Consider the following 57,671-nt stretch of genomic DNA (forward strand, 5'->3'; position numbering starts at 1 on the left):
TTTTAGAATATGCCTTTAATCACTTAGAAGTGCATAAAGTTTACTTAAGAGTCCTATCATATAATTATAGAGCTATAAAGTCTTATAAAAATGCTGGTTTTATAATTGAGGGTAGTGATCGTGAAGGTTCTTTTATAAATGGAAATTATGAAACAGACTTATATATGAGCATCTTACGCAACGAATTCCAAAGTAATTTCATCGATAAAGTTAAAAATTAAAAAGGAGACTCCAAAATTGGAATCTCCTTGCAATATCTATAAAGTCACAGTTCTTTTTTAATTAAACCTCTTTAACAAAATTTCTATTTGCGGTAATAAATGTACCATGCATTGTTTTGAGTCGTGGCGTACCTTTTGAAGAAGCTACTACTTTCTGAATAGCTACTTTTTCATTTACCTTAAGCTCTTTCAAAGCTTCACCGCTAAAGTCCCTATTTTGATATTCCTTACATTCTTTTGTAATAATCACTGTTTCAGGTTTCTCATAAATATATCGATTAGCGTTACTAGTAGCAACACGATAAATAAACTTTTGATTAGCTGTTAGTACTAATCCATCAACTGTGATGAGTCTTGGCGTACTCTTTTTAGTATAGCCAATGTTTTTAATTTCTATTATCTCACCTATTTCAACATTAGCATCTGCGCGCTCTTCAAACTCCACATCTTTATATAAATTGACCTTTTTCGCTATGCCAATCGTTATTGGATTATAAGTGAAATATTTATTAGGCGCTTCTGTCTTTCTAGATTTTTTTTCATTCACAATAAATTCAGACTTGAAATTTTGTCTATTAAGTTTGAGCGTCTGCGTTGCATTAGGTAAATTCATGTTAATCGTATATTTCTTATATTTATCGTGAATCAAATTAATGTTAAAGTCAAAGTCGCACTTACTTAAATCCTCAGTTTTTACGTATAATCGATGCTCATCTTCAGAGAATTCAACTTCGATTGCATTGAGCTCATAATTAATTTCAGTAAGTAACACTTGATCAATTGTAGTCTCTGGGGCTTTATAAACTCTTATAACTTCTCTTAATTCATTACCAATAAGATGCGTGCCTTCATAAACAGCAAATAACTCTTCTTTCATTGGTAAATAATCTTTTATAGTTTCCGGCATTAAAAAGTGAATTTGATTATCTTTCACATATCTATCTGCCTTTCCACCTTTTAATAGCATGCCGATAAAGTCAAAAAGTTTTTCATATTCTTTATTTATAAGCATTTGATAAATGTTTTTATATTTATCTCCAATGATATAATCTTCAACATTTTTATCATGCTCATTTAAAGTGTCTATCATTTGTTGAAATAGATTATAGAATACGGCTTTATTTTCACTTTTTAGAAATCTGCTATTATTAAATAATCTAGAAATGAAATCTACCTCTACAAGTCGACTCAATGATTGAAATTCTGCAGACTTAGGTATATCCAATTTCAACACTTCTTGTAGTACCAATAAATTAAAATGTGTTTTTTCTATAATATTTGTTTCACCTACAAGTGATTGATTATACGAATATCTATTCACATGATAAACAGGCGTTGAATTCATAGAAGCTGTTTTACATTTAGAAATAGCATTGATAAAGAACAATTTATCTTCACCAAATTTCATATGCTTGAACTCTATTTTATTCTCAACAATGATATCTCTTTTAATAATTTTCCCTGGTGGCCCAACTGCTCTAAATATCTTATTAATTTCATATGGCACTAAATCATTTGCAACTTTATACGAAGTGAATCTTCCTAATTTGCTAATCGCTTTATCCGTATGTTTAATACTATGTCCAAACGCAACATCGGCATTGTTCTCTTCAGCTTGGTTTAACAACATCGGCAAACCAATTGAATCTAACCAATCATCGGCATCAAGAAAAGTTATGTATTTCCCATTCGCATTTTTAATACCCACGTTTCTAGGTTCAGCAGGACTACCCGTGTTTTCTTCTAATTTAATGAGTTTTAAAAAACTGTATTTATTTTTATATCCTTCAATTATTTTTAATGAGTTATCGCTAGAACAATCGTCTATAAATATCGCTTCAATTTTATCTTCATCAATATTTAATGCCCCAATTGATTCTATACATTCATTAAGAAATAATTCCTTGTTGTACACTGGTACAATGATAGACAGCAATTTTTCCAATTCCTAATTCCCCTTTTAGATTATTTAGTAATCATTATATAATATAAATGATTACTAAAGTATTTTTTATAAAAAATAATCCGTACTTATTTTTATAATTCATTAAATTTTTAAATATGTATAAAAATCGTTTGTTATGTATTCATTAATATTTTAAAAACTACTACCTCAAAATAACATAAAATGGTAATACACAACACTTTAAATGGAATTATTTTAAAATACTAATCATTCAAGTATTAAATTTAGTGAAAATTATAATTGGAATATATCTTTCTCTCATATTAAAGCGTCTATTATTATTTATTACTTTACAATATCATCTCCATAATTTGTAAAAAATCCTTTCACTCCTATTTGTTTCAAAAATCTATAGTTATTCTCATTGTTCACAGTAAATGCGTGTACTTGCATAGCATTATTTTCAATACTTCCTATAAGTTCACGATCTATTTTTTATGCGAAATTCCAACTGCATAACTATAACTGCTTATACTTTCTAACATATTATCGTCTAATTTGTTTAATTCATTATCATAAATTAATTTAACCAATGGTATGTTTTCATCCTCATTTTTAATTGTTTTTAAAGCTCTATCATCGAAGGATTGTATAACTATGTATTTAGAATTAAATAAGCCTTTATTCTTTAATTTTTCTACCGTAATATGTGCCATATTAGGATTATCTTTAGCGTTTTTTAACTCAATATAGTATTTAACATTGTTATCATATTGATCTAAAACCTCATCAAAAGTTGGAATCTCCAAACTTCGCTCTTTCTTATCTTTTAACTTCATTTTTTTAGTTCTTCAATTGTATAGTCTTCCACCTTACCTTTTCCATTTGTAGTCCTATCTATTGATTCATCATGCATAACCACTAAATTATCGTCCTTAGTTATTTGTAAGTCCAATTCCAAATAGTCAATATTCATTTCATGAATTGCTTTATCATACGCTGGGAAACTATGTTCAGGTTCATAACCACTAGCACCTCTATGGGCAATTATTAACGGTTTTTTTCAGTTCCTTCATACCATTTAACTTTTGGTATGAATATTATTATAGACACTATAATAATCAGAATAATTCCAGGTAAAACATATGTGTAAAATGATTCTCTCTTTATTTACATCGCCCCATTTTATTTTAAAAACTATGAAAAAATGTTTTTTTCTTAACTTTTTTAATTATATTGTATCATCCGTATATTTAATATACCATATACACAAATGTTTTAGTTTTATTTAGTTATATATAATAAATAGCCAATACAATGAGACGACTTATAAAAATTAGATAATATATTTATATTGTGGTTATTTATAGATAGAAAAAGGGCAACACACCATACGTGTATCGCCCAACTGAGCCCCTTAAAAAGACGGTGGCCTCGTTTAATAAATGATTAAATAACCATCAAACTCGGTCAAAGTTAGAGATGGTTATTTTTTATGGTTTAATTTAACAATTGTAATAACTAAACCTAACAAGGTAACGATGAACGTACCGAAACCTAACATTGAGTGTAGCGCTTCTACAATTGAAACCACAAAAGGCGTCTCCTTTCTAAAGTTCTTAACGGTACTTTCATAAGCATCACTTTACTTTATACTGAGGTTAGCCACCATCTATCCAACTTACTCGCTCTTATTTCACTATATTTTTCTACATACTATTACTTTTGTCGACCTATAGAATTTGATAATATTTTTATATTGTGGTAATTTATAGATAGAAAAAGGGCAACACACCATACGTGTATCGCCCAACTGAGCCCCTTAAAAAGACGGTGGCCTCTGTATCTAGTTATAGTATAACCTTCTACTGCCAGCCAAAGCGAATAGAAGGTTATTTTTTATGGTTTAATTTGACAATTGTAATAACTAAACCTAACAAGGTAACGATGAACGTACCGAAACCTAACATTAAGTGAAGCACTTCTACAATTGAAACCACACAAGGCATCTCCTTTCTAAAGATTTTAACGGCACTTTCATAAGCACCACCTCACTTTATACTGAGATTAGCCACCATCTATCCAACTTGCTCGCTCTTATTTTACTATAATTTTTAATCTCATGACCATTACTTTTAATGACCTTTTTTCACTACGTTATAATCAAAATATTTCAAGCTGATAAGTATAAGATTTAAAAAAAGAACCCTTAGCTGCATCTGTAAATGGGTTATCTTTCAACATCGTGATTAATGCGACTGCGATAGTCATTAGTGTTGACTCATCCACTGGAATAGGACTCACTCCTTTATTTGACAACCACTGGTTCACTAACACCAAAATTAAACTTAATACTCTTACGATTACTGTTACTTTTACATCCATATTCTTTTCCTCCTCATAATAAAAAGCCGACACAATATGCCGACTTAAACATTTGATAATATTTATATGTTGTGTTAATTTATATATAGAAAAAGGGCAACACACCATAAGTGTATCGCCCCAATGAGCCCGTTAAAAAGACGGTGGCTTTGATAGTTATTTAGTAACCATCTACAACTCGCCAAAGCTAGAGATGGTTATTTTTTATGGTCATTTTTACTAACTAATACTAGGCCAATGATTGTCATGACAATCATTAACATTTCATAATCAGTCAATGTTACTCCTTTCTAGGAGTCAAACCATATTTCATAGGCATCCCCCATTTATAATGAGATTAGCCACCATCTATCCAACTTGCTCGCTCTTATTTTACTATAATTTTTAATCTCCTGACCATTACTTTTAATGATCTTTTTTCACTACGTTATAATCAAAATATTTCAAGCTGATAAGTATAAGATTCAAAAAAAGAACCCCGTCGCAACGGGGTTCTTAGTTTTAAAAGGTATGTAGTTTTACTGCTTTAGTGTCCTGGGAGGGATTCGAACCCCCGACCGATGGCTTAGAAGGCCATTGCTCTATCCAACTGAGCTACCAGGACATAATCTTTTTGAACACAAGAATAATTATATCTAACTTAGCCTAATAAAGCAATACTCCGAGCATTAAAAATAAATATGATTTTTCACTATAATAAACCTTTTATCTTATTTTCATACTATTTTTGAAATTTAATTTAAAACAACCGCTGAAACTGCCATATTAATTATTTATCCATTTTAATAATATATAGAAGCGCATACCCATAATGACTCGAATATGCACTAATCATATTATATACTAAATGTTTCACTATCAATTATATCGTGATTTCGATTACGAAAATTTAATTTTGCGCTTTGGTCTTCTTCATTGATCAATAATTCTGCATAAGTTTCTTCAACTCGGCTTCGTGATTGTGAAATACTACCAGGATTAATAACATGAACGCCACCAATATTTTCATATTTTGCCACGTGTGTATGGCCATAAAAAGCAAATTCACAACCTAACGCTGTAGCTTTTTCAGCTAATTTCATTCTTGTACGATTAACGCTATATAAATGACCATGCGTGGAGAAAGCATGAATGCCATTTTTTTCTATTTTTTCTTCGTTTGGAAATTCTGGAGAAAAATCTGTATTTCCTTTTACTCTATGAAAATGACTGAGTTCACTATCATCATAAGCAAATTCAGAATCACCTAAATGCAATGCAACATCTGCATCTTCATGATGATTGATAACATCAAAAAGCACGCCCTGTTCAGTGTGATTATCACTGACTATAATCCATTTTGTCATTAAGCATCACCTTCTAAATAATGTTGTAACTTCTCTATTGCTCTACCCCTATGACTTATTTCGCTTTTTTCTTCAACAGTGAGTTGAGCCATTGTTTTATTTTTGTCATCTATATAAAATATCGGATCGTAACCAAACCCATTTTCACCGATTTTATTTAATGTAATTTCTCCTTGGACTGTGCCTTTAAATTGAACTGTTTCTTCATTAGGCGCACTCATGCTAATTACACATACGAACTGCGCACTACGATTTGTTGACCCACCTAATTTGGAAAGGACTTTTTCAATATTAGCATCATCATCTTTAGCCGTGCCAGCATATCGAGCTGAATAAACACCCGGCTCTCCATTTAAAGCAAATACTTCGAGTCCACTATCGTCTGCAATCACACGTTTGTTTAATGCTTTTGCCGCTGCTTCTGATTTTAATTTTGCATTGGCTTCAAAAGTATCACCAGTTTCTTCCACATCAAAATCTTCAATAATTTCAGAAATGCTAATGACATTAAAATCTGGAAAAATAACTTTAAAATCATTTATCTTACCTTTATTATTTGATGCAATTACAATATCCTCCACTATTATGTTCCCTCTTTCTATACTTCTATTTTTTCTACTTTTGTTTCCATATTTAACCATTCTTCTATTATACGTTCGATATGCTCTGTTTCACCCGTAGCAAAAAACCTATGTTCTGGGTGAGCTGTATAAGCAGCATGTTCATTACTAAATGTTAATAATGCGCTTACTTCACGTGCTGTCTCTAAACCAGAAGAAATCACCACTTTTTCGCCACCAAAATAATCGTTTATTGGCTGATAAAGTAAAGGATAATGCGTACAACCTAATATAACAGTATCTGCATTACTATTTCTCCAATGTTTCAATGTTTGATGCACGATAATACTAGTTATTGTAGGATCTTTATAACGCATTTCTTCAACTAAAGGAACAAAGCCAGGACATGCGATACCAGAAACTTCTACATTAGGATTAATGTTTTTAATGTGATATCTATAAGCCTCAGATTTAATTGTACCTTCTGTACCTAAGATTAAAACATCATTATTTTTCGTTGTCATTATTGCTGTTCTCGCACCAGGCTCAATGACACCAATGACTGGTATAGCTAATAATTTTTGTAAATATTTTAAAGCAACTGCCGTCGCAGTATTACAAGCAATAACAAGCATTTTTATATCAAATTCCATCAGCTTTTCAGCTAATTCTGTTGTGAATTTCCTAACTTCTGCGCCTTCTCTCGGGCCATAAGGGCAACGTTTAATATCACCCAAATAATAAATTGTTTCGTGAGGTAGTTGGCGCATGATTTCTTTTGCTACTGTTAACCCACCGACACCCGAGTCTATTACACCAATTGGTTTCTCCATATTCAATTACATCCTTATTCATTTGCTTGTCCTTTATTGTAGCACAGCCTTGTTTTCAAAATCATTTATCAAGACTGAAATACAATATTATTTTTTGCTATACATATATAATTATACCAATTAGCAAATTATGACACCTAGTAAAACAATATAAATGAGCGATAAAAGACTCTACCCATATCTCATGTTTCTTTAAAATCTGAAGATTTTCAAAATAAAAAGACTTAACATCTGTTTTAAATAGATGTTAAGTCTTTTGTTTATATTATACGCTATTAATTGACTTGGTGATCTGAACCAAAGAATGATTTAAACATATGGAATGATGTTTCTCTATTTAATGCTGCAATCGATGTTGTTAAAGGAATACCTTTAGGACATGCATTGACACAGTTTTGAGAGTTACCACATGCTTGTAGTCCACCGCCACCCATTAAGGCTTCAAGACGCTCATCTTTTGTCATTGAGCCTGTTGGGTGTAAATTAAATAATCTAACTTGTGAGATTGCTTGTGCACCAACGAAATCATTACTACTTGTAACGTTAGGACAAACTTCTAAACATACACCACATGTCATACATTTTGATAATTCATAAGCTGTTTGACGTTTTTTCTCAGGCATACGAGGTCCAGGACCTAAATCGTAAGTACCATCAATTGGAACCCAAGCTTTCATACGTTTCAAGTTATCGAACATTCTAGTACGGTCAACTTGTAAGTCACGAATAACTGGGAAAGTACTCATTGGTTCTAATTTAATTGGTTGTTCTAATTGATCAACAATTGCAGAACATGATTGTCTTGCTTGTCCGTTAATCACCATTGAACAAGCACCACATACTTCTTCTAAACAGTTCATATCCCAGATTACAGGTGTTGTTTTTTCACCTTTACTGTTAATTGGGTTACGTCTGATTTCCATTAAACATGCTATAACGTTTAAGTTTTCTCTATAAGGAATTTCAAACTCTTCCTCATAAGGTTTTGATTCTTCTGTATCTTGACGTTTAATAATTAATTTGATTGATTTTTGGCTTGGTTGTTGGTTTTGTTCTTCTTGCGCTGCCGTTTCATTTACTTCTTTTGTATCTGCCATAATTATTTACCTCCTTTAGACGTCGTAGAGTAGTCTCGTTTACGAGGTGGAATTAAGCTTATATCAACATCTTCGTAAGTGAATTTAGGCGCTTCTGTTTTTCCTTGATATGTTGCTAAAGTAGTTTTTAACCATTCTTCATCATTTCTATCAGGGAATTCTGGTTTGTAATGTGCACCACGAGATTCATTTCGGTTGTATGCACCGATTGTAATTACACGGGCAAGTACAAGCATGTTCCATAATTGACGAGTGAAGAATACTGCTTGGTTACTCCAAGTTTGAGTATCTTCAATATCAATATTGTTATAACGCTCCATTAATTCTAAAATCTTTTTATCAGTTTCTAATAAAGTTTTATTTTCACGAACAACGGTTACGTTAGCTGTCATAACTTCTCCGAGCTCTCTATGCAATTTGTACGCATTTTCTGAACCTTGCATATTGAGTAATTTATCAAATTTCTCTTGTTCTTCTTTTACACGTTTTTCAAAGATACTATCATCTAAGTCAGCGTAAGAAGTTTCAATGTTAGAAATATATTCAATAGCATTTGGACCTGCAACTGTACCACCATAAATTGCTGACAATAGTGAGTTGGCACCTAAACGGTTACCACCATGTTGTGAATAATCACATTCTCCAGCTGCGAACAAGCCTTTGATATTTGTCATTTGATCGTAATCTACATATAGCCCGCCCATTGAGTAATGCACTGCAGGGAAGATTTTCATTGGTACTTTACGAGGATCATCACCTGTGAATTTCTCATAAATCTCAATGATACCACCTAATTTTACATCTAATTCATGTGGATCTTTATGTGATAAATCAAGGTAAACCATGTTTTCACCGTTGATACCTAATTTTTGGTTTACGCAGACGTCAAAGATTTCACGGGTAGCAACGTCACGTGGTACAAGGTTACCGTAGTCTGGGTATTTCTCTTCTAAGAAGTACCAAGGTTTACCATCTTTATAAGTCCAAATACGTCCACCTTCACCACGCGCAGATTCACTCATTAATCTAAGTTTATCATCACCAGGAATTGCTGTTGGATGGATTTGAATAAATTCACCATTTGCATACATTGCACCTTGTTGATAAACAATTGATGCTGCTGAACCTGTGTTAATCATTGAGTTCGTTGTCTTACCAAAGATAATACCTGGACCGCCTGTAGCCATGATAACTGCATCAGAACCAAATGATTCAATACCAGATGTCGTCACGTTTTGAGCAACGATACCTCTTGCCATGTTGTCATCATCTTTAACTATACCTAAGAATTCCCAGCCTTCGTATTTAGTAACTAAACCATCTACTTCAAAACTACGAACTTGTTCATCTAAAGCGTATAGTAGCTGTTGACCAGTTGTTGCACCAGCGTATGCTGTTCTGTGATGCATTGTTCCACCAAAACGTCTAAAGTCTAATAAACCTTCATTTGTTCTATTGAACATTACACCCATACGGTCTAGTAAATGAATGATCTTAGGTGCTGCATCTGTCATTGCTTGAACTGGTGGTTGGTTTGCTAAGAAATCTCCACCATATATTGTATCGTCTAAGTGAACTGCGGGCGAGTCGCCTTCACCTTTTGTATTTACTGCTCCGTTGATTCCACCTTGTGCGCACACAGAGTGTGAACGTTTAACAGGAACAAGTGAGAACAAGTCGACATGCGCTCCTTGTTCTGCTGCTTTAATTGTTGACATTAGACCGGCAAGTCCTCCACCGACAACAATAACTTTCTTCTCTGCCATAAATTGTCACTCCCCTAAATATAAATCTGAAACTTATTTTTTATCTTATAAAAACGCAAGAATAGCACTTATACCAATGTATGAAACTACGATAAATACCACTAATGAAACCCATGTGAAAATTTGTTGTGATTTTTGTGATTGTAATACACCCCATGTTACTAAGAATGACCATAAACCATTCGCAAAGTGGAATGTAACAGCTAATAAACAGACAATATAGAAAACCAACCAAAATGGGTTAGTTACAATGTCATGTACCATGTCGAAATTTACTTCATGACCTAACGCACGTTGAATACGTGTTTGCCATACATGAATAGCAACAAACACAAAAGTGATAACACCTGTTATACGTTGTAGTAGGAACATCCAGTTTCTAAAAGCTGAGTAATGCCCTACGTTCTCTTTTGCCGTAAAGGCAATATGTACACCATAAACTGCGTGATACAGAATCGGAATGTAAATCAATACAAATTCCAATACAATTAAGAAAGGTAAAGATTCAATGAATCCAGCCGCTTGGTTAAATGCTTCTGCACCTTTCGTTGCTTGGTGGTTTACGAGTAAATGGAAAATTAAAAATCCACCTATAGGTATGACACCAAGTAAAGAATGTAAACGTCTTAAATAGAATTGATTTTTCGAGTATGCCAAAAGGAAGTTCCCCCTGTGAAACAGTTGATTTTTTTGAAATTCTTTCTTAGAAATATATAAAGCGATTACATAATTTCTTTCGAAAACAAACGTACAACACTAAATTATAATATTATATGTTTGTTGCAATATAATATTATGCCGTATGATTCTAAACATTTAAGCGAATCCTTAATTGAATATTACTCAATGTTTAAAAGGTTTGATTTCAAATGATAATTTTTCTCAATTAGAAAACGCTTCCACATACTTTTAAAAAAAGAATTCCTCTTATTTGCTATTGTAACACTAATTAAAAACAATTTGGGCATGAGAATGATTCTCATGCCATAAACATTTTATTTTTTATTGTATAAGGCTTGATGTAAATTTTGGGCTACATTTTGTGGTAAGCCTGATGCTTTCAAATCATCAATACTTGCTTCTTTCATTTTTTTAATTGAACCAAACGTTCGCAACAATTTCGTTTTACGCTTGGCACCAATACCATCTACTGTATCTAATACTGATTGCAAACCTGTTTTTTGGCGTGTTTGTCTATGAAAAGTAATAGCAAATCTATGCACTTCATCTTGTATCCTTTGTAACAGATAAAATGCTTGACTGTTTTTTTTGAGCGGAACGATTTCAGCACTTTCTCCATATAATATCTCTGACGTTTGATGCTTATCATTTTTACGAAGGCCAGAAACAGGGATATCTAATCCTAATTCATTCTCAAGCACATCTATTACACCACTCATATGCCCTTTACCACCATCTACAATAATTAAATCTGGCAATGGTGCGCCTTCATTTAGGACGCGCGTATAGCGCCTACGTACCACTTCACGCATTGATTTATAATCATCTGGCCCATCTACTGTTTTAATTTTATATTTTCGATATCCTTTTTTATTTGGTTTACCATCAATAAACGAGACCATAGCGGAAACTGGATTGACACCTTGTATATTAGAATTATCAAACGCTTCAATTCTAATTGGTGTTTGAATGCCCATACGGTCACCAAGCTCTTCAATTGCTTTAACTGTTCGGGACTCGTCTTTTGCGATTAACTCGAATTTATTTTCAAGCGTTACTTCAGCATTATGATTCGCTAAATCTACCAATTCTTTCTTTTTTCCTTTCATAGGTTGGACAATTTTTGTATCTACGACTGAACCAACCATTGCTTTATCTAAATGTTGCGGAATGTGCACTTCTTTAGGTAACAAGTGTTGATTCAAATCATAAAATTGACCGATAAAAGTATAGAATTCTTCTTCTTCTGTTTGTTGTATCGGTATCATCGTTGCATCACGTTTAATCATATTACCTTGGCGAACGAAAAACACTTGAATACACATCCAACCTTTAGATACGCTATAACCAAAAACATCTCTTATTGTATAGTCTGATGTTGTGATTTTTTGTTTTTTAGTTAAATTATGAATATGCTGAATTAAATCTCTATACTCTTTTGCTCTTTCAAAATCTAACGTTTCACTCGCATCTTTCATATTTTGTTCTAAATTATGCAAAATCGTTTTATCTTCACCATTTAAGAAATCTGAAACCTCTTTGGTCATTTCTGCATATTTTTCTAATTCAACTGGATAGACACATGGGCCGAGGCATTGACCAATGTGATAGTATAAACACAATTTGTCAGGCATTTTATCACATTTTCTAAATGGATAAATACGATCAAGTAATTTTTTTGTCTCTTGCGCAGAATAAGCATTAGGATAAGGGCCAAAATACTTGCCGGTACCCTTTTTAACTGTTCTTGTAACAATTAACCGCGGATATTTTTCTTTAGTAATTTTAATAAAAGGATAACTTTTATCGTCTTTTAATAAAATATTATATCTTGGTTGATATTGTTTGATAAGGTTAAGCTCCAATAACAGTGATTCAGTCTCACTAGACGTGACAATAAACTCAAAATTTCGAATCTCTCCAACTAAACGTGTTGTCTTTGCATCGTGAGCTCCAGTAAAATAAGACCTTAATCTGTTTCTTAATTTCTTCGCCTTACCGACATAAATAATTTGGTCATTACGATCTTTCATCAAATAACAACCTGGTTCAGTTGGTACAACTGTGAGTTTCTGTTTGATTTGTTCTTGATACGTCTCCACGTTAATGTCTCCTCCTTTCACTTCATATTTCCTTTAAATCTATATAATACAACGACATGAAAGTAAATATACATCATGTTTTAGTTAATAATTTTTAATCATATATACATCTCATTATTTGAGTTGTTAAATATTACCTACAATCTATTATAAATAGTACCGACGCATTAAACAATCTATTGAAACGCTAATAAATTGAAAACTGGGACATTAAATAAATTAATGTCCCAGCTTTGCTAGTGATTTACTATAAATGTTTCTCGATTACTTCTGCTAAGTTTTCTTTAGGTTGGAAACCTACTACTTTATCTACTGGTTCGCCATCTTTAAATACGATTAAAGTTGGGATACTCATAACTTCAAATTTAGCAGCTGTTGATGGATTTTCATCTACATCAAGTTTTAAAATATTAGCTTTGCCATCATAGTCACCAGCTAATTCTTCTAATACTGGAGCAATCATCTTACAAGGGCCACACCATGTTGCCCAAAAATCTACTAAATTTACACCTGATTTGATATTTTCATCAAAGTTTGAATCTGTTGCTTTTACGATTGCCATAACTGCCAATCCTCCTTAAATTTCAAATGATGAAGAAATTATAACAGACTTTATATCATTCTGCATATTTCTTGCTCACGCTTATTTTAATTCTGCCACGGTAACGCCAAATCCACCTTCGCTTGGCATTCCGTTTCTATATGATGACACACTTTTATGTCGTTTTAAATGTTTTTGCACACCTTTTTGTAAAGCACCTGTACCTTTACCATGAATAATATAGACTTGTTCATAATTACTCAACACTGCTTGGTCTAAATATTGATCAACAGCTACCATTGCTTCATCATATCGATAACCACGTAAATCAAGTTCCATTTTAATACTTTGTCGGTTTTCTCGTTTAATCATCTTGGTAGGTGTTTCTTGGGTTTTCTTCGTTTTCTCTAAATCTTCTAATGGTAATTTCATTTTTATGATACCCATCTGTACTACCGCTTCTTTATCACCTATTAACTCTAACACTTCACCTTTTTGACCATACGTCAGTACTTTTACTTCATCTCCAGCTTTAATCTCGTCCCATTTTTGCTTTTGAACATTTTGTTTCAGTGATTTAGCTTCGTACTGGTCTTCAAGCTGTTTCTTCTTATCAATTAACTCATGCTCTTTAACATCAGCACCTTTTTTATCTCTAAGATCACGTAACTCTTTAAGAATGTCATCTGCTTCTTTCGTAGCCGATTTCACACGTTGATTCGCTTTTTCTTTCGCTTCACTTAAAAGTTGTTTTTCATAATTTTGATATTGCGCATACTGTTTAGCAAGTGCATCACGCGCTTCTTGTGCTTCTCTTACTAGCTGATCTAATTCAATACGTTGTTCGTCAACACGTTTAGAATTATGTTCTAATGAGGCAATCATTTCATTAATTTCTTGTTCATCTTGCCCAATCATTGATTTGGCTTTTTGAATCACTTGCATATTAAGTCCTAATTTTTTAGAAATATCAAACGCGTTTGATCGTCCAGGAACACCCATTAATAATTTATAAGTCGGACTTAATGTATTAACATCAAATTCTACACTGGCATTCATTACGCCTTCCCTATTATAGCTATATGCTTTTAATTCAGGATAGTGTGTCGTAGCCATTACAAGTGAACCAATTTCATGTACATGATCTAATATACTCATTGCTAATGCAGCCCCTTCACTTGGGTCTGTCCCTGCACCTAATTCATCAAATAAAATCAAACTATTTTTTGTCGCGTCTTGAAGTATTTCAACAATATTTTTCATATGAGAAGAAAACGTTGATAAAGACTGCTCAATAGATTGTTCGTCACCAATGTCACAATACACATTTTCAAAAATACTTAATTTACTGCCATCAAGTGTAGGAATTAGCATGCCTGATTGAGCCATAGCAATAATTAATCCCAGTGTCTTGAGCGTTACCGTTTTACCACCCGTATTTGGTCCCGTTATAATCACAGTTTCTATATTTTGAGCAAATTCAATCGTATTCGCCACAACAGAGGTTCTATCTAGCAAAGGATGAAATGCTTTTGGTAGATAAACAGTTCTATCCGTAGTAAATTCTGGTTTCGTACCTTTAATTGATCTTGCATAACGTGCTTTAGCTGTTAAAAAATCAATTTGACCCATAATAGATTCTGAAATCAAACAAGCGTCTGCTTCTTCAGCAACCTGTACAGTTAGTTCAGTCAATATACGTTCACGCTCTACCGCTTCATCGTTACGGAAACTACTAATTTGATTACTCATTTCTACAATTGAGGAAGGTTCTATATACAATGTTTGACCAGAAGCTGATTGATCATGCACAATCCCGTTAAAATCTTGACGATACTCAGCTTTTACTGGTATAACATTACGATCGTTACGTACTGTCACAATTGCATCAGAAAGTTTTTTCTGGTTGCCTTGATGCTTTACAATTTTATCTAAATTTTGTTTTATGCGTTGCGTTGTTTTAGAAATCTTACTTCTAATACCTTGTAATTCGTAACTAGCATCATCAAATAAATCATAAGCATCACATTTTTGATGTATATTTTGATACAAGTCTGATAAAACAGGGAGTTGTTCCATTCTATCGTTTAGAATTGGGTAATTAATTTCTTCTTCTTCGTTCAACAAACTATTATAAAATGTTTTATATTGATTTTGTATTTGTATTAAGCGTTTAATTACATTTAATTCGCTAACATTGAGTACGCCACCAATTGTCGCTCTATGAATAAATGAAGATATTTTTGCTAAACCACTTAAACTTGGCATGCGATGCTTATTATAGATTTGAGCTATTTCATCTGTTTCATTCATTTGAAATTCGACAGTATTGAAATCAGTTGCTGGAGTCATCGCTACAACTTTTTCTTTACCTAAATCACTTATTGTTTCATTCTCTACAAGTGCTTTTATTTTGTCGAATTCCAGGACATTTAATGATTTCTGTCTCATATAATCCCTCTATTTCTTCAATTTAATGTTATTTTCTATAAGCGATTTAAACGCCTCTCGTGACATCGTATTGATTACTCTGTCTTTTTTAACAAACCCTTTTTGTGCAGTCGCCACACCGTACTTCATGAATTCAAGATGATCTACGTGATGGGCATCCGTATTAATAGTTAATTTAACATTCGGATGTTTTTTAACTGTTTCGGCATTTAGATCTAACCGTTTAGGGTTTGCATTAATTTCTAAAATCGTGTTTGTCTCTTCGGCAATCTCACATAATCTATCAATATCTGGTTCATAACCTGGGCGTTTACCAATAATACGACCAGTTGGATGTGCAATATGTCTAACATATGGATTGCGACATGCGTTTTCTAAGCGTTTCATAATGTCTTCCTGCGATTGGTTAAAACTTTGATGTATTGCTGCAATAACATAATCTAATTGCGCCAATACTTCATCGTCATAGTCTAAACGGCCATCAGGAAGTATGTCCATTTCAATACCTGAGTAAATATCAATTTCTTCATATTTATTATTCAAGGCTTTGATCTCTTCATTTTGGCGTAATAGGCGCTCAACTGACAAACCATTGGCAACTTTTAAGCTTTGAGAGTGATCTGTAATCACCATGAATTGATGGCCTTTAGCAATGTTAGCTTCTATCATCTCTTCAATACTGAATGCACCATCACTATACGTCGTATGCATATGAATATCACCATTAATGTCATCTAATTTTATAATTTCTGACAGGTCTTTATCAAACTCGCTTCCATCTTCCCGCATTGCTGGGTCAATCCATTTCACACCGAAATGATCATAAATTTCTTTTTCACTTTGATATTGCAGCAATTCGCCATTTGCTTGTTCAATGCCATATTCACTCACTTTTTCATCTTTTTCTTTAGCTAACTGACGAATACGAATATTATGATCTTTAGAACCAGTGAAATGCTGTAGTGTGTGATAGAAAGCTGAAGGTTCGATTAACCTGAAATCTACACCTATTGTTTCATCATCATAAGTTACTTCTAATGATACTTTTGTTTGTCCAACAGCTACTTCTTTAACTTTATTAGGTATATCAAGTAATGCCTGTTGTACTTTAGTTGGTTCATTTGTACTTATAATATAGTCTAAATCTTTACTCATTTCTTTAAATCTTCTATAACTACCAGCAACTTCGTATTGTTCGATACCTTCAATTGAGGATAAATGTTCATTAATTTCAATGTTTAAGCCTCGCATTTGATCAATAGGGTATTTATCTTTTTTCGCACCAAGCGCTTTAACTGCCTCTAAGATATTTTGTTCCGTTTTTTTAGCAAAGCCGCTTAATTCACTCACTTCACCAGCTTCACAGGCTTTTTGTAATGCTTCTTTACCATCTATATTTAATTCTTTATAAAGTTTCGCTATTTTCTTGCTACCTAATCCCTGTATTTTCAGTAAAGGGATTAGCCCTTCTGGTACTTCTTCTTGTAGTGACTCTAATGTCGAAGAAATTCCTTCTTGTTGATATTCTTTAATTACGTCTCCTACACCTTTACCAATACCTTTTAACTCTGTGACATCCTCTATTTGATCAAGTGGACGTTCATCTATTTCAAGACTTTGAGCTGCTTTTCTATAAGCTGAAACTTTAAATGTGTTTTCACCTTTTAATTCCATATAAGTAGCTATTTTTTCTAATAATTGAATAATATCTTTTTTTGTCATTACTTTCACTCCATAAAAAAAGGTCAAGACAGATTACTGTTATGCGTTCATCAGTAAATTGGTTATGCCCTGACCTCCTGTATTTTAAAAATCTATATATTTTACGAAAATTATGCTAGCTATATGTTTAATACAAACGTCGATACATAAGGTGTATGTAATAACATATATTCTGCAATAATCGAGCTTGAAAGTTGCTGTTGTATGAATTCTAATGGATAAAGTGCTGCACTATACAATAATGTTGTGCAGATAATAATTGAAGATATTATTCCCATTAACATACCAATAAATCGACTTATTAAATTGAGCCCTCGGTATTGAATAACCTTATCAAAGACAACAATAACCCCATAACAAATTATCTTGGTAATTGTCGCTACGATTAAAAATGCAATAATGTGGTCGAATCGCTGTTGTAGGTTATCAAATTGAAAAGCATAATTCAAATCGTAAGCTTGTGTTTTAGGAAAAGGTATAAATAATTCCAATCGTTGAGATATTTGCAAATAAAATCGTTGCGCTACCCATAATGAAAACAACGTAGCACCTAGATGTAATGCACTAAACCATACACCTCTTCTAAATCCAATCATTCCTATGTAAATAAAAACAATTACAATTAATATATCAAAAATCATTATTCATCACTGTTTTTCAGTTGTTTTATTTCTTGTTGCAGACGATGATTTTCCTCTTCTAATTGTACTTTTTCATGCATAATATTTACTGCTGTTAATATTGCTTTTCTTGTCGTGTCTAAGCCTGCACTCTTACTACCTAGTTCTTTAATCCTTTCATCGACGAGATGTGCTACATAACGGATATGTTCAGGGTTGTCCTCTCCGACAATTGTATAACGCTGATCATTTATAGTGACGTTAATCCGATTTTTAAACTCTCCCATATAATAACTCCTGACTTTTGTTTATATTTCCGAATTCATTCTCTAATTGATTCTTTTAAGTGTTTAATTTAGTAATTTATACTATTTATTACGAACCATTATACACGACAAAATATTATTTTGTAAGAGGTGTGATTTGTAATATTTGAAATATTTGTTATTTATAACATTTTTGACAATGTAAATGAAAACGCCTCTACATAAACTTTTAATAGATGGTGCTTTCACTAGTAGCTCGGTTATTTATACTTGTGATATGATATTCATTGTTGAAATATAAATATTAGTAATCCATATAAAGTGAGGCCAAAAAACATGACAACTGTTGTACTTAAATTAACAAATCAAGAAATCCAGCAATTAATGTCTAAAATTCAATTTGATACATCGAATGTTTCTCAAGGAATGAAAGGCAAAACCAAATATAAAAGCACTTCAATTTCAATTTACAATTCAAATAAAGTCATGTTTCAAGGTAAAGATGCAGATAATATAGCATCTCAACTCTTACCTAATACAGTTAAACCTGCACAATCTAAAACGAATTCAGTTAAAAAAACTTCTAGCACTAATAAAACTATTCGATATAACAATTATCAATGTATTGGTAGTGATGAAGCAGGCAGTGGCGATTATTTCGGTCCACTTACTGTATGTGCTGCTTATGTTTCCAAAAAGAATGTACAAGTATTAAAAACGCTTGGCGTTGATGATTCTAAGAAATTGACTGATGCAAAAATCGTTGAATTAGCTGAACAACTTGTAACTTTTATCCCTCATTCTTTGTTAACTATGCACAATGAAAAATATAACGAAAAACAAAAATCTGGCTGGTCACAAGTTAAAATGAAAGCAGTATTACATAACGAAGCAATCAAAAATGTAACACAAAAGATAGATACTGATGCATTAGACTATATTGTCATTGATCAATTTGCTGAGGCTGGTGTATATAAACGCTATGCTCTAACCGATTTACCCTTCAGTACTAAAACAAAATTCGAAACAAAAGGTGAATCTAAATCTATAGCAATTGCGGCAGCCAGTATTATTTCACGTTATGCCTTTGTTAAAAATATGGATAGTCTCTCGCGTTCTGCTAAAACAGAGATTCCGAAAGGAGCTAGCAATAAAGTCGACCTTGCAGCAGCTAAAATCATTGATCGTAAAGGCATTGACTATCTAGACTCTATTACTAAAAAGCATTTTGCTAACCGTTCAAAAGCAGAAAAATTAGTACAAAATAAACATCGTTAGCAACTAAATTCACTATTAATATTATAACTTTAGCATAAAAACCTTGGCATCCCATAATAATGGTCTACCAAGGTTTTTAAATTACACTATTTTATCTAATTGTTGCACCTTCTGCTTGTAAAGCAGCTAAGATGTCTTCATGTACTGCATTTACTTTGTCATCTGTAAGTGTTTGTTGTGTATCTAAATAAGCTAAACGAATTGCAATTGATTTCTCATCTTCAGCAATGTGTTCGCCTTCATAAACATCAAATACTTCGGCTTTTTGTAAAATTTCTCCACCATGATTTTCAATGACTTTCACTAATTTTGCTGAAGGTATTGTACGGTTGATAACTAAAGCAATATCTCTTGATACACCTGGGAATCTAGGGATTGGTTGATAATTAATATATCCAACTGAGACAGCCATCAATTTCTCATAATTTAATTCAAAAACGTATGTGCGTTTTAAGTCATTTTCTTTTTCAACTTGAGGATGTAATTCACCAACAAAACCAATGATTTCATCGTTTAATTTAACCATAGCTGTTCTACCAGGATGTAAGCCATCAATTTCTCCAGATTCATAGTCAAATTGGATATCCAGTTTTTCGGCAATGCGATCTACGATACCTTTGGCAACAAAGAAATCAACTTCTTCTTTCTTACCTTGCCAAGCATTAACTGTGTAATCACCTGTTAAGATGCCACTTAGATATTCAACTTCATCTGGTAATTCACTTTCGCCATTACCAAAGAATACACGCCCTAGTTCATACAAGCGCACATTATTATTTTTACGTGCGACGTTATAAGAAACTGCATCGATTAAATGAGGTATCAAACTTTGTCGCAAAGTAGCATGCGCCTCACTCATCGGCATTAATAAATCAATTGTAGCGCGTTCTTGTAGTGCGAAATCTTTTGCTCTTTGTTTGTCTACCAATGAATAATTTATTGCTTGACTTAAACCAGCACCTTCTAGTGTTGCTTTCACGACACGAGACTTACCTTGTCTATCCGTTAAAGCACCATGTGTTACTTCCTCAAACACAGGTAATGTTGATGGGATTTCATCATAACCATACATACGTGCAATTTCTTCAATTAAGTCTTCTTTTATTGTAATGTCTTTACGACGAGACGGCACCATAACAGTTAAGATATCTTCATTTCTAGTTGTTTCAAATCCTAATTGTACAAAAATCGCTTCAATTTCTTCCGCTGATAGTTCAAAACCTACTGTAGTATTTACTTTATCAATAGAAATTTCAATTGGAGTAACAAATTGACCTAAATCGCCTTCTGCCACACGACCTTGTGTTACTGAACCGCCTGCATAAGTTTGTAGTAAATAACACGCTCTATCTACCGCTTCATCTACAAATTCTGTCGCAATACCTTTTTCAAAACGACTAGAGGCTTCACTTCTTAAGTTTAATCTTCTTGACGTATGTCTAATAGAAACAGGGTCAAAAATCGCACCTTCAATCACAACATTCGTTGTTGATTCAGTCACTTCTGAGAAATCGCCGCCCATTACACCAGCTATTGCTATTGGATTTGTGCCGTTTGTAATAACAATATCACTGTCTTTCAATATTCTTTCTTGATCATCTAAAGTAGTCATTTTTTCATCAGTATGAGCTTGACGTACTTCTATTTGACTTGAACCTATTTGATCTTTATCAAACATGTGTAGTGGTTGTCCGTATTCTAAAAGTACATAGTTTGATATATCTACGACGTTATTGATTGGGCGAATGCCTGCTTTGATTAAACGCATTTGCATCCACTCTGGAGAAGGCTCGATTGTTAGACCATTTACTACTCTTGCACTGTAATATGCTACTTTATCTTTATTTTGAATGTTCACGCTGATTTCATCTGACGTTTGTTCAGAAATCTCATTACTATTTGTTTCTGGTTTCTTCATTGACACATTGTATAACGCTGCAGTTTCATAAGCTGTACCAATCATACTTAATGCGTCAGCTCTATTTGGTGTTAAATCAAATTCCATCACTTGGTCATTTAAATATAGCGCAGTCATAGCGTCTGTACCTGGAGTCACTTCAGACGAAAAGACATAAATACCATCTTCAAAGTTTTTAGGGACAAGATTGCTTGGCACACCAATTTCTTGAAGGGAACAAATCATACCCTCTGAACGTTCTCCACGTAATTTAGCACGTTTAATTTTTATGCCACCAGGTAATCTGCCACCTACTGTTGCTACAATGACAGTCTGACCAGCATCAACATTAGGAGCACCACACACGATTTGAACCGGTTCTGCTTCACCAATGTCTACTAAACATATATTTAGCTTGTCAGCATCTGGATGAGGCGCTTTAGATTGTACGTATCCGACAACTAAGTTCTTGATTTCTTTTGTATAATCCACAATATCATCTACTTCAATACCAGTACGTGTAATTCTTTCTGCAAGTACATTAACTGGTTCATTAATATCTACATAACTTTCTAACCATTCTTTTGAAATAAACATTACTTTTCACCTCTATCTTCTACAGCTTTAAATTGATCTAAGAAACGTACATCATTTGTATAGAAATGACGTATATCCTCAATACCATATTTCAACATTGCAATTCGATCAGGACCCATACCAAATGCAAAGCCAGTATATTTATTTGAATCAAAACCTGCCATCTCTAACACATTAGGATGCACCATACCAGCTCCTAGAATTTCTATCCAACCAGTTTCCTTACAAACATTACAGCCTTCACCTTTACATTTGAAACATGAAACATCTACTTCTACAGAAGGTTCAGTGAATGGGAAGTAACTTGGACGTAGTCTAATTTCTCTCTCTTCACCAAATAATTGTTTAGCTAATAATTCTAATGTACCTTTCAAATCGCTCATTTTAATATTTTCATCTACAACTAAACCTTCAATTTGAGTAAATTGATGACTGTGCGTTGCATCATCAGAATCGCGTCGATAAACTTTACCAGGGCATAAAATTTTCACAGGACCTTGGCCATTGCGTTCCTCCATCGTTCTTGCTTGAACAGGAGACGTGTGTGTACGCATTAATATTTCATCTGTAATATAAAAGCTATCTTGCATGTCTCTTGCAGGATGTGATTTAGGTAAGTTTAGCGCTTCAAAGTTATAGTAATCTTTCTCTACTTCAAAACCATCAACAATTTCGTAACCTAAACCTAAGAATAAATCTTCAATCTCTTCAATCGTTCTTGTTAAAGGGTGTTTAGAGCCTATCGAAATTTTACGGCCAGGTAATGTAACATCAATTTGTTCTTCTTTTAATTGTTGTTCTAATTGTTCATGCGCTAAAAGTTCATGACGTGATTCAATTTCACCTTCAATGGCTTGTCTCACTTCATTCACTTGTTGACCATAGGCTGGTTTTTCTTCATTCGATAAATCTTTCATATGTTTCATTAAACCAGTAACTGAACCTTTTTTACCTAAATATTTAACTTTTACATCTTGTAATTCTTTTTCATTTTGAGCTTCATTAATATCAACTAATGCTTGCTGCTTAATCTCAGTCATCGCTTCTGTCTGTGCCATACATAGTCCTCCTATTTTAAAATCTTAATGTGTAATGATTTTTTGTAAAAACGCAAAAAAGACTTCCATCCCTTGAAACTGGGACGAAAGCCTTCCGTGGTACCACCCAAATTTATGCCTAAGCATACACTTGTTGTCATTGATAACGGAAATGAGATCCGACTTAAATTTCTTTAAGTAACCAAAAAGGTGAAAAAAACTAAATACAGTGGATTATCTTGCAGTCTTCGGATAATCTCCCTTAAGCAACTGTATGAAAATAGTCTACGTCTTTTTAAAGGTTAATATTTATTTTGAAATATCATTAACTATATTATATACGATAATTGATTAAAGGGTCAACCTTTCAAGTGATACATCACGATACTACCAGCTATTGCTACATTTAAACTTTCTGCCTTGCCATAGATAGGTATTGTTAAATTTTGAGACGTTTTACTCAATAATTCAGGGTTTACACCTTCACCTTCATTACCTAAAAGTAACGCGAACTTTTCTTGACTTTGTATTTGATTATAGGCTACTGCATCATCCAATGCAGTACCATACACTCCCCCTTCAAATCCATCAATAAATTCACTTAAATCTTGTGACACAATTGGAATATGAAAGACGCTGCCTTGACTCGCACGCATAACTTTATCTTGATAAGGGTCTGCTGTACCTTTTTCAAGCACAATTAAATCTAATCCGGCAGCATCTGCGGTACGAATTAATGTTCCTAAATTACCTGGATCTTGGATACAGTCTATAAGTAGCACTTGTTGTGCTTTCGCTGTTTCATGAACAGGTTTTTCAATCACCGCAAAGAAGCCTTGTGGTGTAACTGTACCTGATAATGCTTCAGCAACTTTTAAATTAATTTCAAATACTTCTTCAGCATAATTAATCATACCATCATCAAGTCTTTCAATATCTACGACATACAATTGTTCAATTTTTAAATTGCTTTTATAAGCTTCTTCAATTAAATGATAACCCTCGATAAGTGCGCGTCCTGTCTTATCTCTTTCACGTTTCTTTTTTAATTTAATTGCATTTTTAACTTTACTATTTTGAGCCGAAGTAATCATTTCCATAGCATAGCCTCTTTATTTTAGTATTTTTAACTCTTAAATTTATGCTTAATATTGGTACTAATATTTTTAAAAAATGTAGAAAACTGGCTTTCACTTTCCACTAAAATATTATCTCCTGTATATGTTACTATATCACCTTTAACTGGTGAAGCGTTATTGAGAAATTTAATTTTCAAAGTTTGAGTGGTTTGTATATCTTTATGATTCATCACTTGAAAGTGTACATGTGGCTCAGAAGCATTTCCTGAATTACCTACATTTGCGATATGTTGTCCACGTAATAATGTATCACCTTTCTCAATTTTGAACGAATACGGTTTGATATGTGCTATCATACTATATTCATTACGACCGTGCTTAATAACTATGTAATTACCTTCGGGATGCATTGTATTATATTCTCCAGGTGTGCAATCAGGAATCCCATCTACAACTTCTTCTACTACCCCGTTTGCCGGAGCTAAAATAGGTGCATTATAACTAAAATAATTCTCGCACTCTGTGGGGTCACCATTATATGTAAAACCTTCTATTACTTTTACAAAATCAAAAGCATTACGTTGATTTTTATATCTATAGTGATGATTTAACAACTCATTTGCGCCACCAGTATGAACTAGCCAATCTTCTTGTAAAGGGATTGTATAACTACATTTCGAGAATTTAATTGAATGTGATTGCTTAATCGGTATTAGTGCCATTCCAATAATTTCTTGATATTTATTTAAGATAACACTTACACCTGATTCCATATTAGTATCAAACCAAATATACTCATCTTGACGATTTATATGTAAATGCTTATACAACCTGTTTGTTCCTCTAATACTGTTATACGCACTTAATAACTTCTTAAATTCTTTATAAGAAGAAATTTCTTGAAAATAATCACTAAAATGCTCATAAAGCCAAATGGCATCACTATTTTCTATTTTATTTATAATTATTTGTGCATTAATTGTTTCCATAATTTTACACAACCTATCAGCTGAATATAAATACTACCTATCACTAACATAAAAAATCGCTCAAAAATTATCAAGTGAATAATTAGTGAACGATTAGTATAGGCTATTATTAAGCCATTTAATTAAATGAAATTATTTTGATACAACGTCTTCGCCATTGTATGAACCACAGTTCTTACACACGCGGTGAGATAATTTATATTCTCCACAACTTGGGCACTCTGTCATACCAGGTACTGAAATTTTGAAATGCGTACGACGTTTATTTTTTCTTGTTTTTGACGTTCTTCTTTTTGGTACTGCCATGATATATCCTCCTTATATTCAAACACTAAATAGAAATTTTCAGATTCAATAATCCATTATACTATAGATTATTAAAATCCGCTATTACTCTTCGTCATATAATTGTTGTAGTTTTTGAAGCCTAGGATCAATTTGCTTAGATTCAGATTCTTCCTTATCTTTTGCAAGCTCAACCGCTTCTTCTTCGTCAATAACTTCCCAACCATTGCCTTCACTTAACATCTGATCGCTTTCGTTTGAAAAAACACGCATTGGTTTTCCAATGATAACTAGTTCTTCAGTAATATCTTTTAGATTTATCATACCGTTTGTTGCATCATGGTAATGTTCATCTTTATCTTCGCCATTACTATACTCATCATATCCTTCTAAATCAAAAATCTCTTGAGATTTAATATCTATAGGAGTTTCTACAGGAACTAATGTACGTGCACACGGCATCGTATACGTTCCAGTTATATGCATATCTGCAATGACTTCATTTGATCTGACGGTTAATTCACCTTCAACATCAATATCAGATAGATCTATTAAATCTAATGATTTTACTAAATGATCAAAATTAACCGTTTGATGGAATTCAAATGGTTTATCTTGGAATTTTCTTAATTGTGTTATTGACCATTTCATAGGGCTTCACCTCTAACAAGCACAAAATTTATTTTAACTTTATAGACATAAGTTGTCAAGATTTTTTCTTAACACATTTACATCTGTTACAATATATATAATGAATTCTGAAAGGAAGAATTGCAAATGAAAAGCGTTGCACTAGTCACAGAATATAATCCTTTCCACAATGGTCACTTATACCATGCACAGAAATCAAAGTCAATTACTGAAGCTGAAGTTTCTGTCGCAATTATGAGTGGAAACTTTGTAATGAGAGGCCAACCAGCAATTTATAATAAATTTACGCGAACACAAATGGCGTTAACCGCTGTCGACCTAGTTATTGAATTACCTGCCTACTCTGCAATTTCTGCAGGACAATATTTTGCAGAGACTGCAGTTCAAGTCGCAGATTATTTAAATGTTAATCATTTATCATTCGGAAGCGAATCTGGTAATATAAATGCATTTTTATCACTTGCACAAGAAATGAATAAAGTAGAAGATTCACCACAATTTTCAGAAAAATCTAAAGAAGGTAAAAGCTATCCACGAATCATTAGTGAACTTATCTCTGACCATTCATTACTTTCATCACCTAATAACACTTTAGGGATATCATATATGCGTGCGATTCAAAAATGGGCACCAACCATCCAACCCTGGACGATAACTCGAGAACAAAGCGCTCATCATGATGATTTGATTTCAAACTTTGCTTTTGCAAGTGGTACTTCGATTCGTAAATCAATTCAAACAGGTGATGACCAATGGAAAAAAGTTGTTCCTGAATCGGCTCAAACACTTTATGAAGCGCCCCAAGTTTCAATTGAAGATACCTTCACTTATATCAAATACGCAATTTTAAGCCAAGATGTGCAAACTTTAGAACAAATCCACTTAATGAGTGAAGGATTAGAACATCGTTTAGTGCATTTAATCAATGAAGCTACTTCTTTTGAACATTTAATGAAATTAATTAAGTCAAAGCGTTATACATATACGCATATCCAACGTTTACTTATGAACATTTTACTGAATTTCAAACAACAAGATAAACCTTCAACAATTGAAGCAGTTAGAGTATTGGGCATGACACAAAAAGGACAACAGTATTTAAAATATTTAAAGAACACTTTTCCAGAGCGTAATTATATAACACAAGTCAACAAACAAAACGCGCATTATTTTACGAACGAAATACACGCTACTCAAATTTATAATTTTCTTTCTAATAATACCGCTACCGACTTCAATACACCTGTGATACGTGTTTAAAAAGTGTAATAATCATAAATTAAAAATGGCTGACCGCATACCTAAAAGTATGAAGTCAGCCATTTTTAATTATCCAGTTGCCTACTTGAATAGCTACAGTTCAGCGATTTCATACAAAGTCTAGAGCCATTTTCCAATTTGTTATTTAGCATTTGGTTCTTTATAGTTATTTTCTAAATTTTTTATTCAATGCTTTTTCCACATGTACTGGAACAAAATCTGAAACATTCGCCTTATATGCAGCAACTTCTTTAACAACACTTGAACTAATAAACGAGTAATTTGTACTAGTCATCATATACATTGTTTCTACATCACTATTTAGCTTTTTATTCATTGAAGTCAGTCTCAATTCATATTCAAAGTCACTTACAGCTCTCAAACCTCTGATTATTGTCTGCGCACCAATATCGTCACAAAAATCAACAAGTAAACCATTAAAATGATGTACTGTAACGTTATCCAAATGTTTCACTGATTCTTTAATCAATTCTATGCGTTCTTCAATTGAAAATGTTCCTGCTTTACTACTGTTTTTCAAGACACAAATGTGAAGCTCATCAAAGCGATCAGCACTTCTATCTATAATATCTATATGCCCATAGGTAATTGGATCAAAACTTCCGGGAATAACTGCTTTAGTTGTAGACATTTTAATCTCCTTTTTCTAATAACAAAGTGTCTGTCAGTCCATAATGATAACGCTTTATCACATGGAAAGGATCAGTATTAATTTTTTCGTGATGATTGAACTCACAAACGATAATACCACTTTCTTTTAATAAATTAAACTTTGCGATTTCTTTCAACGCTTCATCTATTAGTCCTTTTTCATATGGGGGGTCCAAAAAGATTACATCAAATTGAATATCTCGTTTCGAAAGTGCTTTCAACGCACGGTCTGCATTGTTTTTATATACTTCAGTTTGCGATTCTATATTCAAACTCTTTAAATTTGCTTTAATCACTTTAACGGCTTTAAAATTTTGATCTACAAAAATCATTTTATCAATACCACGAGACAAAGCTTCGATACCTAAAGACCCGCTACCTGCATATAAATCTAAGCCTATTCCTGAAACTTCATGAAGACTATTAAAAATGCCCTCTTTCACTTTATCCATTGTAGGTCTGGTATTGCGCCCTTCTATGCTCTCTAGCGCTTTACTTTTATGTATTCCTGAAATCACTCTCATATTATTAACACTTCCATTCTTAAATCAAATTTTATATAATGCATACTGCATGATAAGGAGGATACAATAATGAAACAATCATTTATAAAATTAGGCGAAGGCCTCACAGACTTATTCGAATTTAACACTTTAATAGAATATAATTTCAAACGTATCGACCATATTGTTTATTTCCACGCTGCTACTTTCGAGAAAAAACCTTCTTCAGTAGCAATCGTTATGCATCCTACAAGTGAAAATCACTTCCAAGCTATGTATATCATGGTTAATGCTTTAAATTACCCCTATCCTAATTCCAATAAAAAGTTTGAAATGATCAATGAGCAAGCAAAACTATATAATATAGATATCAAAGAGGTAGATGTACAACCTAGTGAAACCTTCCACGACATCGATTTATATTTTAACTACTTAATCAGTGTTTTAAGACTACAGAGATGGATTCCACCATTGCAATAATTGAATAAAATAAGCCACTGTAGACAATCACTGTACTATTGTGGCTTTTTAACTCATTCCTATTAACTCTTTAGCTACATTTCTTTTAATCAGATACAAAAAATCAAGATATTTCATGCTGTTCTTTTTCATAAACCTTTTTTAAATATTTATAAGGTGAGCCTTCAATATCCTTTACATATTTGAGCTTCATTAATTTTTCAACAATTTGATCCGCTTCTTCTTCATTTATATACATTACAACATAGCGTTGTTGTCTATTTACACTTACAATATGGCCAAACTTTCTTACTTGTCTTTCGTGTTTCATATGTTTTAAATAAATTATCAAACTTGTTCTAGCTATAGTGTTCATATTTTTCACTCCAATTATTAGCCTTTATATAATATCATGTCTTTTTATTTTTAGAAATAACAATTATTTTGATGTATCACAAACATTTGCTATATTACTTTATATACTCAAAACTGAGGAGGATTGCTCGTGACAAAAATCAATAAATTAATTAAGGGCGGATTTTTAAGTACACTTGGTTTAGTCGGTAGTGTATTTTTACTTACTAAGTATAAAGCTAAACCGAATAATCAAAGTATACCATCTTTCTTTTCTAAACCTGCACCATATATATTTGCCCATCGTGGTGGCATGGCTGTAAGACCAGAGCAAACTAAACTTGCTTTTGATAATGCAGTAGCACATGGTATTGATGGATTTGAAACAGATGTGAGACTTACAAAAGATCGAAAACTCATCGTTTTCCATGATGTAGACGTGGATCGTACGACTAACGGATCAGGTAAAGTATCCGAACATACTTTAGCAGAGATAAAACAGTTAGATTCAGGATATCATTTTGTAGATATAAACGGTCATAAACCTTATAGAGGCCACAAAGATGCTTATATTTTATCTTTTGATGAATTACTTAAATTATATCCAAATCAATTGATTAATGTTGATTTAAAAGATGACCCTGAAAGTGAACATGGCCATCTTGTACCAGAAATTATATTTGAGGATATTGTTGCTAATAATGCTCAAGATCGCGTATTAGTAACAAGTTTCCATAGTAAACAAATTGAACGTTTTAATATAATAAGTAATGGTACAGTAGCCATTGGCGCAGGTCAAAGTGAAGTTGCAGAAGGTTTCTTAAAGTTCTATTTAGGACTAGGCAATAGCTTTCAACCACGTGCGCACACTTTCCAAATGCCTGTTTCATTCAAAGGTATTAAACTAACTTCACCAAGATTCATTCAATGGCTAAACACACGTGATATCATTCCAGGTTATTATGGTGTGAATAATCTCGACTTAATGAATGATTTGATTTTTAATGGTGCGCATACCCTTGTTACTGATAGACCCGATTTAGCAGAACGCTTTAAACATACTTATCACTAGCAACGCATGCTTCAGAATAAAGCTGGGAAACCTCAATGAGGCGTCCCAGCTTTTTTCAATATTTCTTATTGATAACTCTTAAAATTCAGCTTAAAGTGAACAGCTACATGATCCACCTGTAGCACAACCACTTGCATCTTTTTGGAAAAATGGATTGCCTGTTTCAATTTTTACATTTTCAGAAACAGCGTATGCAATTTTAACAATCACTTCATCTATTAAATCCTGTAGTAAAACTTCTTTTTGTTTAAAATCCATTACAACTGGCAACATTTCATACGCACGTTTACGTTTACGCGTGTCCAACATCACTGTTTGGTAATCAGGGTGGTATTTACCAAAACGCATAATTTCATCATATTTATCTTTTGATTTCAAAAATGCTTGGTATAGTAAGTGTGCCTCATCATTATCCGCTAATTGTTGTTCAGCCTCTTTATATTCTTTATATAATCTTGATTCAAGTATTTTATCACTAAGTGCTTCAATTTCATCAAGCACTGTTAATGTTTCTTCAGTAATCATCGTTACAAATCTCCTTTCTATTTATCTTCAACAAAAATAATTGTGTAGTAACCATTCGTTACTTCGCCACCCATTTCATTATATTTAGAGTTTAACATCCTAGATCTATGAATATCTGAGTTGAGCCAACTATGTATTAAAGTTGGAACTTCGTTAAAATCATAGCCTACATTTTGACTAGCAGATACAAATGGCACTTCTTGCTCATTTAACTGTTGTTTTAAAGCATCTTCAGTAAATTCAACACTATCAGTACCAATTGCTTCATACAAGTTAAATGAGGCAATATGCGTCAATTGATTATTAACCTTCAATGGCTCAGCATCCTTTAACTTTCTCATTTCATTTGTAATTTCATAAAGTGTAGTCAGCTGATTTGAGTTTTGCTCATAAGTAATATTACTATATTTACTTTTAACTTCTTTATCTTCTTTGGTAGATAACATTTGATACGGTTTAAATGCTGCCAAAGCTTCACTATCTAAATATCTAACCGCGACTACCTCATTAGATTGCTGATCTATGTAAACTTGAGCATAGATATCTTTGAATTTAATTAATGCTTGTGTTTTCATATCTGAATCAGATAATTCTAATTGATATTGCTTACCATTTACAGAAATCATTGGTTCTGGATTGATACTATATTTTTCAAAAACCTGTGACGCATCATCCTGTATCTTTATAGGATTTACATTAGCATCTTTACCTGTCGCATAAACAGACTTAACAATCCCTTTTTTAGTAGTAATCAAATAATATTTATCTTTTTGCTTAAATACATAATTTTTAAAATTATTTTTATATGGATAAACTCGATCAGCTTGACCATATTTATCAGTTAATTCATCTAAGCTTTGACCAACCCACGTACTTACGCCCTTTTCAGGTTTAGGGTTTTCAGCGTTTGTCTCAGTTTTTTGAGCATCCTTATTTTGAGTCGTTTTAGTTGAATCTTTATTAGGATTTTCGAGTACGTCAAACTTTAAACGCGGTGAGTAAAATAGATAAATTAAAAAACAAATTAATAATAATACACCAATAATTTTAATTATTAGTTTTTTCATCGCTCACCCACCTATATATTACTTTCATTTATTGTACATGTTTCATTATGTCACAAGCAAGGTATGACGTTGTAAATTCTTTGTTAAGATTAGCACAGGTCATTTAAAATACACATTTTTACGATTCAGCGATACAAGTGATACATCACCTTTTTTTGGGTATAGTGATAATTGAGAGGTGAAAGTCATGACAACAATTCGTATTCACGGTGCAAAACAAAATAATTTGAAAGATGTTTCTGTCGATATACCCAAGCATCAAATAACGGTTTTTACTGGTCGCTCAGGTTCAGGAAAATCTTCATTAGTATTTAATACCATTGCTGCCGAGTCAGAACGTCTTTTAAATGAAACATATTCTACATATATACAACATCAATTAACTCAATATTCAAAACCAAAAGTAGATTTGATTGAACACCTACCAGTTGCTATGATTATCAACCAAAAACGATTGGGTGGTAATTCGCGTTCTACAGTAGGTACAATATCTGATATATATGCTTCAGTGAGATTATTATGGTCTCGAATCGGAGAACCTTTTGTGGGTTACTCTGACATATTCTCATTTAACAATCCTAAAGGGATGTGCGATACATGCTCAGGTCTAGGCTATGTGGAAGATATAGACTTAAATGAGCTGTTAGATTTCAATAAATCATTAAATGAAGATGCGATACGATTCCCCTCTTTTAGACCGGATAGTTGGAGAGGAAAGCGTTATTTATATACAGGGTTATTTGATAACGATAAAAAATTAAAAGATTATACACAAGAAGAACTTAATACATTGCTATATACAAAGCCTACTAAACTGAAAAACCCACCTGATAATTGGCCTAAAACAGCCAAATTCGAAGGTTTAATTCATCGGTTTAGACGTTCTTTTTTACTCAATGATAATTTTGAAAAAAATAAATTTAGAGATGCCATAGATCGTGTCGTAACTTCAAAAGAATGTCCGAAATGTCATGGAAAAAGATTACATCCATATATTTTAAAATGTAAAATTAATGGTTTTGACATCTCAGATTTCACTCAATTATCCATAGATGATGCATTAGATTTCATTAAAAACATTCACTCAGATAAAGCCCGCGTCATCATTGAACCGCTACAGCAACAATTACAATCTTTAAGTTATATCGGGCTTAATTACCTAACTTTATCTAGAGAAACTACCACGCTTTCTGGTGGTGAATCACAACGTATTAAATTAATAAGACACCTTAATAGCCCTCTAAGCGATCTAGTTTACATTATAGATGAGCCTAGTGTTGGTTTGCATCCTGATGATATACAACGTATAAATGAAATCATACAATCTTTAAAAGACAAAGGAAATACTGTGTTGGTCGTTGAACATGACCCTGATGTTATACGTATTGCTGATCACGTTGTAGATTTAGGTCCACTTGCTGGAAAAAACGGTGGAGAAATTACATTTACCGGGTCTTACAATACTTTATTAAAATCAACTACGATTACAGGCGTTGCTTTACGAAGAATGCATAATCTTAAATCACAACCTAGAGAAATCCAAGATTATATTAAACTTTCTAATATTTCTCGTAATAATTTAAAAAATGTTTCAACTAAAATACCTAAACAAGCTATGACTGTAGTGACTGGTGTCGCAGGTTCCGGCAAAAGTTCATTAATTCATGAAGGATTAGGTCAGTTACAAGACACTATTTTTATTGATCAAAAACCTGTACATGCATCAAGTCGTTCTAACTTACTCACTTATTTAAATATATTTGATGAAGTACGAAGCTATTTCAGTGAAGAAACTGGATTAAAAAAATCTATGTTTAGTTATAATTCAGAAGGCGCCTGTCCAGAGTGTCATGGTAAAGGAATTTTAAAAACTGAGCTTGCATTTATGCCAGATTTTACTCAAACATGTGATGTTTGTGACGGCTTAAGATATAAACCAGAAGTTCTTGATGCAAAAATAGCTGGTTATTCAATCGCAGATATTCTTGCGCTAACTGTAGATGAAGCAATCGAATTCTTCCATTCAAAACACAATATTTCAACACCTTTAAATGCTTTAAAATCCACGGGACTTAATTATATGACATTAGGTCAAACATTAAATACATTATCAGGCGGCGAAATTCAACGTGTGAAACTAAGTAAATATTTAACACGTACTGTAAATCACCAAACTTTTGTCTTCGATGAACCTACAACAGGATTGCATGAAGATGACATACCTATCTTATTAGACTGTTTTAATCAACTCATTGATGACAACAACACAGTAGTAGTAATAGAACATAACTTAACCATGATGACTCATGCAGACTGGATCATTGATATAGGCCCTTATGCTGGTGGACAAGGTGGTCAATTGCTATATGAAGGAAAACCAAAAGGGTTATTAGACATTAAAGCTTCTGTAACTGCCAAACATTTACTAAGATATTTAGGTAACTAGATTGAACCTTTGGTATTGTTGTTTATTAACGATATCGCTGTAATTAAAAAATGGTAAGCAATCAAAATTTGATTGCTTACCATTTTTATTATATGCCGATAATCTTTCCGTAAAATGACTAACAGTAAGTCAAAAATATTAGTTACAATCCAAACGTTGCTTTAATTAGCGATGTAGTCTCTCCGCCAGGATAAATTACATAGAGTAAAGCATAAACTGCTACACCAGTAATTGCAGTAAAGAACCATATAATCGATGCAATCGGGCCGACAAATCTATGCACTTTAAATTTCTCTTTAAAGGCCGTGATGATTTGTGATACACCTAAAATTGCACCAATTGTTGCTAAATTGATATGGAATACTAAGAATATTGTGTAATAAATTTTCACTGAATCTGGACCGCCGAAAGCAGTATTACCAACGAAAATCGTTCTTGAAGCATAAATGATAAAGAATGCGAGTGCAAAAAACGCTGCGCTTAGCATTACTTTTTTATGACTTTCAATTTCTCTCTTCCAAATTTTGCGCCAACCTATTGCAACTAAGATCGCACTAATAATAATAAAACTTGTACTTAAAGTAGGTAAAATTGGTAAATTCATATAATACATCCTCATTATTAATTATTAGAACATTTGAATTAATGACACGACGACAACGAGCACAAAGAATACTACTAAATAATTCAATGAATAAATAAACATTTTTGTTGCCCATTTCGTTTCATCTAAATCTTTCTTAAAGCTTGTTAACCACATGTACACCCAACCTAAATTCAACAATGTTGCGATTACAATAAACGTTGTGCCTAAAGTGCTAAGTAAAAATGGTAGTGGTAATAAGAAAACAAGCCATATTAACATGCTTACTCTCGTACGACTAAACCCTTTAACGGATGGTAGCATTGGAATATTTGCTAATGAATATTCATCTTTACGCTTAATTGCTAACGCATAAAAATGAACCGGTTGCCAACAGAATACTACTAAGAATAGTGCTACTGCTACCAAACTGATGTTTCCTTCTATTGCAGTCCAACCAATTAATGGTGGCACTGCACCTGGAAAACTACCAATTACTGTATTCCAAACTGTATGACGTTTAGACCAAATAGAATAAAACGAAACATACCCAACGATTCCTATCAAGCCAATTACTCCCGAAGGTATGTTTAACGCAAATAGAAATGCCTCCCCTATAAGCATCATTCCAAAACTGAGAATCAATAGATTTCTGTCTGAGATTCTCTCATTAACTGTTGGTCTCTGTTGTTTACTTGGCATGATACTGTCAATATCTTGATCATAGTAATTATTTAAAGCACATGCGCCCCCATAATTAACGTAGAGCCCACCAACATCATTAAGATTTGTGGTATTGACGAGAGGAAGGAATGATTCGCCAACACAATTGCAAGCCATGAACCAGCAAATGCAGGCAGTAAGTTTCCTTGTACAAGTCCTGTTTTGATGATTTGCTGTAACTCTTTAAAAGTTACACGACTAGAATTATGTGACAAAGTTTGTTCTTTGTTCATAATTTCCCTCCTATTTTTTTCATATAATACAATGATATATTAAATTTGTGTTATTGACTACATTTATGTAAAGTTATTTGTGACACTTTAGCGACTTTCACAAATAGTCATTTTTGTGACACAATTTAATCTATATTTCTTGTTATAATGTTAGTTAAGATTTATTTAAATTTTATAAGTATGTTTTTTCGAGATTAATAATTACAATAATTACAACAAATAATGGTACAACTGAATGTAATTTAATGTCTCAAGAATTTTACATATAAGTGGGGGTTAATTCTTGTTTAGCAAAAAAAACCTAAAATGGTTATCTGTTTTAGCAACACTCATTATGGCTTTTGTTCAATTGGGTGGTGCCTTAGTTACCAAGACTGGTTCAGCAGATGGATGTGGCTCTGACTGGCCATTATGTCATGGTGCATTTTTACCTCAAAATTTACCAATTCAAACGTTGATTGAATTAAGTCACCGTGCAGTTTCAGGCATATCCATGCTTGTTGTCTTATGGTTAGCGATAGTTGCTTGGAAACATATTGGTTATATTAAAGAAGTAAAACCTTTAAGTATTATAAGTGTTGGATTCTTAGTCATCCAAGCGCTTGTTGGTGCAGCAGCAGTAATGTGGCAACAAAATTCTTATACGTTAGCTTTACACTTTGGTATTTCATTGATTTCATTCTCATCAGTGTTTGTCTTAACTTTAATTATTTTTGAAATTGATCGAAAATATGAAGCTGATGAACTATTTATCAGAAAACCATTAAGAATTTATACATGGATTATGGCAATTGTTGTATATTTAACTATATACACGGGAGCACTAGTAAGACACAAAGAAGCCAGCTTAGCATATGGTAAATGGCCACTGCCATTTGACGATATCATACCGCATAATGTACAAGACTGGGTAAACTTTACCCATAGAGGTATGGCTTTAATTGCTTTCATTTGGATATTATTAACATTTATTCATGCAGTAAAAAATTATAGCCATAATCGTACAATACGTTTTGGTTATACATCTGCCTTTGTCTTAGTAGTTTTACAAGTTATTACAGGTGCTTTATCTATGATGACAAATGTTAATCTATTCATTGCTTTGTTACATGCGCTATTTATTACTATATTGTTTGGCTTAATAGCTTACTTTATAGTACTAATGCTTCGAACAATTCGAAGTGGCGGATAAATTAGATTTTATTGGTTCATAAACAATATAAGTATGTAGATAAACCAAATGCTAAAAAAGCATTTGGTTTTTTTATTGATAATATTCATTAAAGCTATTTTCATTAAGTGGGTTATATATTCATAGTTATTTGCGTTGTATTTTTAATAATTCAACTAATTAATTATTAAAAATGACAATGCTTTGAGCGGACTCCTGAGTTGTTGTGGAAGCACTAGTTGAAGACTACAGATTGAGAGTGTCCCGCGGAAAGTGTACAACACATAAAAAAATTCAGAGACTTTATTGACTCTTAGAACTACCCTTTTCTATTAAAGTTTTTGACATATAAAACAGCCGTCAAATTCCCATTTAAGAAATCTGACGGCTGTTTGATTGTAGAATAAAAAATTTAATCTACTGGCTCTTTCTCAATTTCAATTAATAAGTCACCTGTTTGGATTGCTTCTCCACTTTGAACTGTAACCTTCTTAACCACACCATCAAATGGTGATTGGATTGTAGTTTCCATTTTCATTGCTTCTGTAATTAATAAAGCTTGACCACTCGTAACAGATTCACCTTCTGAAATTTTGACTTCAGTAACTGAACCTGGCATTTGAGCGCCGATATGATTTGGATTTAATTTATCTGCTTTAGGTTTCACACTTTCACTTGCCTTGACGTTTTCATCTTGAATGAAGATACGACGTGCTTGACCATTCATATCATAGAAAATTGTGCGAATACCTTTTTCATCAGGTTCTGTAATTGTCTTAAGTGTAATAATGAGTCTCTTACCTGTATCAATTTCGATTTCTACAGTCTCGTTAGATCTCATACCGAAGAAGAATGTTGGCGTATCTAATAATGACACATTACCGAATTGTTCTCGCGTTGAGATAAACTGTTCATAAACTTTAGGATATAACACATAACTGATTATATCTTGTTCTGTAACTTCTCTTTCTTGTTTCTCTTCTAATTCTTTTCTTACAGCTTCAAAATCTACAGGTTCTAAATATTCACCTGGTCTATCTGTTAAAGCTGTTTGACCTTTTAGGATGACTTTTTGCAATTGTTTATTAAATCCACTTACTGGTTGGCCAATTTCCCCTTTAAAGAATGATACAACAGATTCCGGGAAGTCTAATTTATAGCCATCATCAATGATAGTTTGCTCATCTAAATCATTTTGCACCATGTATAAAGCCATATCACCTACCACTTTAGAAGAAGGTGTTACTTTTACAATATCGCCAAATAAGAAATTAACACGTTTGTACATTTCTTTTACTTCATTAAATCTATTGCCTAGACCTAAACTTTTAGCTTGTTGACTTAGGTTTGAATATTGTCCCCCTGGCATTTCGTGTTGGTAAATTTCAGTATTAGGTGATTTAATATCACTTTCAAAATCACTGTAATACTGACGCACTGTACCCCAATAATGAGATAATTCTTCCATACCATCAATATCCGCTCGTACATTTCTACCAAAACCATTTAATGCATAGTATAACGAATTAGAACTTGGTTGACTTGTTAGGCCACTCATTGACGCTACAGCAGTATCAATGACATCTACACCAGCATCTATCGCTTGTTTGTATACAAGTATGCCATTACCACTTGTATCATGCGTATGCAGATGGATAGGTAAATCTACTGCAGCTTTTAATTCTCCAATTAACTCGTTCGCAGCTTTAGGTTTCAATAAGCCCGCCATATCTTTAATCGCTAAAATATGGAAGCCTTCTCTTTCAAGTTCTTTCGCCATATTCACATAATATTCTATTGTGTACAGGTCAGAACGATTCGGATTCAAAATATCGCCTGTATAACAAATTGCGCCTTCTGAAATTTTACCTGCTTCTTGTACTGCTTCGTTTGCTACTTTCATTTGATCTACCCAGTTTAATGAATCAAATATACGGAATACATCAATTCCAGCATCTGCACTCTCTTTGACAAACTTTTTAATTACGTTGTCAGGGTAATTTTTATAACCGACTGCATTAGAAGCACGTAGTAACATTTGGAATAGTACATTTGGAACAGCTTTTCTTAATCTTTCTAATCTTTCCCACGGGTTTTCTTTTAAGAAGTTAAATGCGACATCAAATGTTGCACCACCCCACATTTCTAATGAAAAACTATCTTTCATTACATCTGCAGTTTTAGAAGCGATGTTCATCATATCTTTCGTACGTACACGAGTAGCAAGTAATGATTGATGTGCGTCTCTAAATGTCGTGTCTGTTATTAATACATCTTCTTGTTGTTTTAACCAATCTGCAACTGCTTTAGGGCCTTGTGCGTCTAAAAGTTGCTTAGTACCTTCTAATTGTTCAACCTCTTTTTTAGCAATCTTTGGAATTGGAGATGCTTCATAAATCGGTTTTGGTCGTTTTTCAACATTCGGGAAACCGTTAATTGAAACATTACCTATATATTCTAGTGTTTTCGTACCACGATCAAGTGTTGGTGCTATATCAAAAAGCTCTGGCGTTTTCTCGATGAATTTTGTTGTATAATCGCCGGTTTTAAATTGTTCATGTCTCATCACATTAATCAAGAATGGCACATTGGTTTTAACACCACGTATTCTCATTTCTTGTAACGAACGATCCATTTTTTCATTTGCTTGTTTAAATGACATCGCATGAGTAGATAGTTTCACAAGTAATGAATCATAATAAGGTGAAATTTCTGCACCTTGGAAACCATCACCAGCGTCTAATCTAACACCAAAGCCACCACTTGAACGATAAGCTATGATTCTACCCGAATCAGGCATGAAATCATTTGTAGGATCTTCAGTAGTAATACGACATTGTATAGCGTACCCTAACGTTCGAATATCTTTTTGTTTGGGCATGTTTATTTCATCATCAAATAATACTTCACCGTCTGCTACAAGTATTTGTGTTTTTACAATATCCACGCCTGTTATCATTTCAGTAATTGTATGTTCAACTTGTACACGTGGGTTCACTTCTATGAAATAGAAATCATCTCCTGATACTAAAAATTCTACAGTACCAGCGTTAACGTATTTTATATTTTCCATGAGTTGGATTGCAGCATCAGAAATACGTTCTCTTAAATCATCAGACAAAGCAACAGAAGGTGCTACTTCTACTACCTTTTGATGACGTCGTTGCACTGAGCAATCACGTTCATATAAGTGAACGATATTCCCATGTTCATCACCGATAATTTGAACTTCTATATGTTTTGGATTATCGATATATTTTTCAATATATACTTCACTATTACCAAATGATTTTTCAGCTTCAGACTTAGCACGGTGGAATGCGTCCTCTAATTCATCTTCTGCATAGACGATACGCATGCCTTTACCACCGCCACCGCTTGTAGCTTTAATCATAAGTGGATAGCCCGCTTCATTTGCAAAAGCTATAGCATCTTCTTGATTATCAATTGGTCCATCAGTACCTGGGATAACTCTTAAATCTGCTTTAATTGCTGTTGATCTTGCTTTAACTTTATCCCCAAACATATCTAAATGCTCTACACGTGGTCCAATAAATTTGATGCCTTCTTCCTGACATCTGCGTGCAAATGTTTCATTTTCACTTAAAAAACCATAACCAGGATGAATTGCATCTACATCGGCACGTTTCGCCACTTCTAAAATGCGTTCAATATCTAAATATGATTCTGCAGGACCTAAATCTTCGCCTACTAAGTATGATTCATCTGCTTTATATCTATGTAAAGACCCTTTATCTTCATTTGAATAAATCGCAACTGTTTGTACATTTAACTCAGTTGCTGCTCTAAAAATCCTTATTGCTATTTCTCCACGATTGGCTACCATAAGTTTATTTATTTTTTTCACAACATGGTCCCCCTTAAAATTTGAATTTTCTAAAAAGTTTGATATAGAAACCATTATAGCAAAATGCGAACAATGTATACAAATAAAAGTTTGTTCGTTTATTCTAGAAACACTTCTTAAACTGTTGAATTATGATCACTGAATGATAAAATTTTATCTGTATGTGATAGTCTCTAAACACTGTAGTATACTCGCATTTCTATGGAATTATATCATAGCTTAAGTATAATAAAAAATTATTAAAATCGATAACTTTTTATTATCATTAACTTTAAAAACACTAAGTTTTTCAAAATTAAGATGTCTGATTATAAAAATAAGCAAACGTTTTCAACATTTTACTGTTGTAACGTTTGCTTTTACAAATTACATATTTATATCATAACTACCATAATTAAGTAACTTATGATCTTCTAGAAATTCCTACATTATCGTTAATTTTATTTGCTTTTTTCTTTCTTAATTCTTCGATTTTAATTTGTTTCGCTGTAATTAGCAATAGACCCATGGCGATACTTAAACTTATCATTGAAGAACCACCAAAGCTTATGAATGGTAATGGTACACCTGTTAATGGTATTGTACCTGAAATGCCACCTAAGTTAACAAACGTTTGACTGCCGATATAGCTTGCAATACCTACACAGACCAACTTGTAAAAGTAAGAATTGGTTTTATTTGCAAGTTCAAATGCTCTGTAAACTATAAAGAATAATAAGCCTATAACCACGACGCAGCCTATCAAACCTAACTCTTCAGCAATAATTGAAAATATAAAATCAGTATGTGGCTCTGGTAAGTATCCTAATTTCATAATACTATTACCTAACCCTCGTCCAAACAATCCGCCATTTCCGATTGCAATCAAGGAGTTAGAAATATGATACCCAGCACCTTCTTCATTACTAAATGGATTAGTTAATGTACTAAAACGCGCAGTCAAGTAATCTGGAACTAATCCTAACAGCAGGAACAACCCACCTATAATAACTACACCGAATAAAATCATCAAACCATATTTAAGTGATTTTTGAACACCAATGCCTGCATAAAATATGATTGAAAAGAAGATTATTAAAATTAATAGTGTTTGGCCTACATCTCTTTGTAAAAGCACAAGTGCTATACAAAATGAAGCCAAAATAATTGGTGATGTTAATAGTTTAGGATTTTTAAAAACTTTTGGTCGTTTCTTTTCTATCATATAAGGTATATATACAATTATTGCAATTTTCAATAGTTCCGAAGCTTGTAGATTCATAAACCCTAAATTGAGCCAACTTTTCGAACCATTAATATTACTTCCTACAAGTAAAGTTGCTACAAGTAAAGCAACCATTATCATCATCATCCATTTCTGAAATTTGATGGATTCAAGGAATTTGACATTCATAAAGAAGGCCATGAAAAAGACAAGAATTAAACTCATGATTACATACATTAATTGTCTTGTATAAAAGTAAGTCCCAGTCACTGGAACGCCACCTGTCAATGAACCTTTTGTAGCTGCAACCATACTTGCACTATATACCATTACTAAGCCTATAAGACATAATAAAATATATGTAATTACTAACGGATAATCAATATATTTGGCATTTCTACCAATATATCGAAAAAATTGTTTTATGTTATTCATTTGACATATCATCCAATTCTAATTATTAATATCATTTATCATTACTAGCTCAAATTCGTAACATTAAAACGATATTTATTGTTGTAAATCGTCTTAAGATATTGGGTCTGTTTCATAAAAAATAAATTACACTTTTAACATTATATCAAACATCACTATAATATTTCGAACAAATATAACACTAAATACCATTATTTTAACCATTAATTTCGTCATTTGTCTATTTTGAGCAAAAGAAAATGGCTGCGATGCAATCAACAATATATTGATGTCCCAGCCACTCTGAAATATGTTATGTAGTTTTGAAGATACTACTTATTCAAGTTGTGTGTATTTTCAAAGCTGGTTAAAATCTTTCCAGCCAAAAAATCTATTTATTTAACCATATTAAACATTAGTAAATGCGTCATGCAATTTAGAAAGTTCTTTTTCTAATCGTAGCATTAAATCTTTGCCCACTTCTATATCGACTAAACCAAGTTGAACAGCAAAATCTACTTCTTTTTGCAATCCAAACATTTGTGTATCGAGTACTTCTTCATATAACGGGCATTGAGGTAACGTCAGATTATCCATTTGTACTTTTATAAGTTGGAGAATCCTATCAGCATCTTTATTCAACTGGTCATATGCCGCATTGTTCATTTTTTGATTTTTTACCAAGACATACTCCCCCTATCAATTGTAACTTTATATGTAGAAGTGTATCTTACTGATTCATAAAAAGCAAGTGAATTCCTTAATATACTAAACCGTGTTATTTGTGATAATATTGATATTAAAGAAATCTTTATCTCAAATATATTTTTTACAGAATCGTCAGACTACTGACATCCGTTGTGAAAACGTTTTATTTCAACACAGTTTTTAATGTACAATGAGTATAGAAGTGTTCACTAACAAGTGAGAAACATTCACAAAAAGTTCATTTTTACATATTTTTGTTATAAAGATAGATAAGATATACAAATAGGAGTGGGACTATGATTCAAATTAAGGGCGCAGTTAAATTTCCAATATCATTAGATAGTACAACTTGGATTTTTGATGATAGAAAAGTACAAATTGAAGATTTAGAAAAAGGTGTATTCGACGGTACAAAACCAATCAATTTTGACGATAACCGTGAATGGAATCGTGCAATTTTGGAAGGCCAAACTAATCCGCCAACATTAAATTCTGAAATTAAATATAAAAGACGTGCAGTATTGGAACAATCATTTGTTATCAATATGACACCTTTTTTCAAGAATGCTGAACCACATGATTCTGCAAAGATCATCCGTTTATATAATGAGAATGATGCCATTGAGGTTCCGATTGATTTATTACCTTACCTCTTTTTCCAATTCGCTAAAGATGGTAAAAGATTATATGATGACTATAGTGTAGATAGCTTTGTTTACATTCCAAATGAAGGTTATCCTTACCAATTTGCATACGTTACTCATATTGAGGTGATCTAAGTATGAAAAAAGTTCAATGTATTATTTGTGATACAGAAGTATTTATCGATCAAAATACATTAGAAGCGAAAAGACTTAGAAATGATCCGATGCACACATTTATGTGTGATGAGTGTAAAAGTAGACTTGATACACCTAAACAGCGCAATCAAGTAACAACTTACAATCATCTCTAACACAAAATTTTATTACACAATAATTTAATAAACAAACTTTATAATTATAATAGCTAATTGTTCAATAATTACGAGCCGTAACTAAAATGCAGCTCAAATTGTTAAATGCTTAGCTATTTTTATATGTTATAAATCATCAAGTACATATAATGTTAATAGCAATATACTTTTAATTTTATTAACCACATTATTTTAAATGACAATTTTAAAATAAAAGAACCAAACTAGATAATATTAACTAGTTTGGTTCTCATATCAAATCTTTTTTAATTAATCATCTTCTTGCATCAATTGTTTGATACGTTTAGATTCTTTTTCACGTGCTGATTTTTCTAGCACTGTTTTTCTAATACGAATATTTTCTGGTGTAACTTCTACAAGTTCATCGTCATTGATAAATTGTAATGCTTCTTCTAATGTTAAAATTCTTGGGCGTTTCATACTTACAGTTTGGTCTTTATTAGCAGAACGTACGTTTGTTTGGTTCTTTTCTTTCGTAACATTAACTGTTAAGTCATTATCACGGTTATGTTCACCAACAACCATACCTTCATATACTTCAGTACCAGGTTCCATGAAGTTTGTACCACGGTCTTCTAAGCCCATAATTGCATAAGCACTAGCTTTACCTTGATCAAGAGATACAAGTGCACCATTTCTTCTGCCACCGATACGACCTTTAACACGTGGTCTAAATTCGTCAAATGTATGGTTAATGATACCGTAACCACGAGTTTGAGACATAAATTCTGTAGTATAACCAATTAAACCACGAGCAGGAACCATAAAGATAATACGAGTTAAGCCATTATCTGTTGTAACCATATCAAGCATTTCACCTTTACGTTGGCCTAATGACTCGATTACAGGACCTGTATATTCTTGTGGTACTTCACATTGTACACGTTCAAACGGTTCACATTTCACACCATCAATCTCTTTTAAAATAACTTGAGGTTTAGATACTTGTAATTCAAAGCCTTCACGTCTCATGTTTTCTATTAAGATTGATAAATGTAATTCTCCACGACCTGCAACAACCCATTTATCTGGTGACTCAGTTGGTGTAACTTTTAATGAAACGTCTGTTTCTAATTGTTGATCAAGACGTTCTTGAATTTGACGAGATGTTACATAATCGCCTTCACGACCTGCAAATGGTGAATTGTTAACTCTAAATGTCATTTCAAGTGTTGGTTCATCAATTCTTAATACAGGTAACGCATCTTGGTGATCACTTGGCGTTACTGTTTCACCAACGTTAATATCTTCCATACCCGATACGGCAATTAAATCACCAGCATATGCTTCGTTAACTTCTTCACGTTTTAATCCGAAGAAACCAAAGATTTTTGTTACACGGAAGTTTTTAACAGTACCATCTAATTTAATTAAAGATACACTGTCTCCTACACGCATTGTTCCTCGGAACACACGTCCTACACCAATACGTCCTAAATAGTCACTATAGTCTAATAGTGCAATTTGGAATTGTAGCGGCTCTTCTCTATTATCAACTGGTGCTGGTACATAATCGATAATTGTTTCGTATAAAGATTGCATATTTTCATCTTGTTTTTCTGCATCTAAACTTGCAGTACCATTTACAGCTGATGCGTAAACGACTGGGAAATCTAATTGTTCGTCAGAAGCTTCTAACTCGATAAATAGGTCTAATACTTCATCTACTACACCTTCAGCACGTGCTTCTGGTTTATCAATTTTATTTACAACTACAACTGGTTTTAAGTTTTGCTCTAATGCTTTTTTCAATACGAAACGTGTTTGTGGCATCGTTCCCTCATAAGCATCTACTACAAGTACAACACCATCAACCATTTTCATGATACGCTCAACTTCGCCACCGAAGTCAGCATGTCCTGGTGTATCTAAAATATTAATTCGATTGTCTTTATAGTTAACTGCTGTATTTTTAGCAAGGATTGTGATACCACGTTCTCTCTCAATATCATTAGAATCCATTGCTCTTTCGTCTACTTGTTCATTTTCACGGAATATTCCTGATTGTTTTAATAACTCATCTACTAGTGTTGTTTTACCATGGTCAACGTGAGCGATGATAGCTATATTACGAACGTCTTCTCTTCTATTAGTCATTTATACAAATTCCTTTCTCGAGTAAATTCCCACTTTTCTTTGCAACTTTTTTATTATATCATATAATTGGTTAAAGAAAACTATAAAGGTGTGGTAGTATGCAACAAAAAAAATCGAAAGCAATATTCTGGGTACTTGCTGTAGTAGCTGTAGTATTCTTGCTTTTATTTAGCTTTAGTTTAGCTGCAACAAATGTTCCATTGATGATTTTAACACTTATATTATTCATTGCAACATTTGGTTACGGTTTCACTTTAAAAAAGAAATATCGCGAAAACGATTGGCTATAATCGAGTCAAATTTTATATACAATCTATAAAAGCGTCTCAATTCTAAAAAATAGGATTGAGGCGCTTTTCATAGGCTGTTTTTTCTTCTAAAATAATCTTTTATTATTTATTTTTTAAACGTTGTTGCAATAATCCAATGATTTCATTATTTTTTTGAAAATGTTGTTCAATGAGTTCAGCGTGTAATTGTTTATTCGCCATTACAATAGAACTAGGTTCATAAATTGATAATGCGTCTCCCATTAAATCTGTACCTTTTCCACCTACTTCATTTAAGATGATGTGACCACCAGCAAAATCCCAGGGTTGTAATCGAGGTGTAATATATCCAGCTAATTTTCCGGTTGCGACATGAATAATTTCTAAAGCAGCTGATCCATAAGCTCTGGCACTCCTGGATTCTTCTACTATAGGTTTAAATAATTCTCCTAAACGAGGCTTGGTTAGCCAATTAGGATTAATGCCAATAATACTTGTACTTAAAGTTGTCGATTTTATTTCAGGAAGTCGATTTTCATTCTCGAATGCTCCTTCTCCAACCTTAGCGTGATATAGTGCATCGTTCATCACATCATATACAAATCCTGCATATGGCTGCCCATCATTATAAATACCGATAGAAATTGCAAAATTTTCTTTTTGATGAACAAAATTCAATGTGCCATCAATTGGATCAACTACCCACACAACCCCCGTCACGTTGTTAAGGTCATGACCATGCCCCTCTTCACCAATGACATGGTGGTTAGGATATGTTTTTAAAATATTTTCAAAAATATAGTTTTCTGTAGCTTTATCTACATTAGTCACTAAATCATTAGGATTTGATTTTGTTTCTATCTCTATATCTTCTTTCATTATTTTTTTTACATTATTCCCTGCCTCTAATATGAGACCTTTAGCAAACTCGTAAACAGTCATTGTATCAGCTCCTTATGGACTTCTCATTATACAGTAATTAATACTTAAAAAGTTAATACTTAACTTTTCTAATTTCTAATAATAATATGTATAAAAATATATTTTGTATATTTTATGATTTCTTACATGTATACCCTATTTAGTCTTTTCTACACGTGCACCATAAAGTTATGTTTTAAGGTGCGCAAAATGGGCAAAGACAATGTTAAACCAATTATATTATGCTACAATACAAACGTAAATAATGTTTACAGGAGGCCCCAATGACTAAATACATATTTAAACCTAAAGATTTCAAAGCATTCACAGTTGATGGTCTTGATGCAAGAATGGAAGCGTTAAATGAACGTATCCGACCACAACTTAATGAATTAGGTGATTATTTCGCACAATATTTAGAAACAGTAACCGGTGAAAAATTTTATCCACACGTAGCTAAACATGCACGTCGAAAAGTTAACCCACCAAAAGATACATGGGTCGCATTCGCTACAAATAAACGCGGTTATAAAATGCAACCTCATTTTCAAATAGGTCTGTTTGAAAATCAATTATTTGTCATGTATGGTATCATGCATGAAACAAAAGACAAAGCACAACAAATAAAAGCTTTCGAGGACCAATTTGAAACACTTAAAAATTTACCAAATGACTATAGCATTAGTCCTGATCATATGAGCCAAGAAAAATTTTACATCCATGAAATGTCAGATGAAGACCTAACAAAAGCGCTCAATCGTGTTAAAGAAGTTAAAAAGGTGAGTTCTTTGTAGCTCGTACATTGTCACCAAATGCTGAACAATTACAAAGCGATAAAGTCTTTTTAAACTTCCTCGAAGAAACCTTCGAACAATTACTCAAATTCTATAAATAATTCATCTGATATATCTAAAAAGCACGTTACTTAAAATAAATTTAAGTAACGTGCTTTTCTATTTTTACCAATTTATCTTTATAAATAATTGTCAGATACATTTAGTAAATATACGGGTCATCATCTTTTTTTCGTTTCATTTCTGCCTCAGGATCCATATCTTGCTGCTGGGGCTTTTGTTTTTCTTTTTCGTTATTATAAATATTATAATTTGGCATCTGATTGATGTGATTAGCTTGATTATTGTCGTCTTTTTTAACAAATAGCATAATACCAACAATAAACCATAAAATCATCGCAATAAAGTTGCCACCAAACATACCAATAATAGCAGAAACGATAAATAAACATCCTGCGAGTATGCGATTGCCTTTAATCGTAAATACTGCAATAAAAGCTAAAATCGTTGAAATAAGTGTAAAGACACCTTGGAATATGATAGAAGCTTTAAATGCTTCTGGCGACATTTCTACACCTTGTTGTTGGTTCATTTCATTAAACACTTCTTTAAATTCTGGCACGTTGATGAACGCATATACAATTATCGAAAATATTAAGAAAATTAAACTAAGACTATTTGCTATCCAAGCTAGAATACGTTCTGTTTTCCTACTCATACTCTTCCTCCTATAAATTCATTAATTATATCATAGCAAATTTATGAATAATTAAAAATAACCACGACCTATCGCTAAATAATATTATGTTAGAGCAATATAAATAAAAACCCGATTGCCGCACATCATGTGAGCAATCGAGTTTATTAATCGAATAACAAATGGAATTGTTTTAAAAATAACACAACTTTTATTATGATTTGTCTTTTGTTTCAGAATCATTTTGTTCTTTAGACTTTGCATCTTGTGATTCTTCGGCATCTTGCGAAGTGATTTTCTTACGTTCTTCGAAATTCTTTCTACGCTGATTGGCTGCACTTGGTTGTTGTTTACGTTTTTCTTTTTCACGTTTTCTGCGTTCTTTTTTCTCTTGTTTAATACGTGCTTTTTCTTCTGCTTTTTCTTGTTTCAATCTTGCAGCTTCTTCTTGTTTACGGCGTTGTTGTTCTTCTTGCTCAGCTTGTTTTCTTTGTTGCGCTTCGTATGCTTCTTGTTTACGGCGTGCTTCTTCTTCCGCCATACGTTGATTTTCTAATTCTGTTTCATTATCTTGTTGTTTTTCTTGCTCATTCGTTACTGCATCTTTGCTATTTTGGTCTTCGTTGGCAACTGCTTCACCATCTTCATTATATACATTGCTAACTTGACCGAATTCATCTTCAGTACTTTGACTGTCATCTTTAACATTATTGTGTTTTCTTTGCTTATAATTATATTTTGCTTGTCTAGAAAGTACTTGTGGTTCTTCATCAGATGCATTATTTTCAGAGTTTACTTTTTCTGCAACTTCAGAGCTATAACCGCCTCTTCTTATTTGATTATCATTACTTTGTTGTTGTTCTACGTCAGAAGTTTGTTGCTTTTCAATGTATTGAGGTGAGTTCGGTTCTGATTGTTGCTCATAATCTGAAAAACGTTCTTGGTATCCTTCTGCATAATATGCAGGCACCGTTTCTACCTTTTCTTTTCGTGCAAACATCATGATTGCCACGATTAAAAATAGAATTGGGATAATTAGCGGTACAAATAGCAACACTAATGGTAACGTCACTATCGTTGCGACTAAAAATAAGAATCCTGATAAAATTCTTATATTCATTGAAATTAAGGCTAAAAATGATAAAAGCAAACAAACGATGAAATATACTATAATCGCCCACACGCCATTTTGTAGCCATATTACAAATTGGATTGTATTTAATCCATTATTCGCTAATATTTGTTGAATAAAATCATTGCCATTCAATGAAGTCTCCAAATTTTGTATTGATGCTTCACTACTAAATGATACTAGTGCAATAAACATCGTAATAATGGTTAGTAATAATAAGAATATCCAACTCAACCAACCTAATACTTTTTCTGCTAGTCGACTCACCGGGCGTCTAACTTGAGTATATTGCTCTCCTGACATGTCTTTACAACTCCTTATATTGCTTGTCAAACTATTATATCGAATTAACGATAAAATAACTACTAACTATGACTTATTTTAGTGACATTTTAAAATTTAAAAATCTTTCATTATATTCACTTAATGTCTCTTTCCCTAAATCTTTATAAACTTCTAAATTAGCTTGTTCTTCCTTTGTAGGATAAAACCGCTCATCATTTTTTATGCTTGCAGGCAATTGTGCTCTTGCTGATTTATTAGGCGTCGCGTAGCCCACCCATTCTGTATTTTGTTTACTATGCTCTGCATCTAATAAAAAGTTCATAAACTTATAGGCACCTGCTTTATTTTGTGTTGTCTTAGGTATAACCATATTATCAAACCACAGATTTGAACCTTCTTTAGGAACTACATAATCAAATTCTTCATTTTGTTGTACAATTGGAGCTGCTACACCGCTCCATACTACTGCAACATTTGCTTCATGCTGTTCTAACATCATTGAAATTTCATCACCTACTACGCCTTTTACATTAGGACCTAAATGTGTTAAATTTCTCTCAGCTTCTGCTAAATATGATGAATGTGTCTCATTTAAACTATAACCTAATTTATTTAAAGCTACACCTATAATTTCTCTCGCACCATCTACTAATAATATATCATTTTTATATTTCACTTTATAAAGCTGATTCCACGATTCAAAGTTATCATTTGGATATACATTTTTATTGTAAAGAATACCCACAGTACCAAAAAAATAAGGTATTGAATATGTATTATCTTCATCAAATGGCATATCGAGATAATCTGAATCAAGATTTTTCATATTAGGCAGTTTCTCATGATTTAGAGGTAATAACAATTGTTGTCTTTTTAATTTTTGCACTGTATAGTCACTCGGAAAAGCAACATCATAATGAGTGCCGCCATTTTTTATTTTGGCCTCCATCGCTTCGTTTGAATCAAAAGTTTCGTAGACGACTTCAATTCCTGTTTCTTTTTGGAATTGTTTTAACAAACTAGGATCAATATATTCTCCCCAATTATAAATATAAATTTTTTCACCAGTGCTAGAATGATGTTTTGAAGTGAATTTTTGACTGATAAATAAACATATCAAACCAACGATGATAGAAATTATAATTAACTGTAAAAAACGTTTCATTATAATATACCCCGTTTCACTTGTTTTTTATGCTTAAGCACATTTTTAATTAAATAATAACCAAGTATACCGAACATAATCACGACAAATAAAAGTGTAGATATTGCATTTATTTCCATGCTAATACCTTTTCTTGCCATTGCATAAACTTCCACAGAAAGCACACTAAATCCATTACCGGTAACAAAGAAACTGACAGTGAAATCATCTAATGAATAGGTCAATGCCATAAAAAAGCCACCTATAATTGCTGGCATCAACTGAGGTAACATGACCTTATTCAAAACTTGAAACTCCGTTGCACCTAAATCACGTGCCGCATTTAACGTATGGTTATTCATTTCATACAGTTTAGGTAACACAATGATTACCACAATAGGAATACAAAAAGCAACATGTGAAATAAGTACCGTCATCAACCCGAGACCCATACCAGTAAAATGTCCGATTGCTGTAAACATAATCAAAAATGAAGCGCCTATAACAACATCAGAAGACACTAATAAAACATTATTTAATGTAAGTAATGAAACCTTTATTTTTTTATTTTTTAAATGATATAAACCAATCGCACCTAGTGTTCCTATCACAGTAGCAAATGCAGCGGCTAACAATGCTACACCTATCGTATTAAAAATAACAGACATTAACCGGTCGTTACTAAATAATGATTGATAATGTTCTAAAGTAAACCCATCAAAATGAACCATATTACCAGCAGCATTAAATGAATAAACCATTAAAAATAAAATTGGAGCATATAAAACAGCGATTAATATGCCGATATATATTTTTCCATACCATTTCATATGATTCACCTTTTCCCATTCGTAGGTTTAGTATTTGTAATAATTAAGACTAGCGCCATAAATACAATTAAAAACAACGCAATCGTAGAACCCATTCCATAGTTTTGTATCACTAGAAATTGTTCTTCTATCGCCGTCCCAATATTAATCACTTTATTTCCTGCAATTAGTCTTGTAATCATAAAAAGCGATAATGCTGGTATAAATGTGACTTGAATTCCTGTCAATACGCCTTGCTTCGTGAGTGGTATAATAATTTTTCTAAATGTTGTTAGCCTGCTCGCACCTAAATCACTTGAAGCTTGCAAAATATTATTAGGAATATCCTTCATACTATTGAAAATAGGTAAAATCATAAATGGAATGTAAATATAACTTGCTACTATTAAAAACGCAGGAACAGTAAATAACAATTCCATTTTAGGCAAAGATAAAACATTCAATATTTGATTGATAATACCATCATGACTGAATATGCCTATAAATGCATAGGTCTTCAGTAGTAAATTAATCCAAGTTGGTACAATCAGTATAAGTAACCATACATTTTGATATTTAGATGAACTTATAAAATACGCAGCTGGATAGCTTATAAGTAGCGTCATACACGTAATCGCTGCCGCAAAACATACCGAGTCCCAAATCATTTTGAAATATTTGAGTGAAATCAACTTTTTATAATTTTCCAATCCAAAATGTCCTTGTATATCAATGAATGAGAAATAAACAAGAAGGATTACTGGAACAACGATAAATAAAACCATCCACAGTATATAGGGTATAAATAGATATGTATTAATCTTGCGCATGATTTATTTCCTCGTAACTTTGAATACGCTTATCAAATTCAGCTTCACTTTCACCTGGCACCATAATATGAATTGTTTCTGGTTCAAAGTATAAACCCACTTTACTATTAACTTCTGCTTTTTTAGTAGAATGAACTAACCATTTATAACCTTTACTATCAGTACAATTGATTTCATAATGTACTCCTCTGAAAAGCATAGAAACAACTGTCACTTCGAATAAACCTTGCTCTGATTGTACCAAGGATATATCTTCTGGCCTAATCACTACTTCTACTTGCTCTTGTGGTGAAATACCCATATCTACACATTCTAAATCTTGACCATAGATGTTCACCACATAATCCTCAATCATAGTACCCACAATAATATTTGATTCTCCAATAAAATCTGCAACAAAGCGATTTACAGGTTCGTCGTATATATCAGTAGGTGTGCCAAATTGTTGAATTTCACCATTTTTCATTACAAATATATAATCACTCAGCGCTAAAGCTTCTTCCTGATCATGTGTAACAAAAATAAATGTTATACCTAATCTAGACTGTATTTCTCTTAATTCATATTGCATTTGGGTTCTTAATTTTAAATCCAGTGCTGATAAAGATTCATCTAATAATAATATTTCTGGTTCATTCACAATCGCACGTGCAATTGCAATACGCTGTTTTTGCCCCCCACTCATACTTTCAATTGTTCTATCTTCATAACCAGTGAGTTTTACAAGTTTTAATGCTTCTTGCACTTTTTTATTTATGTCGCTTTTGTTCATTTTCTTTAGTTTTAATCCAAAAGCAATATTATCATAGACATTTAAATGAGGAAATAAAGCATAGTCTTGAAATACTGTATTCACTTTGCGTCTGTTTGATGGTATATGATTAATTGTCTGATTTCGATATATAATATCCCCTTCATCGGCTTGTTCAAATCCTGCGATAAGTTTTAAAATTGTTGTTTTACCACAACCAGAAGGCCCAAGTAATGTATAGAAATGACCTGACTCAATATCTATATTGATTTTATTTAATACTGGTATATCATCATAAGCTTTACTTACTGCGCTGAAAGATAATAACGGATTCATTTGTGTTTCCTCCTATAAATATGACGTGGTTGTAACAATCATAACTTGAGTTTCATTTGGTGTAGGATTATGTATTTTTATGACGTGCACTATAATAAAATTTCGCAAAAAAAGCTATATACTGTTTACTTTTATCAAACATTTTGTTTAATGCTTAATAAAAATATCAGAATATAGCTTACATGACAATAGTTATTTTTTCGTTGCGCTAAAAAACGTTTGACTGTTGTCAGTTTGAACTGTTTTAACAGCTTGGTAACTATTATATCCACTACTTTTTTCGAATTCTTTAAAAATCTGTTTTTCTTCTGCTTTCCCAGGAACGATTGTTTTAAATTGCTTGTAGCGATCAATTAATAATTTTCCTTCTACTTCAGATTCATAAAAAGATTCCACAGCATTGAAAAATGACACAACTTGCATCATTTCGTCATTTGACCAATCAAGATCTATTGGATATTGATACTCCATATAAGCATGCCTCCTACTTTTCCATTGAATATTTATAGTTAAAGTTTATTTTAGATATTACATTTTAAAATGAAAAAGGAGCGGGACAGAAATCAAAATTTGATTTCATATTCCCGCCCCCACAAGGCTATCGTTATATCTGTTACAACAATGAAATTACATTGTGTGTACTGGTAAACCTATAGCTTTTTCAGCTGCTTCCATAGACATTTCACCTAATGTTGGGTGAGCATGTACAGTTAATGCTAAATCTTCAGCATTCATACCAGCTTCGATTGCTAAACCTAGTTCAGAAATAATATCAGATGCGCCAGTACCAACTACTTGAGCACCTACTAAAGTATTATCTTCTTTAAGCGTAATAAGTTTAACAAAGCCAGTAGTGTCATCTAATGATAACGCACGGCCATTAGCTGCATAAGGGAATTTAGAAGCAGTAATTTTTAATCCTTCTTCTTTAGCTTGAGCTTCTGTATAACCTACTTGAGCAAGTTCTGGCTCAGTGAAACATACAGCAGGCATACCGATGTAATCTACTTCTGATGCTTCACCAGAGATTACTTCAGCTGCAACTTTAGCTTCATAGCTTGCTTTATGCGCAAGTGGTAAACCAGGAACAATATCACCGATTGCAAAAATGTTTTCAATTGAAGTACGGCTTTGTTTGTCTACCTCGATTAATCCACGTTCTGCAAATTTAAGACCTAATTCTTCTAAGCCTAATTCGTCAGTGTTAGGACGACGACCTACAGTAACTAATACGTAATCAGCATCAATTGTTTGTTCTTCGCCTTTTACTTCGTAAGTTACTTTAACACCGTCTTCAGTTTCTTCAGCAGATTTAGCCATAGCTTCAGTTACAATATCAACGCCTTTTTCTTTCATGCCTTTTTTAACAGGTTGAGTCATTTGTTTTTCAAAACCGCCTAAGATATCTTTAGCGCCTTCTAAAATAGTAACTTCAGAACCAAAGTTTGCAAAAGCAGTTCCGAGTTCAGAACCAATATAACCGCCACCAACAACTACTAATTTACCAGGAACTTCTTGTAAATTTAGAGCGCCAGATGAATCAATTACACGATTTCCAAACTCAAAGTTAGGGATTTCAATTGGTCTTGAACCAGTTGCAATGATCGCGTTTTTAAAGTTATATGTTTGAGCACTTTTCTCATCCATAACACGTAAGCTATTGTTATCAACAAAGTAAGCTTCGCCTTTAACGATTTCTACTTTATTACCTTTTAACAATCCTTCAACGCCACCAGTTAATTTTTCAACTACTGATTGTTTGAATTCTTGAACTTTATTAAAATTAAGTGAAACACTTTCAGCAATAACACCTAAATTTTCTGAGTTCTTAGTTTCATCATAACGGTGTGAAGCGTGTAACAATGCTTTAGAAGGAATACAACCAACGTTAAGACATACGCCACCTAATGTTCCTTTTTCAACGATTGTTACTTTTTGACCTAACTGTGCTGCACGAATTGCTGCAACATAGCCTCCTGGTCCTGCTCCGATTACAATAGTGTCTGTTTCAATTGGGAAATCTCCAACTACCATATTTTACCCCTCCATTAATAATAATTCTGGATTATTCAATAATCGTTTGATGTGATTCATAGCATTTTGTCCAGTAGCACCATCAATTTGTCTGTGGTCAAAGCTTAATGATAATGATAATACTGGCGCAGCTACTATTTCACCATCTTTAACAATTGGTTTTTGTGCAATACGGCCAATACCTAAGATAGCTACTTCTGGGTGGTTGATTACTGGAGTGAACCATTGTCCACCAGCTGAACCGATATTACTAATTGTACATGTAGCATGTTTCATTTCATCTGCCGCTAATTTTCCGTCACGTGCTTTAACAGCAAGTTCGTTAATTTCGTCTGAGATGCTAAACATTGATTTACGGTCTGCATGTTTAACAACAGGCACTAATAGTCCTCTGTCTGTGTCAGCAGCAATACCAATGTTCCAATAATGTTTGTGTACGATTTCGCCAGCATCTTCGTTAAATGAAGTGTTAAGCGCTGGATATTTTTTAAGTGCAGAAACAAGTGCTTTAACAACATAAGGTAAGAAAGTTAATTTAGTACCTTGTTCAGCTGCAACTTCTTTGAATTTTTTACGGTGATCCCATAATTCTTGAACATCAATTTCATCCATTAATGTTACGTGAGGTGCAGTTTGTTTTGAATTAACCATTGCTTTAGCAATTGCTTTACGCATTGCAGGTATTTTCTCAGTTGATTCTGGGAATTCACCTTCTGTAGAAACTGGTGCTGATTGTGCTGCACTTGAAGTTTCTTCAGTTGCTGTAGCTGCGCTTTCATTTGAAGCTGCTTCTCCGCCACCATTTAAGTAGGCGTCCACATCTTCTTTAGTTGTACGGCCATTTTTACCTGAACCTGAAACAGCTTTAATGTTAACACCATTATCGCGAGCATATTTACGAACTGAAGGCATCGCTTTAACGCGTTTACTTTCATCTACTTCTTCGTCTTTAGATGCTTGTGCAGGTGCTTCTTCTTTAGTGCTTTCTTCTGCAGGTGCTTCTGTTTCTTCACTTGCTGAATCG

General features: G+C 32.8%; 55 protein-coding genes, 1 tRNA gene and 2 pseudogenes (2 of these 58 only partly in view). 11 read left to right on the forward strand and 47 right to left on the reverse strand.

The features are described from left to right. Positions 1-221 carry the 3' portion of a GNAT family N-acetyltransferase gene (locus AOB58_RS04295; RefSeq protein ID WP_046465190.1) on the forward strand. It extends 337 nt beyond the left edge of the window, so 221 of the gene's 558 nt are visible here — the last part of the coding sequence; its start codon lies beyond the left edge, outside the window; it ends in the stop codon at positions 219-221. A gap of 61 nt (positions 222-282) precedes the next feature. Here AOB58_RS04295 and AOB58_RS04300 read toward each other — a convergent pair whose 3' ends face one another. From AOB58_RS04300 to zapA, 20 genes are all read right to left on the reverse strand, one after another. Further along, positions 283-2,166 (reverse strand): glycosyltransferase family 2 protein, encoded by a 1,884-nt coding sequence (locus AOB58_RS04300; RefSeq protein ID WP_046465189.1) that lies wholly within the window; start codon positions 2,164-2,166, stop codon positions 283-285. Between the two features lie 306 nt (positions 2,167-2,472). After that, entirely contained in the window at positions 2,473-2,580 is a 108-nt protein-coding gene (locus tag AOB58_RS14040) for a glycerophosphodiester phosphodiesterase family protein (RefSeq protein WP_158649099.1), read from the reverse strand. A 35-nt stretch (positions 2,581-2,615) separates the two neighbouring features. Beyond that, positions 2,616-2,966, reverse strand: coding sequence for a glycerophosphodiester phosphodiesterase family protein (locus AOB58_RS13920; protein ID WP_064783024.1), 351 nt, complete (start codon positions 2,964-2,966; stop codon positions 2,616-2,618). Further along, positions 2,963-3,178 (reverse strand): glycerophosphodiester phosphodiesterase, encoded by a 216-nt coding sequence (locus AOB58_RS13925; protein ID WP_082920397.1) that lies wholly within the window; start codon positions 3,176-3,178, stop codon positions 2,963-2,965. The genes AOB58_RS13920 and AOB58_RS13925 overlap by 4 nt, the downstream gene beginning before the upstream one ends. A gap of 435 nt (positions 3,179-3,613) precedes the next feature. After that, positions 3,614-3,721, reverse strand: coding sequence for a putative holin-like toxin (locus AOB58_RS14045; RefSeq protein WP_021338681.1), 108 nt, complete (start codon positions 3,719-3,721; stop codon positions 3,614-3,616). A 298-nt stretch (positions 3,722-4,019) separates the two neighbouring features. Continuing rightward, entirely contained in the window at positions 4,020-4,127 is a 108-nt protein-coding gene (locus tag AOB58_RS13295) for a putative holin-like toxin (protein ID WP_021338680.1), read from the reverse strand. Positions 4,128-4,290: 163 nt separating this feature from the next. Continuing rightward, positions 4,291-4,512, reverse strand: a complete 222-nt coding sequence (locus AOB58_RS04310) for a phage holin (RefSeq protein ID WP_064783025.1) — start codon at positions 4,510-4,512, stop codon at positions 4,291-4,293. A 530-nt stretch (positions 4,513-5,042) separates the two neighbouring features. After that, positions 5,043-5,116: transfer RNA gene (locus tag AOB58_RS04315), tRNA-Arg, on the reverse strand. A 232-nt stretch (positions 5,117-5,348) separates the two neighbouring features. Then, positions 5,349-5,858 (reverse strand): YfcE family phosphodiesterase, encoded by a 510-nt coding sequence (locus AOB58_RS04320; RefSeq protein ID WP_002507954.1) that lies wholly within the window; start codon positions 5,856-5,858, stop codon positions 5,349-5,351. Beyond that, complete coding sequence (locus tag AOB58_RS04325) at positions 5,858-6,439, reverse strand: XTP/dITP diphosphatase (RefSeq protein ID WP_002507955.1); 582 nt, start codon at positions 6,437-6,439, stop codon at positions 5,858-5,860. Before AOB58_RS04325 ends, AOB58_RS04320 begins: the two co-directional genes overlap by 1 nt. A 17-nt stretch (positions 6,440-6,456) precedes the next feature. Continuing rightward, positions 6,457-7,251 carry a glutamate racemase gene (gene racE / locus AOB58_RS04330; protein WP_002507956.1) on the reverse strand — a complete coding sequence of 265 codons (795 nt, stop codon included), beginning with the start codon at positions 7,249-7,251 and terminating at the stop codon, positions 6,457-6,459. A 275-nt stretch (positions 7,252-7,526) separates the two neighbouring features. After that, entirely contained in the window at positions 7,527-8,348 is an 822-nt protein-coding gene (gene sdhB, locus AOB58_RS04335; protein ID WP_002507957.1) for a succinate dehydrogenase iron-sulfur subunit, read from the reverse strand. Positions 8,349-8,350: 2 nt separating this feature from the next. Next, the gene (gene sdhA, locus AOB58_RS04340) at positions 8,351-10,114 is read right to left on the reverse strand and encodes a succinate dehydrogenase flavoprotein subunit (RefSeq protein ID WP_002507958.1); all 1,764 of its coding nucleotides are present in this window, start codon (positions 10,112-10,114) and stop codon (positions 8,351-8,353) included. 45 nt (positions 10,115-10,159) lie between these two features. Continuing rightward, positions 10,160-10,771: a succinate dehydrogenase cytochrome b558 subunit gene (locus tag AOB58_RS04345; RefSeq protein ID WP_002507959.1), complete on the reverse strand. Its 612-nt coding sequence runs from the start codon at positions 10,769-10,771 to the stop codon at positions 10,160-10,162. A gap of 338 nt (positions 10,772-11,109) precedes the next feature. Further along, on the reverse strand, positions 11,110-12,897 hold the full coding sequence (gene uvrC / locus AOB58_RS04350; RefSeq protein WP_046465188.1) for an excinuclease ABC subunit UvrC: 1,788 nt from the start codon (positions 12,895-12,897) through the stop codon (positions 11,110-11,112). A gap of 247 nt (positions 12,898-13,144) precedes the next feature. Beyond that, the gene (trxA, locus tag AOB58_RS04355) at positions 13,145-13,459 is read right to left on the reverse strand and encodes a thioredoxin (protein ID WP_002507961.1); all 315 of its coding nucleotides are present in this window, start codon (positions 13,457-13,459) and stop codon (positions 13,145-13,147) included. An 81-nt stretch (positions 13,460-13,540) separates the two neighbouring features. Then, positions 13,541-15,889, reverse strand: a complete 2,349-nt coding sequence (locus tag AOB58_RS04360) for an endonuclease MutS2 (protein ID WP_046465187.1) — start codon at positions 15,887-15,889, stop codon at positions 13,541-13,543. A 9-nt stretch (positions 15,890-15,898) separates the two neighbouring features. Continuing rightward, positions 15,899-17,611, reverse strand: a complete 1,713-nt coding sequence (gene polX, locus AOB58_RS04365; RefSeq protein ID WP_021338673.1) for a DNA polymerase/3'-5' exonuclease PolX — start codon at positions 17,609-17,611, stop codon at positions 15,899-15,901. A 119-nt stretch (positions 17,612-17,730) separates the two neighbouring features. Continuing rightward, entirely contained in the window at positions 17,731-18,252 is a 522-nt protein-coding gene (locus AOB58_RS04370) for a CvpA family protein (RefSeq protein WP_002512279.1), read from the reverse strand. Beyond that, entirely contained in the window at positions 18,252-18,518 is a 267-nt protein-coding gene (gene zapA, locus AOB58_RS04375; protein ID WP_002507965.1) for a cell division protein ZapA, read from the reverse strand. Before zapA ends, AOB58_RS04370 begins: the two co-directional genes overlap by 1 nt. 315 nt (positions 18,519-18,833) lie before the next feature. Between zapA and rnhC the strand changes: the two genes are divergently transcribed. Then, positions 18,834-19,775 carry a ribonuclease HIII gene (gene rnhC, locus AOB58_RS04380; protein WP_046465186.1) on the forward strand — a complete coding sequence of 314 codons (942 nt, stop codon included), beginning with the start codon at positions 18,834-18,836 and terminating at the stop codon, positions 19,773-19,775. Between the two features lie 91 nt (positions 19,776-19,866). On the opposite strand, the gene pheT is transcribed toward rnhC, so the two are convergent. The 6 genes from pheT to AOB58_RS04410 form a co-directional block, all read right to left on the reverse strand. Further along, positions 19,867-22,269 (reverse strand): phenylalanine--tRNA ligase subunit beta, encoded by a 2,403-nt coding sequence (pheT, locus tag AOB58_RS04385; protein ID WP_046465185.1) that lies wholly within the window; start codon positions 22,267-22,269, stop codon positions 19,867-19,869. Continuing rightward, entirely contained in the window at positions 22,269-23,327 is a 1,059-nt protein-coding gene (gene pheS / locus AOB58_RS04390) for a phenylalanine--tRNA ligase subunit alpha (RefSeq protein ID WP_002512277.1), read from the reverse strand. Before pheS ends, pheT begins: the two co-directional genes overlap by 1 nt. 338 nt (positions 23,328-23,665) lie before the next feature. Continuing rightward, complete coding sequence (locus AOB58_RS04395; RefSeq protein ID WP_021338671.1) at positions 23,666-24,406, reverse strand: TrmH family RNA methyltransferase; 741 nt, start codon at positions 24,404-24,406, stop codon at positions 23,666-23,668. Positions 24,407-24,432: 26 nt separating this feature from the next. After that, positions 24,433-25,374: a M23 family metallopeptidase gene (locus AOB58_RS04400; RefSeq protein WP_021338670.1), complete on the reverse strand. Its 942-nt coding sequence runs from the start codon at positions 25,372-25,374 to the stop codon at positions 24,433-24,435. A gap of 132 nt (positions 25,375-25,506) precedes the next feature. After that, on the reverse strand, positions 25,507-25,680 hold the full coding sequence (gene rpmF / locus AOB58_RS04405) for a 50S ribosomal protein L32 (RefSeq protein ID WP_002507971.1): 174 nt from the start codon (positions 25,678-25,680) through the stop codon (positions 25,507-25,509). Between the two features lie 84 nt (positions 25,681-25,764). Further along, positions 25,765-26,310, reverse strand: a complete 546-nt coding sequence (locus tag AOB58_RS04410; protein WP_002507972.1) for a YceD family protein — start codon at positions 26,308-26,310, stop codon at positions 25,765-25,767. A gap of 126 nt (positions 26,311-26,436) precedes the next feature. Between AOB58_RS04410 and AOB58_RS04415 the strand changes: the two genes are divergently transcribed. Further along, a complete protein-coding gene (locus tag AOB58_RS04415) occupies positions 26,437-27,570 on the forward strand; it encodes a nucleotidyltransferase (protein WP_046465184.1) in 1,134 nt (377 codons plus the stop codon). Positions 27,571-27,736: 166 nt separating this feature from the next. On the opposite strand, the gene coaD is transcribed toward AOB58_RS04415, so the two are convergent. Further along, positions 27,737-28,222 (reverse strand): pantetheine-phosphate adenylyltransferase, encoded by a 486-nt coding sequence (gene coaD, locus AOB58_RS04420; RefSeq protein ID WP_002507974.1) that lies wholly within the window; start codon positions 28,220-28,222, stop codon positions 27,737-27,739. Position 28,223: 1 nt separating this feature from the next. Then, entirely contained in the window at positions 28,224-28,766 is a 543-nt protein-coding gene (gene rsmD / locus AOB58_RS04425) for a 16S rRNA (guanine(966)-N(2))-methyltransferase RsmD (RefSeq protein WP_002512273.1), read from the reverse strand. A 69-nt stretch (positions 28,767-28,835) separates the two neighbouring features. Between rsmD and AOB58_RS04430 the strand changes: the two genes are divergently transcribed. Next, on the forward strand, positions 28,836-29,225 hold the full coding sequence (locus AOB58_RS04430) for a DUF7147 family protein (RefSeq protein WP_002507976.1): 390 nt from the start codon (positions 28,836-28,838) through the stop codon (positions 29,223-29,225). Between the two features lie 103 nt (positions 29,226-29,328). Here the strand turns inward: AOB58_RS04430 and AOB58_RS04435 are convergent, their stop codons facing one another. Further along, positions 29,329-29,580, reverse strand: a complete 252-nt coding sequence (locus tag AOB58_RS04435; RefSeq protein WP_002507977.1) for a YlbG family protein — start codon at positions 29,578-29,580, stop codon at positions 29,329-29,331. Between the two features lie 129 nt (positions 29,581-29,709). Here AOB58_RS04435 and AOB58_RS04440 point away from each other — a divergent pair, with 129 nt between their 5' ends. Further along, the gene (locus AOB58_RS04440) at positions 29,710-30,630 is read left to right on the forward strand and encodes a lysophosphatidylglycerol phospholipase D (protein WP_046465183.1); all 921 of its coding nucleotides are present in this window, start codon (positions 29,710-29,712) and stop codon (positions 30,628-30,630) included. A 90-nt stretch (positions 30,631-30,720) separates the two neighbouring features. Here the strand turns inward: AOB58_RS04440 and AOB58_RS04445 are convergent, their stop codons facing one another. After that, positions 30,721-31,155: a YlbF/YmcA family competence regulator gene (locus AOB58_RS04445; protein WP_002507979.1), complete on the reverse strand. Its 435-nt coding sequence runs from the start codon at positions 31,153-31,155 to the stop codon at positions 30,721-30,723. A gap of 17 nt (positions 31,156-31,172) precedes the next feature. After that, positions 31,173-32,222 carry a CAP-associated domain-containing protein gene (locus tag AOB58_RS04450; RefSeq protein WP_046465182.1) on the reverse strand — a complete coding sequence of 350 codons (1,050 nt, stop codon included), beginning with the start codon at positions 32,220-32,222 and terminating at the stop codon, positions 31,173-31,175. Between the two features lie 187 nt (positions 32,223-32,409). Between AOB58_RS04450 and AOB58_RS04455 the strand changes: the two genes are divergently transcribed. After that, positions 32,410-34,668 (forward strand): ATP-binding cassette domain-containing protein, encoded by a 2,259-nt coding sequence (locus AOB58_RS04455; protein ID WP_064783026.1) that lies wholly within the window; start codon positions 32,410-32,412, stop codon positions 34,666-34,668. 142 nt (positions 34,669-34,810) lie between these two features. Here the strand turns inward: AOB58_RS04455 and AOB58_RS04460 are convergent, their stop codons facing one another. Beyond that, on the reverse strand, positions 34,811-35,272 hold the full coding sequence (locus tag AOB58_RS04460) for a DUF420 domain-containing protein (protein ID WP_002507982.1): 462 nt from the start codon (positions 35,270-35,272) through the stop codon (positions 34,811-34,813). A 24-nt stretch (positions 35,273-35,296) separates the two neighbouring features. Next, a pseudogene (gene cyoE / locus AOB58_RS04465) lies at positions 35,297-36,207 on the reverse strand (heme o synthase). Positions 36,208-36,490: 283 nt separating this feature from the next. On the opposite strand from cyoE, the gene AOB58_RS04470 reads away from it, so the two are divergent. Continuing rightward, on the forward strand, positions 36,491-37,399 hold the full coding sequence (locus tag AOB58_RS04470) for a COX15/CtaA family protein (protein ID WP_002507984.1): 909 nt from the start codon (positions 36,491-36,493) through the stop codon (positions 37,397-37,399). A 391-nt stretch (positions 37,400-37,790) separates the two neighbouring features. On the opposite strand, the gene AOB58_RS04475 is transcribed toward AOB58_RS04470, so the two are convergent. From AOB58_RS04475 to AOB58_RS04485, 3 genes are all read right to left on the reverse strand, one after another. Next, positions 37,791-41,246 (reverse strand): pyruvate carboxylase, encoded by a 3,456-nt coding sequence (locus AOB58_RS04475; protein WP_046465180.1) that lies wholly within the window; start codon positions 41,244-41,246, stop codon positions 37,791-37,793. A 403-nt stretch (positions 41,247-41,649) separates the two neighbouring features. Then, positions 41,650-42,885 carry a cell division peptidoglycan polymerase FtsW gene (ftsW, locus tag AOB58_RS04480; RefSeq protein ID WP_064783027.1) on the reverse strand — a complete coding sequence of 412 codons (1,236 nt, stop codon included), beginning with the start codon at positions 42,883-42,885 and terminating at the stop codon, positions 41,650-41,652. 387 nt (positions 42,886-43,272) lie between these two features. Then, on the reverse strand, positions 43,273-43,530 hold the full coding sequence (locus tag AOB58_RS04485) for an Fpa/YlaN family protein (RefSeq protein ID WP_031265880.1): 258 nt from the start codon (positions 43,528-43,530) through the stop codon (positions 43,273-43,275). Between the two features lie 338 nt (positions 43,531-43,868). On the opposite strand from AOB58_RS04485, the gene AOB58_RS04490 reads away from it, so the two are divergent. Continuing rightward, positions 43,869-44,351 (forward strand): hypothetical protein, encoded by a 483-nt coding sequence (locus AOB58_RS04490; RefSeq protein ID WP_064783028.1) that lies wholly within the window; start codon positions 43,869-43,871, stop codon positions 44,349-44,351. Positions 44,352-44,353: 2 nt separating this feature from the next. Then, the gene (locus AOB58_RS13300) at positions 44,354-44,527 is read left to right on the forward strand and encodes a DUF2197 domain-containing protein (RefSeq protein ID WP_002507989.1); all 174 of its coding nucleotides are present in this window, start codon (positions 44,354-44,356) and stop codon (positions 44,525-44,527) included. 270 nt (positions 44,528-44,797) lie between these two features. On the opposite strand, the gene typA is transcribed toward AOB58_RS13300, so the two are convergent. After that, positions 44,798-46,645 (reverse strand): translational GTPase TypA, encoded by a 1,848-nt coding sequence (gene typA / locus AOB58_RS04495; protein WP_021338663.1) that lies wholly within the window; start codon positions 46,643-46,645, stop codon positions 44,798-44,800. A gap of 98 nt (positions 46,646-46,743) precedes the next feature. Between typA and AOB58_RS04500 the strand changes: the two genes are divergently transcribed. Next, complete coding sequence (locus AOB58_RS04500; protein WP_002507991.1) at positions 46,744-46,935, forward strand: DUF5325 family protein; 192 nt, start codon at positions 46,744-46,746, stop codon at positions 46,933-46,935. 102 nt (positions 46,936-47,037) lie between these two features. Here AOB58_RS04500 and AOB58_RS04505 read toward each other — a convergent pair whose 3' ends face one another. Next, positions 47,038-47,856, reverse strand: coding sequence for an inositol monophosphatase family protein (locus AOB58_RS04505; RefSeq protein WP_021338662.1), 819 nt, complete (start codon positions 47,854-47,856; stop codon positions 47,038-47,040). A 263-nt stretch (positions 47,857-48,119) separates the two neighbouring features. Between AOB58_RS04505 and AOB58_RS04510 the strand changes: the two are divergent. Then, positions 48,120-48,730, forward strand: a pseudogene (locus AOB58_RS04510) (YktB family protein). Positions 48,731-48,831: 101 nt separating this feature from the next. Here the strand turns inward: AOB58_RS04510 and AOB58_RS04515 are convergent. The 9 genes from AOB58_RS04515 to AOB58_RS04555 all read right to left on the reverse strand — a co-directional run. Beyond that, positions 48,832-49,347 (reverse strand): DUF4064 domain-containing protein, encoded by a 516-nt coding sequence (locus AOB58_RS04515; RefSeq protein ID WP_021338660.1) that lies wholly within the window; start codon positions 49,345-49,347, stop codon positions 48,832-48,834. A 193-nt stretch (positions 49,348-49,540) separates the two neighbouring features. Beyond that, complete coding sequence (auxB, locus tag AOB58_RS04520) at positions 49,541-50,761, reverse strand: lipoteichoic acid stability factor AuxB (protein WP_046465178.1); 1,221 nt, start codon at positions 50,759-50,761, stop codon at positions 49,541-49,543. A 73-nt stretch (positions 50,762-50,834) separates the two neighbouring features. Beyond that, on the reverse strand, positions 50,835-51,908 hold the full coding sequence (locus AOB58_RS04525) for an ABC transporter substrate-binding protein (protein WP_021338658.1): 1,074 nt from the start codon (positions 51,906-51,908) through the stop codon (positions 50,835-50,837). Then, positions 51,908-52,717 (reverse strand): ABC transporter permease, encoded by an 810-nt coding sequence (locus AOB58_RS04530; protein WP_021338657.1) that lies wholly within the window; start codon positions 52,715-52,717, stop codon positions 51,908-51,910. Before AOB58_RS04530 ends, AOB58_RS04525 begins: the two co-directional genes overlap by 1 nt. 5 nt (positions 52,718-52,722) lie before the next feature. Beyond that, complete coding sequence (locus AOB58_RS04535) at positions 52,723-53,526, reverse strand: ABC transporter permease (protein ID WP_021338656.1); 804 nt, start codon at positions 53,524-53,526, stop codon at positions 52,723-52,725. Then, positions 53,513-54,613: an ABC transporter ATP-binding protein gene (locus AOB58_RS04540; RefSeq protein WP_021338655.1), complete on the reverse strand. Its 1,101-nt coding sequence runs from the start codon at positions 54,611-54,613 to the stop codon at positions 53,513-53,515. Before AOB58_RS04540 ends, AOB58_RS04535 begins: the two co-directional genes overlap by 14 nt. Positions 54,614-54,805: 192 nt before the next feature. Further along, complete coding sequence (locus AOB58_RS04545; protein ID WP_021338654.1) at positions 54,806-55,084, reverse strand: UPF0223 family protein; 279 nt, start codon at positions 55,082-55,084, stop codon at positions 54,806-54,808. A gap of 156 nt (positions 55,085-55,240) precedes the next feature. Beyond that, the gene (gene lpdA, locus AOB58_RS04550; RefSeq protein ID WP_021338653.1) at positions 55,241-56,647 is read right to left on the reverse strand and encodes a dihydrolipoyl dehydrogenase; all 1,407 of its coding nucleotides are present in this window, start codon (positions 56,645-56,647) and stop codon (positions 55,241-55,243) included. 3 nt (positions 56,648-56,650) lie between these two features. Beyond that, positions 56,651-57,671: the 3' portion of a dihydrolipoamide acetyltransferase family protein gene (locus AOB58_RS04555; protein ID WP_002508002.1), read on the reverse strand. The gene runs 275 nt beyond the window's last position; only the last 1,021 of its 1,296 coding nucleotides appear in the window; its start codon lies beyond the right edge, outside the window — the gene reads right to left on this strand; the stop codon is at positions 56,651-56,653.

The organism is Staphylococcus sp. AntiMn-1, from assembly GCF_001663395.1.
Classification (GTDB): Bacteria; Bacillota; Bacilli; order Staphylococcales; family Staphylococcaceae; genus Staphylococcus; species Staphylococcus equorum.

Bases quoted from the DNA above. Each gene is read 5' to 3' on its own strand.
- sdhB (WP_002507957.1), bottom strand. From the start codon at position 8,348: ATGGCAGATACAAAAGAAGTAAATGAAACGGCAGCGCAAGAAGAACAA.
- AOB58_RS04490 (WP_064783028.1), top strand. From the start codon at position 43,869: ATGATTCAAATTAAGGGCGCAGTTAAATTTCCAATATCATTAGATAGT.
- pheT (WP_046465185.1), bottom strand. From the start codon at position 22,269: ATGTTTATTTCAAAAGAATGGTTAGAAAGTTATGTAGATATTAATGAA.
- AOB58_RS04310 (WP_064783025.1), bottom strand. From the start codon at position 4,512: ATGGATGTAAAAGTAACAGTAATCGTAAGAGTATTAAGTTTAATTTTG.
- AOB58_RS04360 (WP_046465187.1), bottom strand. From the start codon at position 15,889: ATGAGACAGAAATCATTAAATGTCCTGGAATTCGACAAAATAAAAGCA.
- AOB58_RS13300 (WP_002507989.1), top strand. From the start codon at position 44,354: ATGAAAAAAGTTCAATGTATTATTTGTGATACAGAAGTATTTATCGAT.
- AOB58_RS04445 (WP_002507979.1), bottom strand. From the start codon at position 31,155: ATGATTACTGAAGAAACATTAACAGTGCTTGATGAAATTGAAGCACTT.
- AOB58_RS04505 (WP_021338662.1), bottom strand. From the start codon at position 47,856: ATGACTGTTTACGAGTTTGCTAAAGGTCTCATATTAGAGGCAGGGAAT.
- AOB58_RS04410 (WP_002507972.1), bottom strand. From the start codon at position 26,310: ATGAAATGGTCAATAACACAATTAAGAAAATTCCAAGATAAACCATTT.
- AOB58_RS04370 (WP_002512279.1), bottom strand. From the start codon at position 18,252: ATGATTTTTGATATATTAATTGTAATTGTTTTTATTTACATAGGAATG.
- AOB58_RS04395 (WP_021338671.1), bottom strand. From the start codon at position 24,406: ATGGAAATGATTACTTCGGCTCAAAATAGTAAAGTTAAAAATGCAATT.
- AOB58_RS13920 (WP_064783024.1), bottom strand. From the start codon at position 2,966: ATGAAGTTAAAAGATAAGAAAGAGCGAAGTTTGGAGATTCCAACTTTT.
- AOB58_RS04540 (WP_021338655.1), bottom strand. From the start codon at position 54,613: ATGAATCCGTTATTATCTTTCAGCGCAGTAAGTAAAGCTTATGATGAT.
- AOB58_RS04535 (WP_021338656.1), bottom strand. From the start codon at position 53,526: ATGCGCAAGATTAATACATATCTATTTATACCCTATATACTGTGGATG.
- auxB (WP_046465178.1), bottom strand. From the start codon at position 50,761: ATGTCAGGAGAGCAATATACTCAAGTTAGACGCCCGGTGAGTCGACTA.
- AOB58_RS04515 (WP_021338660.1), bottom strand. From the start codon at position 49,347: ATGAGTAGGAAAACAGAACGTATTCTAGCTTGGATAGCAAATAGTCTT.
- typA (WP_021338663.1), bottom strand. From the start codon at position 46,645: ATGACTAATAGAAGAGAAGACGTTCGTAATATAGCTATCATCGCTCAC.
- AOB58_RS04450 (WP_046465182.1), bottom strand. From the start codon at position 32,222: ATGAAAAAACTAATAATTAAAATTATTGGTGTATTATTATTAATTTGT.
- zapA (WP_002507965.1), bottom strand. From the start codon at position 18,518: ATGGGAGAGTTTAAAAATCGGATTAACGTCACTATAAATGATCAGCGT.
- AOB58_RS04500 (WP_002507991.1), top strand. From the start codon at position 46,744: ATGCAACAAAAAAAATCGAAAGCAATATTCTGGGTACTTGCTGTAGTA.
- pheS (WP_002512277.1), bottom strand. From the start codon at position 23,327: ATGGCACAGACAGAAGCGATGACTGAGATTAAGCAGCAAGCATTAGTT.
- AOB58_RS04460 (WP_002507982.1), bottom strand. From the start codon at position 35,272: ATGAATTTACCAATTTTACCTACTTTAAGTACAAGTTTTATTATTATT.
- AOB58_RS04400 (WP_021338670.1), bottom strand. From the start codon at position 25,374: ATGGAAACAATTAATGCACAAATAATTATAAATAAAATAGAAAATAGT.
- coaD (WP_002507974.1), bottom strand. From the start codon at position 28,222: ATGTCTACAACTAAAGCAGTTATTCCCGGAAGTTTTGATCCAATTACC.
- polX (WP_021338673.1), bottom strand. From the start codon at position 17,611: ATGACAAAAAAAGATATTATTCAATTATTAGAAAAAATAGCTACTTAT.
- AOB58_RS04530 (WP_021338657.1), bottom strand. From the start codon at position 52,717: ATGAAATGGTATGGAAAAATATATATCGGCATATTAATCGCTGTTTTA.
- rsmD (WP_002512273.1), bottom strand. From the start codon at position 28,766: ATGAGAGTGATTTCAGGAATACATAAAAGTAAAGCGCTAGAGAGCATA.
- AOB58_RS04525 (WP_021338658.1), bottom strand. From the start codon at position 51,908: ATGAAACGTTTTTTACAGTTAATTATAATTTCTATCATCGTTGGTTTG.
- rnhC (WP_046465186.1), top strand. From the start codon at position 18,834: ATGACAACTGTTGTACTTAAATTAACAAATCAAGAAATCCAGCAATTA.
- rpmF (WP_002507971.1), bottom strand. From the start codon at position 25,680: ATGGCAGTACCAAAAAGAAGAACGTCAAAAACAAGAAAAAATAAACGT.
- AOB58_RS04430 (WP_002507976.1), top strand. From the start codon at position 28,836: ATGAAACAATCATTTATAAAATTAGGCGAAGGCCTCACAGACTTATTC.
- racE (WP_002507956.1), bottom strand. From the start codon at position 7,251: ATGGAGAAACCAATTGGTGTAATAGACTCGGGTGTCGGTGGGTTAACA.
- AOB58_RS04455 (WP_064783026.1), top strand. From the start codon at position 32,410: ATGACAACAATTCGTATTCACGGTGCAAAACAAAATAATTTGAAAGAT.
- AOB58_RS04415 (WP_046465184.1), top strand. From the start codon at position 26,437: ATGAAAAGCGTTGCACTAGTCACAGAATATAATCCTTTCCACAATGGT.
- lpdA (WP_021338653.1), bottom strand. From the start codon at position 56,647: ATGGTAGTTGGAGATTTCCCAATTGAAACAGACACTATTGTAATCGGA.
- AOB58_RS04435 (WP_002507977.1), bottom strand. From the start codon at position 29,580: ATGAACACTATAGCTAGAACAAGTTTGATAATTTATTTAAAACATATG.
- trxA (WP_002507961.1), bottom strand. From the start codon at position 13,459: ATGGCAATCGTAAAAGCAACAGATTCAAACTTTGATGAAAATATCAAA.
- AOB58_RS14040 (WP_158649099.1), bottom strand. From the start codon at position 2,580: ATGCAAGTACACGCATTTACTGTGAACAATGAGAATAACTATAGATTT.
- AOB58_RS04485 (WP_031265880.1), bottom strand. From the start codon at position 43,530: ATGAACAATGCGGCATATGACCAGTTGAATAAAGATGCTGATAGGATT.
- sdhA (WP_002507958.1), bottom strand. From the start codon at position 10,114: ATGGCAGAGAAGAAAGTTATTGTTGTCGGTGGAGGACTTGCCGGTCTA.
- ftsW (WP_064783027.1), bottom strand. From the start codon at position 42,885: ATGAATAACATAAAACAATTTTTTCGATATATTGGTAGAAATGCCAAA.
- AOB58_RS04320 (WP_002507954.1), bottom strand. From the start codon at position 5,858: ATGACAAAATGGATTATAGTCAGTGATAATCACACTGAACAGGGCGTG.
- AOB58_RS04545 (WP_021338654.1), bottom strand. From the start codon at position 55,084: ATGGAGTATCAATATCCAATAGATCTTGATTGGTCAAATGACGAAATG.